Raw genomic sequence first — 55,851 nt, forward strand, 5'->3', positions numbered from 1 at the left:
GTAGTGAAACGATGCATCGCCGATGGTAGTGTGGGGTTTCCCCATGTGAGAGTAGGTCATCGTCAAGATTAAATTCCAGAACCCCTGTTTGCTAACGCAAACAGGGGTTTTGTTTTGGGCGCTGGGAAAAGGCTGAGGCGGTCATCTCGGCCACCTTCAGTGCTAAAGTCCATACCTCGATATTGTTTTTCCCAAGGAAGCCGTTATGCCGGGTGCGACGTCCCTCAGTGCTGGATTCATGGTAGTTCACGGCAACCGGCTGGACGAACTGCGCAGCCTGGTGGTGAGTTGGATGCGCCGTTACCCCCTGGCGCCCCTGGAAAACGAAATCGCCCTGGTACAAAGCAACGGTATTGCCCAGTGGCTCAAACTGGCCCTGGCTGAAGACCCGGAAGACGACGACATGGGCGGCTGCGGAATCGCCGCCGCCATCAATGTTCAGCTCCCTGGCAGCTTTATGTGGCAGCTCTATCGCATGGTCCTGGGACGTGACGAAATTCCTCCCAAGTCCCTGCTCGATAAAGCTCCGCTCACCTGGCGCCTGATGCGCATGCTCCCTGAACTCATCGGTCAACCGCACTTCGAGCCATTGCAGCGCTTTCTGACTAACGACACAGACCTGCGTAAACGCTACCAGCTATCGGAACGCCTGGCCGATCTGTTCGACCAATATCAGGTCTACCGTGCCGACTGGCTGGAAGACTGGGCCGCCGGCCGCCACCAATTGCGCAATGGTCGAGGGGAATCCAAGCCGCTCAATCCTGCCAATTGCTGGCAAGCCGAGCTATGGCGCGCGCTGCTCTTGGATGTCGGTGAAGAGGGCATGGCCGAAAGCCGCGCTGGCGTTCACCAGCGTTTCATCGAGCGTATCAATACCCTTGAAGAGGCGCCGAAGGGCTTGCCTTCGCGGGTGATTGTCTTCGGGATTTCTTCTTTGCCCGCTCAAGCACTCGAAGCATTGGCCGGCCTGGCCCGTTTCAGCCAAGTCTTGCTGTGCGTGCACAACCCTTGTCGGCACCATTGGTCCGACATCGTCGCCGACAAAGACCTACTGCGTAACGAATACAAACGCCAAGCGCGCAAAGCCGGCATGCCGGTCACCATCGACCCGCAGACCCTGCACCAGCACGCCCACCCGCTTCTCGCCGCCTGGGGCAAACAAGGCCGCGACTACATCAGCCTGTTGGACAGTTACGACGATCCCAACAGTTACCGCGCTGCCTTCCGTGATGGACGCATCGATCTGTTCAGCGACAGCGAACCCACCACGCTGCTCAACCAACTCCAGGACGATATCCTCGAACTGCGCCCACTCAGTGAGACTCGCGACCTGTGGCCCGCCGTCGACCTGGAGCGTGACGCCTCAATCCGCTTCCACATCGCCCACTGCGCCCAGCGCGAAGTAGAAATCCTCCACGACCAGTTGCTCCAACGTTTCAGCGCCGACTCCACGCTTCGCCCAAGGGACATCATCGTCATGGTCCCCGACGTTGACAGCTACGCGCCGCATATCCGTGCAGTATTCGGCCAGTTGGAAAGAAACGATCCACGTTTCATCCCCTTCACCCTCACCGACCAAGGCCAACGTGGCCGCGACCCTTTGCTGATCGCCGTCGAACACCTGTTAAAACTCCCCGACAGCCGCTTCCCCGTCAGCGAAGTTCTTGATCTGCTCGATGTCCCGGCCCTGCGCGAACGCTTTGCCATCAAGGAACGGGACCTACCTACCTTGCACCGCTGGATCGAAGGTGCTGGCATCCGTTGGGGTCTCAACGCCGAACAACGCGCTGGCCTCGGTTTGCCAAGCGAGTTGGAGCAGAACAGCTGGCGTTTCGGCCTTCGCCGTATGCTGCTGGGTTATGCCGTTGGCACCGGTGCTGCCTGCGAAGGCATCGAGCCTTACGACGAAATCGGTGGGCTCGATGCGGCCTTGATCGGCCCGCTAGTAGCGTTGCTCGACGCGCTCAGCGATGCCCACCAGGCCCTGTCACAACCAGCGGCTCCCCACGAATGGGGCGAACGTCTGCAACGCCTGATGCAACTGTTCTTTCTGCCCAGCAGTGAGCACGACGATTTCCTGTTGGGGCAGCTTGAGCAGCTCAGAGAAACCTGGCTGGAAACCTGCGAGTCAGTTGGCCTGCAGGACGAGTTACCGCTCACCGTAGTCCGCGAAGCCTGGCTCGCCGGCCTGGACCAAGGCCGTCTATCCCAGCGTTTCCTCGCCGGTGCTGTCAATTTTTGCACCTTGATGCCGATGCGTGCGATACCGTTCAAGCTGGTTTGCCTGCTCGGTATGAACGACGGCGATTACCCACGCGCCCAACCCCCGCTGGATTTCGACCTGATGGGCAGCGACTACCGTCCCGGCGATCGTTCGCGCCGCGAGGATGACCGTTATCTGCTCCTCGAAGCCCTCCTGTCGGCCCGCGACCAGCTCTACATCAGTTGGGTCGGCCGCAGCATCCGCGATAACAGCGAGCGCCCGGCCTCCGTCCTGATCGGCCAACTGCGCGACCATATCGCCAGCGGCTGGCATAACGCACAAGCAGAACAACCACTGCTCGAAGCGATGACCCAGGAGCACCCACTCCAACCCTTCAGCGCCCGCTACTTCCACGCGGGCGATCCACTGTTCAGCTACGCCCGCGAATGGCAGTTACTCCATGAAATGCAGGTCGCGACGCCTGAACAAGACGATCTGGCACAACACCATCAGGAAGAACCCCTGAGCCTCGGCCAGTTGCAAGATTTCCTACGCAACCCGGTCAAACACTTCTTCAGCCAGCGGCTGAAAGTATTCTTCGAGGCGGCCGAAGTACCCTTGGCCGATGAAGAACCCTTCGTCCTCGATGCGCTGCAACGCTACAGCCTCAGCGACAGCCTGTTGAATGCTGCGCTGTCCCAACCCGATCACCTCGACCTGGCCCTCAACGCCCAGGCCTTGCGTCTGCAGGGGAGTGGCCTGCTGCCCATGGTCGGGTTCGGCGAATGCTTGCGCAACGAACTGATCGAGCCCTTGCCCGGCCTGCTGCAACGCTACCAACAGTTGCTGGCCCTCTGGCCCACTCCGCACTCCGGCGCCGAACCGATCAGTTTTGAGCATCAAGGCATTGCGCTGGAAGGCTGGATCAGCGGCCTGCATCGACGCAGTGATGGCGGATTGCTGAGTGTCACCACCATCCCCAATAGCATCGGGTCGATCAAGACGCGCAAGTGGCATCGACTGATCCGTCCTTGGTTCAACCATGTCGTTTCGTGTGCCTGTGGCTTGCCGCTGAGCACCGGTTTGGTGGCCAGTGACGATACGTTGCTACTGGCGCCGCTGGATAAATCCGCCGCCCAGGAAATCCTCCGCAACCTGCTGGTGGCCTGGCACAGCGCAATGAGAAAACCGCTGCCGGTCGCCGTCAAAACTGCCTTCGCCTGGCTCAGCCAAACCGACCCGGCCAAAGCCCACGCCGCAGCGAGCAAAGCCTATGAAGGCGACGGCCTGACCACCGACGGCGAACGCCGCGAAACCCCGGCGCTCACCCGGCAATTCCCTGATTACGCTGCCTTGATTGCCAGCGAAGAATTCGAAGGCTGGTGCGAAACCCTGTATCGACCACTGATCAACGCCCCATGGCGATCACTCACAGGCGAGGAGGCCGGCGCATGAGCAGCAAACCCTTGGCCCTGGCCTTCCCGCTGCGCGGCAGCCAACTCATCGAAGCCAGCGCCGGCACCGGCAAGACCTTCACTATTTCCGCACTGTACCTGCGCCTGGTGCTAGGTCATGGTGGTGAGGAGTCCGGGTTCGGTCGCGAGTTGCTGCCACCGCAAATCCTCGTCGTCACCTTTACCGATGCCGCCACCAAAGAACTGCGCGAGCGTATCCGTATACGCCTGGCCGAAGCCGCACGCTTCTTCCGCGATGAGATTGAACAACCTGATGCGTTGATCGCCGACCTACGCGCGCAATACCTGCCCGAGCAATGGTCCGCCTGCGCCAACCGCCTGGACATCGCCGCTCAGTGGATGGACGAAGCGGCGGTTTCCACGATCCACAGTTGGTGCCAGCGCATGCTGCGCGAACACGCATTTGACAGTGGCAGCCTGTTCACCCAAACCCTGGAAACCGACCACAGCGACCTGCTTGGCGAAGTGCTGCGTGACTACTGGCGGCTGTTTTGTTACCCGATGCATGACGATGCGCTCAACTGGGTGCGCAACAATTGGGGCGGACCCGCAGCCTTGATGCCTCGGGTGCGCGCACTGTTTGGCAGCGAACGGCCTGCAGATGAAACCCGTGAGCCAGCGGAACTGATCAACGCCTGTCTGCAAGAGCGCCGAGAAGCCCTGATACAACTCAAGGCACCTTGGCAGCAATGGGCAGCAGAGCTGCGCGATATCTGCCTGCAAGCCGTGGCCGCCAAAGCCGTCGACGGCCGCAAGATGCAAGCGCGTTACTTTGAGCCCTGGTTCGAAAAAATCAGTGCCTGGGCTGCGGATGAAACCCTTGAGCAACTGGACATCGGCACCGGCTTCACCCGCCTGACCCCCGACGGTATGGCCGAAGCCTGGAAGGGCGGCCCGCCGCAGCACCCCGGCATCGAGGCCATGGCCGGCCTCAAAGCCGCTCTCGACGCCCTGCCAACCCCCGACGCCGCCGTGTTGCAACACGCCGCCGGCTGGGTGGGCAAACGCTTCGAAGAAGAAAAACGCCGTCGCGCCGAAATGGGTTTCGACGACATGCTGATCCGCCTCAACGCTGCCCTGCACGCAGAGGGCGGCGAGCGTCTGGCCAGCGTGATCCGCGAGCAATTCCCGGTGGCCCTGATCGACGAATTCCAGGACACCGACCCGGTGCAATACAGCATCTTCGACAGCATTTACCGCATCGAAGACAACCACCTCGATAGTGGCCTGTTCCTGATTGGCGACCCCAAGCAAGCGATCTATGCGTTCCGTGGCGCCGACATCTACACCTACCTGCGCGCCCGCCAGTCCACCACTGGGCGTCACCACACCCTGGGCACCAACTTCCGTTCCAGCCATGCGATGGTCGAGGCCGTGAACCATGTGTTCCAGCGCGCAGAAACGGGCCGGGGCGCGTTCCTGTTCCGCGAGCCGACAGGCGAAAACCCGGTGCCGTTCCACGCGGTGCTATCCCAAGGCCGTAAGGAAAAGCTGCAGGTCGATGGTCAAACATTGCCAGCGATGAACCTCTGGCACCTGCCCACCGACCAGCCTGTTTCCAATGCCGTGTACCGTCAGCAATTGGCCGCCGCGTGTGCCACGCGGATCGTCGAATTGCTCAACGGTGGCCAGCAGGGTACGGCCGGTTTCCTACAACCGGACGACAGCTTCCGCGGCGTACTGCCGTCAGACATTGCCATTCTGGTGCGCGACGGCAAGGAAGCCCAAGCCGTGCGGGCCGAGCTGGCCGACCGCGGTGTGCGCAGCGTGTACCTGTCCGACAAGGATTCAGTGTTCGCCGCCCAGGAGGCCCACGACCTGCTGGCGTGGCTCAAGGCCTGCGCCGAGCCGGACGTTGAGCGTCCACTGCGGGCCGCTCTGGCCTGTGTCACCCTGAACCTGTCACTGCCGGAACTGGAGCGTCTGAATCAGGACGAGCTGGCGTGGGAAGCCCGCGTGATGCAGTTCCGTGGCTACCGTATGATCTGGCGCACCCAAGGCGTGCTGCCGATGCTGCGCCGTCTGCTGCACGACTTCAAACTGCCGCAAGCCCTGATTGCCCGCAGCGACGGCGAACGGGTGCTGACCAACCTGCTGCACCTCAGCGAACTGCTGCAACAGGCCGCGTCCGAGCTGGACGGCGAACAAGCGCTGATCCGCCACTTGGCCGAACAGCTCGCGTTATCGGGCCAGGCCGGCGAAGAGCAGATCCTGCGCCTGGAAAGCGATGAGCAACTGGTCAAGGTCGTGACCATCCACAAGTCCAAGGGCCTGGAGTACGACCTGGTATTCCTGCCGTTCATCTGCTCGGCCAAGCCGGTGGACGGCAGTCGCCTGCCGCTGCATTACCACGACGAACACGGCAAGCCCCAAGTCAGCCTGCGCCCTACGCCTGAGTTGATCGCCCAGGCTGATGACGAGCGTCTGGCCGAAGATCTGCGTTTGTTCTACGTGGCCCTGACCCGCGCCAAACACGCCTGCTGGCTTGGCGTTGGCGACCTCAAGCGCGGCAACAGCAGCAACTCGGTATTGCACCTGTCAGCGCTGGGCTACCTGCTCGGCGCGGGTGCTGCGCTGGGTGAGTCAGCCGGCCTGGCGCGCTGGCTGCTGGACCTGCAGGAAGGCTGCCCGGCCATCCACTATGCACACGTGCCCGAGGCCCAAGACAGCGTGTTCCACCCGCCGCGCAACCAAGCGACTTTGCTTGCACCGCTGCTGCCCAGACGCAAGGCTGCCGAAAACTGGTGGATCGCGTCCTACAGCGCCTTGCGCATTGGTGAAAGCATGAGTGTCGCCAGCCTCGAAGCGCCCGAAAGCCCACAAGCGCAAAAGCTGTTTGATGACGAACGCCTCGACCCTGACGCGCCGCGTGAAGTGGCTGCGTCCGGCGGCGATATTCACCGTTTCCCACGCGGTCCCAACCCAGGGACCTTCCTTCACGGCCTGCTGGAGTGGGCAGGTGAAGAGGGCTTCACTGTGACGCCGGACGCCATCGAAAACGCCGTCGGCGCGCGCTGCAATCGCCGCAACTGGGAAGGCTGGATCATCACCCTCAGCGATTGGCTCGGCCACTTGCTGCACACGCCGCTGCCGGTGGACAACGCTCACGTCACCCTGAGCAGCCTGCAGCAGTACCAGATTGAAATGGAGTTCTGGTTCGCCAGCCATAAAGTCGATGTGCTCGCCCTCGACAAACTGGTGTGCCAGCACACCCATAACGGCGTCTCGCGCGTGGCTGCCGAACCGGTGCTGCTCAACGGCATGTTCAAAGGCTTTATCGACCTGACATTCGAACAAGACGGCCGCTACTACGTGGCTGACTACAAATCCAACTGGCTCGGCCCTGACGATTTGGCCTACACGCAAGCGGCCATGGAACAGTCGATCCTTGAGCATCGATACGACCTGCAATACGTCCTTTACCTACTGGCACTGCATCGCCAACTCAAGGCGCGTCTGCCGGGCTACGAGTACGACCGCCACGTCGGCGGCGCGCTGTATGTATTCCTGCGCGGCACCCAAGCCGTCAGCCGAGGCGCGTTTTTTACTCGGCCGCCGCGTGAGCTGATCGAAGGCCTGGACCTGTTGTTCCAGGGCAAGCCCATCCCGCCCAAGGTTGAGCCCGCCTGGGAACAAGGAGTGTTGTTATGAGCCTGTCGCCCTTACCGCTGGAGGCGCTGGAGCCTCTGGACCACGCCGCTGACCTGCTCCAGTTGCTGGACCGGTGGGTTGATCGTGGCTGGCTGCGGGCGTTGGACAAAGCCTTTGTCGGCTTCCTGCACGAACTCGACCCACACGCCGCCCCGTTGGTGTTGCTGGCGGCCGCCCTGACCAGCCACCAGCTGGGCCACGGCCATGTGTGTCTGGACCTGTTCGAAACCCTCAAGGCACCGGACTTTGCTTTGTCTCTGCCGCCCGAAGGCGACCTGCAAACCGGCGCCATGCTGCTACCGTCGCAGTTGCTGGACGGCCTCGATGGCGCCCACTGGTGCCATGCGCTGGCCGCCAGCCCGTTGGTCGCCCTGGCGTTGGATGGCAGCGAGTCGGCGCACAGTCGCCCCTTGGTGCTGTCGGGCAAACGCCTGTACCTGCGCCGTTACTGGACCTACGAACGGCGCATCGACACCGCTCTGCGCCTGCGCCTGGCGACCCAGGAAGCCGTCGCCGCCGACTTGCCCCAACGCTTGAACGGCCTGTTTGACCAGCCGGCGCCCGATGGCGTGATTGACTGGCAAAAACTTGCCTGCGCCTTGGCCACGCGCGGTGCTTTCAGCATCGTCACCGGCGGCCCCGGCACCGGCAAGACCACCACCGTGGTGCGCCTGCTCGCCCTGTTACAAGCACCCGCGGTGGAAACCGGCAGCCCGTTGCGTATCCGCTTGGCCGCGCCCACCGGTAAAGCTGCCGCGCGTTTGACCGAATCCATCAGCCAGCAAGTGCTGTCGCTGAAAGTGCCGGAAAACGTGAAGGAAAAGATCCCGACCCAGGTCACCACTGTTCACCGCTTGCTGGGCAGTCGCCCCGGCACCCGACACTTCCGCCATCACCTTGGCAACCCGTTGCCCCTGGATGTGCTGGTGGTGGACGAAGCCTCGATGATCGACCTGGAAATGATGGCCAACCTGCTGGACGCGTTACCGCCCCATGCGCGCCTAGTGCTGCTGGGCGACAAAGACCAACTCGCCTCGGTGGAGGCCGGCGCCGTACTCGGTGATTTGTGCCGCGAAGCCGAAGCCGGCTGGTACAGCCCCCAGACTCGCCAATGGTTGCAAGCCGTCAGCGGTGAAGACCTCGACGCCAGCGGCCTGCAAGAAGACCTCGACGGCAGCCATCCCCTGGCGCAGCAAGTGGTAATGCTGCGTTACTCGCGGCGTTTCGGCGAAGGTAGCGGCATCGGCCAACTGGCGCGCTGGGTCAATGAGCAAAACGCCGAAGAGGCCCGTAAGCTGCTGGCCGCTCGCAGTCACGGCGACCTGTTCTGTGTCAGCCTCAAAGGTGAGCACGACCATGCCCTGGAACGCCTGGTGCTGGATGGGCAGGGCGACGGCGCTGAGGGTTATCGCTATTACCTCAACCTGTTGCACAGCGCGCGTCCCACCCTCGATACCCCACGTGACAACCTCGCCTGGACCCACTGGGCGCAACAACTGCTGCAGGCCTTCGATGCGTTCCAACTGCTCTGCGCCGTGCGCAAAGGCCCTTGGGGCGTGGAAGGACTGAACCTGCGCATCACCGCAGCCTTGCGCAAAGTGCGGCTGATCGAGGGTGACGAACAATGGTACGAAGGCCGCCCGGTGCTGATGACGCGCAACGATTACGGCCTGGGGCTGATGAACGGCGACATCGGCATCGCCCTGAAGCTGCCCGAAAGTGACGGCGGCGACCCGGTGTTGCGCGTCGCTTTCCCACGTAACGACGGGCAAGGCGGCGTGCGATTTGTACTACCCAGCCGTTTGAATGATGTGGAAACCGTGTACGCCATGACCGTGCACAAATCCCAAGGCTCGGAATTCACCCACACCGCGCTGATCCTGCCGGACGCCTTGAACCCGGTGCTGACCAAGGAACTGATCTACACCGGCATCACCCGCGCCAAGCGCTGGTTCAGCCTGATCGAACCCCGTGGCGGAGTGTTTGAAGAGGCCGTGCGACGCAAGGTCAAGCGCTTGAGTGGGCTGATGCTGGAGTTGGGTCAGGAGTCAGAAATTTCTGATGCTGTGCTATCGTTGCGGCATCACTCCGAAAACACCTGAGAGTATCGCTGCATGAACGTGGCCGTCTCGCCCACAGAGCGAAGTTTGAGCTGGAGACGCCTGCTGCTTGTGGCGGTTTTGTGGCTGCTGGCGCCCCGCGTGTTTGCTGAGGCCCCAGGCCCGGCTGTCCAACGCGCCCAGGCGGTCACCCAAGTGGTCCTCGGCATCCTCAGCTATGCCCGCTGGCCCGTGGAGCCTGCACAACTGCGCCTGTGCATCGTCGGCCCCACCCAATACACCGACGACCTGATCAAAGGCACCACCCAGGCCACCGGCCGTCCGGTGGTGGTGCGCCGCCTGTTGGCCGACCATCCCGACATCGTCAGCGCCTGCGACGCCGTGTACATCGGCAAACTCAGCACGGATGAACGCAGCCGCCTGTTTGCCTCGTTGATCGGTCACCCGGTGCTCAGCATCAGCGAAGGCGGCGACCAGTGCACCGTCGGCAGCCTGTTCTGCCTGCGGGTGGGCGATGAGCAAGTGTCGTTCGAGGTCAACCTCGACTCGGTGGCACGCAGCGGCGTGCGTATTCACCCCAGTGTGCTGCAACTGTCCCGTCGCCGGGCGCCGGCCTCATGACAGCCGTGATTGTGCGCCCAACCCTGCGCTCGGTCATTGGCCGAGGGCACCTGATCCTGGCGCTGGTTGCCGTGACCCTGGCCAGCGTGTCCCTGACCCTGCTTGGCGTGTTGGCGCTGCGGGTCTACGCCGAACACAACCTGCACCTGATCGCACGTTCCATCAATTACACCGTCGAAGCGGCGGTAGTGTTCAACGACCGCGCGGCGGCCACCGAGGCGCTTAGCCTGATTGCTTCTACGGAAGAAGTGGCCCAGGCCGATGTGTTCGATGCCAGCGGCAGGCTGCTGGCGCATTGGGAGCGCCCCGAAACCGGCATGCTTTCGCGGGTTGAACTGGCGCTGGCGCATACCCTGCTTGAACAGCCCATCAGCCAGCCGATCCTGCACCAGGGCCGTACCATCGGCAGCATCCACTTGACCGGCCACGGTGGCAGTTTGCTGCGCTTCCTGCTCAGCGGGCTGGCGGGCATCCTGATCTGTACCGTCCTCAGCGCCTGGGTTGCCCTGCACCTGGCGCGCCGGCTGCTGAAGGGCATCACCGGGCCGCTGCAAAGCCTCGCCGCCGTGGCCCACGCTGCGCGCAGCGAACGCGACTTCGACCGTCGCGTGCCACCGGCGCGCATCGCCGAACTCGACAGCCTGGGCAGCGACTTCAATGCCTTGCTCGGCGAGATGGAAGCCTGGCAAAGCCACCTGCAAAGCGAAAACGAAACCCTCGCCCACCAGGCCAACCACGACAGCCTCACCGGCCTGCCCAACCGGGCGTTCTTCGAAGGCCGGCTGATCCGCGCACTGCGCAGCGCTGCCAAGATCAACGAACGGGTCGCCGTGTTGTTCCTCGACAGTGACCGCTTCAAAGACATCAACGACAACTTCGGCCATGCCGCCGGCGACGCCGTGCTGGTGGCCGTCGCCGACCGCGTGCGTGCACAACTGCGTGACGATGACCTGGTGGCGCGCCTGGGCGGTGATGAGTTCGCCATCCTGCTGGCGCCGCTGCACAAAGTGGAGGATGCCCAGCGCATCGCCGACAAGATCATCGCCAGCATGGACCTGCCGATTGCCGTGCCCGGCAATACTCACGTATCGACCTCCCTCAGCATCGGCATCGCCATTTATCCCGATCATGGTGTCACTCCCGGCACCTTGCTCAATGCCGCTGACGCGGCGATGTACCAGGCCAAACGGTTTTCTCAGGGTGGCCAGCAAACGGCAGAGTCGGAGCACTCTACCGTCAACACTCAACACAGGAGTTGATCCCTTGTTCTCGACCGCGCGCGTTTTATTCATCTCATTGCTGGTGGCTTTCCTTGCCCTCGGCGGTTGCCAGACCGCCCCACCCAAAGGCCTGACCCCGGCGCAGGTCGCGGTCCTTAAACAGCAAGGCTTCGAACTCACCGACGAAGGCTGGGCATTCGGCCTGTCGGGCAAAGTACTGTTCGGCAGCGACGTCGAAACCCTCAACCAGCCCAGCACTGACATCGTCCAACGCATCGGCAAAGCCCTGCTGGGCGTGGGCATCGAACGCGTGCGCGTCGACGGCCACACCGATGCATCGGGCAAGGAAATCTACAACCAACAACTTTCCTTGCGCCGCGCCAAAAGCGTGGCCACGGTGCTGCAAGGCGTGGGCATGAAAGAAGAAAACATTCAACTGCGCGGGTTGGGCAGCGCCGAGCCCGTGGCGTCCAACACCACGGCGGCGGGGCGTACGGAGAATCGTCGGGTATCGATTGTGGTCATCGCGGACTGAGTCGCCTCACCCCTCTCAACTTGAAATGCAATCAAAGTGTGGGAGGGGGCTTGCCCCCGATAGCAGTGTGTCAGCCTGTACATTTGATCTGACACTCCGCTATCGGGGGCAAGCCCTAATGCCGGTCAGTTAAGAGATAAAAGGGCAAAAAGTAACCTGTGGCGAGGGAGCTTGCTCCCGTTGGACTGCGCAGCAGTCCCATTTTTGGGGCCGCTTCGCGGCCCAGCGGGAGCAAGCTCCCTCGCCACAGGTACGGTGTTCGCCCTTAACTGACTGGCATTAGGGCAAGCCCCCTCCCACATTTAACTGCGGGGCGTCATCGCCTGGCTCAAGTCATCCACCACCGCCTTGCTCATCTCACACAGATAATGCGCAGCCCACGCATAGTGTTCGCCGCGCACGTCCATGGCGGCATCCATTGCGAGTTTCTTGGAGTAGAACAGCAGGGTGGAGGCATGTTCCAGCGCTTCGCCGATGGGCATGCCGGCGTTGACGCGGAATAGGGGTTTTTGGTTTTCGCTGTAGTCGCCGAAGGTGACGACGCCGACGGTGATGATGGAGGAAAGCGGTGGATCGGGGACGATTTTAGTCATGATGTCTACCTGGGAGTTTTAGGAACCACCCACTCATGTCGCTAAACATGAAGGGGTGGCAGCTGTACGCAGGTTAGCGAACCGGACCCAGGACCCGGCAGACCCGAAGGTCTCCCACGCACAGCCGCCATAACACGAAAACGACGAGCAGGAAGCTGCTGTCGTTGGAGGCTGTGTCCGGGTTCGGGTCGCTAAACCCGTTCGCTGTTTTTTCAGCGAAGTCCGGAGGCTAGTCACTCGAACCCTAAGGCGCAATAGGCCGGAGATTCTCTAGGAAACGTCCTGCAATTTAAAGGGAATCGTCGTTACTGGCCCTTTAATCCGCAAACCTGATCTCCCGCGTCTCCCCCATCAACAACCCCTGGTTCTGCTCCGTCACTTCCCGGATGTAGTCCCACAACAACGTAATCCGTTTCAGCTTGCGCAAGTCTTCCCGGCAATACATCCAGAACTGCCGCGTAATCGCAATCTGCTCCCCCAGCACCGGCAACAACCGTGGATCCTGCGCCGCCAAAAAGCACGGCAATATCGCCATCGACCGGCCTTGCTGCGCCGCGACGTACTGCGCAATCACGCTGGTACTGCGCAAGCTCGCGCTGGCGCCGGGCACTACGTTCGCGAGGTACAGCAGCTCCGAGCTGAACGCCAGGTCATCCACATAGCTGATAAACGGATGCTCGGCCAAATCCGCCGGTTTGCGGATGGGCGGGTGTTGGTCGAGGTAGTCCTGGGTCGCGTACAGCTGCAATTTGTAGTCGCACAGTTTGCAGCACACATACGGCCCATGTTCCGGGCGTTCCAGGGCGATGACGATGTCGGCTTCGCGCTTGGACAGGCTGATGAAGTGGGGCAGGGGCAGGATGTCGACCGAGATGGCCGGGTAGGTGTCGACGAAATGACTCAACTGCGGGGTCACGAAGAAGCTGCCAAAGCCTTCGGTGCAGCCCATGCGCACGTGACCGGACAGCGCCACGCCTGAGCCGGAGACTTGCTCGCAGGCCATGTGCAAGGTGCTTTCGATGGACTCGGCGTAACCCAGCAGGCGCTGGCCTTCTGGAGTGAGCACGAAGCCGTTGGTCCGGGATTTTTCGAACAGCAACGTGCCGAGGGACACTTCCAATGAACTGATGCGCCGCGACACGGTGGTGTAGTCCACCGCCAGGCGTTTGGCGGCGACGCTGGCCTTGCGGGTGCGGGCCACTTCGAGGAAAAACTTCAGGTCGTCCCAGTTCAGGGAGCCCAATGATGTGATGTTTTTTTGCATATTGGACCGGCTTTTATGTGCGTTCTTATTAGAGATTTGCACATCTATACTCCAAAAACAGTCCGAACGCCTCATTCTTCAAGGCGATCCACGCGCCTTGTCTCTGTATATAAATATAAGAGTTGGAGACCACATGAACGCATCTGCCGATATTTCCGTTAAACAGGTCAAGTTGCTGATCAATGGCGAGTGGGTCGAGTCCAAGACCTCCCAATGGCAAGACATCGTCAACCCGGCCACCCAAGAGGTGCTGGCCAAAGTCCCGTTCGCCACGGCCGATGAAGTCAACGCCGCCATCGACGCCGCCCATCGCGCCTTCCAGACCTGGAAGCTGACGCCGATCGGCGCACGCATGCGCATCATGCTCAAGCTGCAAGCCCTCATTCGTGAACATTCCAAGCGCATCGCCGTAGTCCTCAGCGCCGAGCAGGGCAAGACCATTGCCGATGCCGAGGGCGATATTTTCCGTGGCCTGGAAGTGGTCGAGCATGCGTGCTCCATCGGTACTTTGCAGATGGGCGAATTCGCTGAAAACGTCGCGGGCGGCGTCGACACCTACACCCTGCGCCAACCCATCGGCGTATGCGCCGGTATTACCCCCTTCAACTTCCCGGCGATGATCCCACTGTGGATGTTCCCGATGGCCATCGCCTGCGGTAACACCTTCGTACTCAAGCCTTCCGAGCAAGACCCGCTGTCGACCCTGTTGCTGGTAGAACTGGCGCTGGAAGCCGGTGTGCCGCCAGGGGTGCTCAACGTGGTGCACGGCGGCAAGGATGTAGTGGATGCACTGTGCACCCATAAAGACATCAAGGCCGTGTCCTTTGTGGGTTCCACCGCCGTCGGCACGCATGTCTACGACTTGGCCGGCAAGCACGGCAAGCGCGTGCAATCGATGATGGGCGCCAAGAACCACGCCGTGGTGCTGCCGGATGCCAACCGCGAACATACCCTCAATGCTTTGGTCGGTGCCGGTTTCGGCGCAGCGGGCCAGCGTTGCATGGCCACCTCGGTGGTGGTGCTGGTGGGAGCGGCCAAACAGTGGCTGCCGGACCTCAAGGCGCTGGCGCTGAAACTCAAGGTCAATGCCGGCAGTGAAGCCGGGACTGATGTAGGCCCGGTGATTTCCAAGCGTGCCAAGGCCCGCATCCTGGAGTTGATCGAAAGCGGCGTGAAAGAAGGCGCCAAGTTGGAGCTGGACGGCCGTGACATCCAGGTGCCGGGCTTCGAGCAAGGCAACTTTGTCGGCCCGACCCTGTTCTCCGGTGTGACCACCGATATGCAGATCTACACCCAGGAAATCTTCGGCCCGGTGCTGGTGGTGCTGGAAGTCGACACCCTCGACCAGGCCATCGCGCTGGTTAACGCCAACCCGTTCGGCAACGGGACAGGCCTGTTCACCCAAAGCGGTGCAGCGGCGCGTAAGTTCCAGAGTGAAATCGATGTAGGCCAAGTCGGCATCAACATCCCGATCCCAGTGCCGGTACCGTTCTTCAGCTTCACTGGCTCCCGTGGCTCCAAACTTGGCGACCTCGGTCCGTACGGCAAGCAAGTGGTGCAGTTCTATACCCAGACCAAAACCGTCACCAGCCGCTGGTTCGATGACGACACGGTCAACGATGGCGTGAACACCACCATCAACCTGCGCTGATTCCGGGAGACGACCATGAAGATTGCATTTATCGGCCTGGGCAACATGGGCGCGCCCATGGCCCGCAACCTGATCAAGGCTGGCCACGCGCTGAATCTGTTCGACCTGAACCAGACGGTACTCAAGGAACTCGCCGAGCTGGGCGGCAGCATCAGCGACTCGCCGCGTGATGCGGCCCAAGGCGCTGAACTGGTGATTACCATGCTACCCGCTGCCGCCCATGTGCGCAGCGTGTGGCTGAATGAAGACGGTGTATTAGCCGGGATCGGCAATGGCGTACCTGCCGTGGATTGCAGCACCATCGACCCGCAGACCGCCCGCGATGTGGCGGCGGCGGCGGCCAGGCAAGGCGTGGTGATGGCAGACGCGCCGGTTTCCGGTGGCACCGGTGGTGCACAAGCGGGGACCTTGACGTTCATGGTTGGCGCCACCCCGGAACTGTTCGCCACCCTGCAACCGGTGCTGGCGCAGATGGGGCGCAACATTGTGCACTGTGGCGCTGTGGGCACCGGGCAAATCGCCAAAATCTGCAACAACCTGCTGCTGGGCATCAGCATGGTCGGCGTCAGCGAAGCCATGGCGCTGGGCGATGCGCTGGGCATCGACACCCAAGTGCTGGCCGGGATCATCAACAGCTCCACCGGGCGCTGCTGGAGTTCGGACACCTACAACCCATGGCCGGGCGTGATTGAAACCGCGCCGTCATCCCGGGGTTATACCGGCGGGTTTGGTGCCGACCTGATGCTCAAGGATTTGGGCCTGGCTACCGAGGCGGCACGTCAGGCGAAACAGCCGGTGATCCTGGGGGCTGTGGCCCAGCAGTTGTACCAATCGATGAGCCAGCGTGGGGAGGGGGGCAAGGACTTCTCGGCGATCATCAACAGCTATCGCAAGCCCAAGTAAGGGCATTCGGGGGCGAGCATTGTGGTGAGCGGGCTTGCCCAGCGCGGGGCAAATCCGCTCACCGCACAAAGCGAGTGCACCGCTGATAAGTGGCTTACCCCAACCAATCGGTGCACCGCAAATCAGGCAAACACAAAATACTTACGCACTGTCTCAACCACTTCCCACGTCCCCTTCATCCCCGGCTCTACCACGAAGATATCCCCAGCCCGCAAATGGATCGGCTCCATCCCTTCAGGGGTGATGATGCAGTAGCCTTCCTGGAAGTGGCAGTATTCCCATTTCACGTAGTCCACGTACCACTTGCCTGGGGTGCAGATCCAGGTGCCCATGATCTTGCTGCCGTCTTCGCTGGTGTAGGCGTTGAGGTTGACGGTGTGCGGGTCGCCTTCCAGTTTCTCCCATTTGCAGGCATCCAGGACCGGCAGGGGATGGGTGTCGCGCAGTACGGTGATGGGCTTGGACATGATGGCTCCGAGGCAGGGAATGGAAAGATGCACCCTAAGGCCTTGAGCGTTCTGCCAGTGGTCTGAACTCGACATCGGGATGCCCAGAAGCGCAGGTGAATACGGTTCTGCTGGTACAGCGAGGTCAATCATTAATCCCTGGTGGCAGCTCCACTGTGGCCAGGCGACACTTCTGAGCGTAAAGAGGCGATTTCCTCGCAGTAAGTGCGAAAGATTTCCCGCCTCGCGCCAGAATTCGCAAGAAAATTCACAGCTGGCCCTCGTATCATTCACTTCAGTAACCGCCGAGAGCCTTCAAATGAACCCAATAAAAACGTGGTGGGACATCAGCCCACCCTTGAGTACGGCGACCCCGACCTGGCCGGGTGATACGCCGTTCCAGGAAGAGCGCGTCTGGCAGTTTGGCCCGGAGTGCCCGGTGAATGTGGGGCGCATTACCTTGTCGCCGCACACCGGCGCCCACGTGGACGCACCGCTGCACTACAGCGCAGACGGCGCGCCAATCGGCGAGGTGTCGTTGGACGTGTATATGGGCCCATGCCGGGTGCTGCATTGCCTCGCCAGCGGCGCGCTGGTGCAACCGCATCAACTGGAAGGCCGTGTGGATAACCTGCCGGAGCGGGTGTTGCTGCGCACTTATCCACAAGCGCCACTGACTGAGTGGGACTCGGACTTCACCGCCATCGCGCCGCAGACCATTGAGCTGCTCGCCAGCCTGGGCGTGCGCTTGATCGGTATCGACACGCCCTCGCTGGACCCGCAACAGTCCAAGACCATGGATTCCCATAACGCCGTAGCCCGGCATGGCATGGCGATTCTCGAAGGCATCGTGCTCGATGACGTACCGGAGGGCGACTATGAACTGATCGCCCTGCCGCTACGCTTTGCCAACCTGGACGCCAGCCCGGTCCGCGCCATTCTCCGTCCGCTCAAGGAGCCCACGCGATGAGCCAATGTCCCTTTTCTGCTGATTACCAACCGCCGGAAGAATGGCATAACGCCGAACTGAATTTTTCCGAGTCCATGAGCTACGGCGATTACCTGGACCTGGGCAAAGTCCTCAGCGCCCAGCACCCGCTGTCGCCAGACCACAACGAAATGCTCTTCATCATCCAGCACCAGACCTCTGAATTGTGGATGAAACTGATGCTCCACGAACTCAAGGCCGCCCGCGAACATGTGCGCCTGGGCGAGTTGCCGCCGGCGTTCAAGATGCTGGCGCGGGTGTCGCGGATCTTTGACCAACTGGTTCATGCGTGGGCCGTGCTGGCGACCATGACCCCGTCGGAATACAAGGCGATCCGCCCGTTCCTGGGGCAATCGTCCGGGTTCCAGTCGTTCCAGTACCGTGAGATCGAATTTATCCTCGGCAATAAAAGCGCGGCGCTGTTGCGGCCCCATGCCCATCGGCCGGAGCTGTTGAACGAGTTGAAAGTGGCGATTGCCACGCCGTCGCTGTATGACGAAGCGATCAACCTGATGATCAAGGCGGGCCTGGCGATTGATCCGAAACGTGCCGAGCGTGACCCGACCGCAGCGACCGTGCACGACGAGTCGGTGGAGGCGGCGTGGCGCGAGGTGTATCGCGATCCGAACCGGTATTGGGACTTGTATCAGTTGGCCGAGAAGTTCATTGACCTGGAAGACTCGTTCCGCCAGTGGCGCTTCCGCCATGTGACCACGGTTGAGCGCATCATCGGCTTCCAGCCGGGCACCGGCGGCACGGAAGGGGTGGGGTATTTGCGCAAGATGCTCGACACCGTGCTGTTCCCAGAGCTCTGGCGAGTACGTTCCACGCTCTAAACAAAAAGCCCCGGATTACCGGGGCTTTTTCATTTGGAATGCATTCAAAACTGTGGGAGCTGGCTTGCCTGCGATGGCATCACTTGGGTCTCACTGTAAACCGAGTCGTCTGCATCGCGGGCAAGCCCGGCTCCCACACAAGCCGGGCTCCCACAGGAATCACTGTGCGTTCACTACCGCGTTGCTTTTGCGAACCCGCATCCGATAGGCAATGTAGATAATCCCCACCCACACCGGCATCGCATACACCGACTCGCGAATCCCCGGGATCGCCAGCATCACGCTGATGATCATCAGCATGAACGCCAGGCACAGGTAGTTGCTGAACGGGAACCAGAAGGTCTTGAACGATGGCGTCACGCCTTGCTCACCCATGGCCTTGCGGAACTTGATGTGAGTGATGCTGATCAGCGCCCAGTTGATCATCAGCGACGCAACCACCAGCGCAAACAGCAACTCCAGGGCACTTTGCGGCGCCACGTAGTTGACCACCACGCACAGCATCGTCACCAACGCCGAAATCGCCAGGGCTCGCAGTGGCACGCCTTGCTTGTTGAGCTTCATCAGCGCCTTGGGCGCATCGCCTTGTTCGGCCAGGCCAAACAACATGCGGCTATTGCAGTACACGCCGCTGTTGTACACCGACAGCGCCGCCGTCAGCACCACGAAGTTGAGGATGTGCGCAGCGGTGTCGTTACCGATCAGCGAGAAGATCTGCACAAACGGGCTGCCGCTGTACGCGTCGCCCGACGCGCCGAGGGTTTGCAGCAGTTGGTCCCATGGGTACAGCGACAGCAGTACGGTCAGGGCGCCGACGTAGAAAATCAGGATCCGGTAGACCACCTGGTTGATCGCCTTGGGGATCACCTTGCGCGGTTCGCTGGCTTCGGCGGCGGTGATGCCTACCAACTCCAGGCCACCGAACGAGAACATGATGAACGCCATCGACATCAACAGCCCCATGCCGCCATTCGGGAAGAACCCGCCGTGGCTCCACAGGTTGCTGACGGATGCTTGCGGGCCGCCGGTGCCGCTGAACAGCAGGTAGCAGCCGAGCACGATCATGCCGACAATCGCCACCACTTTGATGATTGCGAACCAGAACTCGGTTTCACCGAAGAACTTCACGTTCAGGGTGTTGATCAGGTTCACCGCGACAAAGAACACCAGCGCGCTGACCCAGGTCGGGATCTCCGGCCACCAGAACTGGATGTACTTGCCCACGGCCGTCAGTTCGGCCATGCCCACCAGCACGTAGAGCACCCAGTAGTTCCAGCCGGCGAGGAAGCCCGCGTAACCGCCCCAGTATTTGTGTGCGAAGTGGCTGAAGGAGCCGGCCACCGGTTCTTCGACGATCATCTCGCCGAGCTGGCGCATGATCAGGAACGCAATGAAACCTGCAATCGCGTAGCCCAGGATCATCGACGGGCCCGCCGACTTGAGTACCCCGGCCGAGCCGAGGAACAATCCCGTGCCAATCGCCCCTCCCAAGGCGATCAGCTGAATATGCCGGTTCTTCAGGCCACGCTTGAGGCCTACCGGGTTAACCATGTCATCCGCCATTAACGTTCCCTTCTACTTGTTTTTCTTGGGGTTGATTGCACGCCGCACCCGCCCCTCAGAAGTGCTGAGGAGTCAGATATTACTCTGCGTAAACTTTTCGTAATACAGCTGAACGCCATCAAGTGCCTGATCCGACAGCCATTGTTGGATGGATTCGACCATCGGAGGGGGGCCGCACACATACATATCCGCCGATCTGTCCCGCAATTCGGCCAGGTCGAAATGTTGGGTCAGGTAGCCGCGCTTGCCCGGCCATTCATCTGCGGCGTCGCTGAGGACTTCGGTGTAGCGAAAACCCGGCAGTTGCGCCGCGTAGGCCGCGATGCGTGGCGCTTCGCATAAATCCTCGGCGCCGCGCACGCCGTAGTAGAGATGCACCGGCTGCTCGCAGCCGGTGGCAGCCAGTTGATCAAGCATGCCCAGCAGCGCCGACAACCCAGTGCCACCGGCGACCAGCACCAGCGGCTGGGTGACATGCCGCAGGTAGAACGCACCCAGCGGTGCCTCCATCAGCAGTTCATCGCCGACTTGGCAGCGCTCACGCAGGTAGTTGCTCATCACCCCATCGGGCAGCAAGCGGATCAGGAACTGCAATTGATTGCCCGCCAGGTTGGCGAACGAGTAGGAGCGCCAACTGTTCGTGCCAGGCACCGAGAGGCGTGCATATTGGCCGGCCAGAAACTCCAGCGGCGCGTCCAATTGCACGTAGAGAATCGCTGTACTGGCCGACACCTGCTGCACTTTGCTGACTGTCCCGCGCACCTGCTCCGGGTTCGGCGCATTGCACAGGCTTGAATCAAAGTCGAAGTAAAAGGTGGCGTCGGACTTCACCCGCGTCTGGCAACTGAGCATCTTGCGTTGTTGCAGGTCGAGGCTGGAGAGGGCCTCGTCGTCCACGTAATCCTGGGTGTAATCGCCCGATTCGCAACGACCCTGGCAGGTGCCGCACACACCTTCGCGGCAGTCCAACGGGATCTTGATGCCATTGCGCAAGGCTGCATCCAGCAGGATTTCATTGGCGCCCACCGGGAAAAACAGGGTCTTGCCGTCGGCAAAACTGAAGGCCACTTTGTGATTCATGTGTTGTTCCCCACCTATTTATGACGTACGCACGGGTTGTTGTGGCAAGCCCGCTCACCACAAAAAGCATGCTCACCACAACAACAAGGGCGCTTTAGAGGTGATAGAAATCCAGCACCGAGTTGATGGTGTCGTTGAGCAACAACGCGTGCTTGCGGGTGATCAACCAGCTGTCGCCATCGGGCTTGAGGCTGTAGGTGGCCTGTCCGTAAAACTGCTCCGACGTCGCCAGCCGATAGAACAGCGTGTGCCAGTTCAGCTTCACCTCCAGCGCGCCATCCGCCTGTTCGGCAATGCGCACGTTATTGATCAGGTGCAAAGTGCGCGGCATTGGCGTGGCTGACGCGGCCTTGCCGGTGCGCAGGCGAAAGATGCGGTCTTCCAGGCCGGAACGGTTGGCGTAGTAGATCAGCGACATCTCGCGTTTGGGATCGCGGGTGTACACATGTTCCGAGTCCCATTGCGGCAGGTGGAATTCACTCTGCGGGTCGAACAACTGCACATAGCCGTCCCAGTCCTGGGCGTCGCAGAGTTCGGACTTGCGGTAGAAGAACTGCTCGATCCGGTACTGCAATTGCGCGTTCATCATTCCACCTCCCGCAGTGTCAGCGCTTGTTTGTCCAGGCCATTGAGCAGGAACTGTTGCCAATTGCGGTGCTGGTTGACGTACAGCCCTTCGTGGGTGAATTCGGTGCCGGTCATCGCCGGTTGGATGCCGATGGCTTCGCTGTTGGGCGTCGGCCCGGTTTCCCAGCGATGGCTGCCACGGGATATATCGCTCCAGCGCTCCAGGCGCCCCTGGAAACCGCGCTGGGCTTCGCGAAACTCCACCAAATCGTCCGGCGTGCCCATGCCCGATACGTTGAAGAAGTCCTCGAACTGGCGAATGCGGTTTTCGCGGTCGGCGTCGGACTCGTTTTTCACCCCCAGGCATTGGCTGATGATTTCGGTCTTGTTCCACGCCACCGGGCGGATGATGCGCAACTGCGAGCTGATCTGGTCGAGGAAGAACAGGCTCGGGTAGATATTCAGGTTGCGCAGGCGGTGCATCATCCATTCGGCTTTTTGCTGGCCGTGCTCTTCCACCAGGCGCGGCATGATGGTGTTGTAGCCGGAACGTACGGAGGGATTGGGCATGTCGCTGAACAACAGGCTGTGGCCATTGTTGAAGGCGAACCAGCCGTCATCGGTGTTCGCATCACCCGCGCCGAGTTTGCTGTAGTCCAGTGTTGTGCCTGCAGCGGTGCCGTTCTCGGTATTGACCTGTTGGCGATGCTGCACGGTGGCCACGTAGTTGTAGTGCACGGTGCTCACGTGATAACCGTCCAGGCCGTTTTCGTTCTGCAGCTTCCAGTTGCCGTCGTACGTGTAGGCGGATTTGCCCGGCAGCACTTCCAGTTCACCGGTGGCGGACTGCGCGACCATCATGTCGAAAAACACTTTGGCGTCGCCGAGGAAGTCTTCCAGGCTGTTCGTGCCGTTCACGTCCAGGCTGATAAACACAAAACCCTTGTAGCTTTCGATGCGCGCCTTTTTCAGGCCGCGGGTGGCTTTGTCGAAACCCTCCGGGTATTCCCCCGGCGCCTTGACCTTCACCAGCCGGCCATCGCTTTTGTAGCACCAGGCGTGGAACGGGCAGGTAAACGTCGACTGGTTGCCCTTGCCGACGCGGGTCAGGGTGGTGCCGCGATGCTGGCAGGCGTTGATCAGCGCATTAAGCTGGCCTTCGCCATCGCGGGTGATGATCATCGGCTGGCGCCCGGCGCGCAGGGTCACGAAGTCGTGGTTATTCGCCAGTTCGCTTTCGTGGCAGGCGTAGATCCAGTTCTTTTCGAAGATCAGTTCCATCTCCAGGTCGAACAGCTCAGGCTCGGTGAACATGTCCCGGGCGATACGGAACACTTCGTCTGCCGGACGAAAATCCAGGCAGCTGTCGATAAAGCTTTTCCACTGCTCGACGCTTCTTGCACCACTCATGGGAGGCACCTTTTTGATAGGGGCTAATCGGTGGTTTATTAGAGGCAGCGGGGCAGGGCGCGGGCTATCCGCTTAATGGGGGAAGATGGGCCGCAAAGTTGGGCGCGCAGTACCCAACACGGTGCGGCGGGGTAACGCCATGCGCTACTGTCAGAGGGCGCAAGGGACGTGAAACGCGGTGACTTATCCACATAGTCGGCCGTTGCTATCCACTCAGTGGCGATACTGCCGGCGTGGCGCAGAACTTGCTGTCCAATAACGATAACGACGCGCCGCCAGAGCGCGCAAACGCCTAACCGCCGTGGGTGCACCCTGATGAGCAGCCAGACACGCGATATCCATATCCAACGCTTCGACCTGGAAGGCGCCCGCAGCTGGATGTCCGGCATCTGCGGGCCGCACCGCCTGGCGACGACGACCCCCGAACGCCTGCGTTTCCACCACAGCGCCAATGTGTTCAAGTCCCGCGCCACGACGTTGGGTGTGATCGAGTACGGCACTGACGTGACCATCGACATCGAGGATGCCGAGCACTTCAGCAGCTATAGCCTCAGCCTGCCGCTGGTGGGTGAACAGGAGTTGAGCAAGAACGGTGAGCGCCTGAGTTCCAACCGCGATCAAGGCGTGATCATCTCGCCCAACGAGCACCAGGTGCTGGCGATTTCCGGCGACTGCCGCAAGCTGCAAGTGGTGATTACGCGGGCGGCGATGAGTGAATCCCTGGAAGGTTTGCTGCAACGGCCCATTGACGCGCCGCTGCGCTTTGAATCCGTGATGGACGCGGTGGACGGTGCCCCGGCGTCGTGGTGGCGCATGGCGCGCTACTTTATCGCCGAGTTGGAGCGCAGCAGCGAGCTGTACGAGCAGGCCGCGTTTACCCGCGACCTGGAAAGCTCGCTGATCAAGGGTTTGATCCTGGCCCAGCCGAATAACTACTCCGAGGAACTGCGCGACGTACTCGGCGTGAAGCTGCCGCATTATTTGATCCGCGCGCGTCAGTACATTCACGACAACGCCCGCGAAGCGGTGCACCTGGAAGACTTGGAAGCCGCCGCGGGCGTGTCGCGCTTCAAGCTGTTCGACGCGTTCCGCAAGTACTTTGCCTTGTCGCCGATGGCCTACCTGAAGAAGTACCGACTGGGTGCGGTGCGCCAGGAAATTCTTGAACATGGCTCTATCCGCACCATCTCCGAGATCGCCCTGGGGTGGGGCTTTACCCACCTTGGGCGGTTTTCGGCGGAGTACAGAAAACTCTTTGATGAATCTCCCAGCCAGACCTTGCAGCGCAATCGCCTACGCAGCCTCTGACCCTTCAGATCAGCTCTTCAACCAACTGCAAACAATGCCTGAGCCCCGGCGACTGATCATTCACCCTTCGGCTGAGAATAATCGGCGAGGTCGCTGTGGTTTCCACAATCGGCGTGTAACCGATGTCCGCCCGATGCAGCACCTGCACCGAGGCGGGCACCAGCGTCACGCCCATGCCCGCGCCGACCAGGCCAATCGCGGTCTGCAGCTCGTTGGTCCACTGCGCCACCTTGAGGCTCAAGCCGTGGGTGTCGAACAGGGCGATCACATGGTCGGCATAACTGGGGCGCGGGTTGCCGGGGTACAGCACAAAGGGCTCGGCGGCCAGTTGGGCAAGGGTGACGGGGGCGGTGAGCAGCGCATGCCCGGCAGGCAGCACCGCCACCAGCCGATCCTCCACCAGTACGCGCTGGTCGATGGCCGGGTCGTCGATGCGGATACGCCCGAACCCCACATCAATGCGCCCAGCCTTGAGCGCTTCGACCTGCTGCAAGGTGGTCATCTCCGACAGGCCCAATTCCAGCTCCAGCGCCTCATGGCTGCGCAGGCGGCGGATCAGCTCGGGCAACACGCCATACAAGGTCGAGGGCGCAAAACCGATGCCCAGCCAGGTCTTTTCACCCTGGCCGATGCGCCGGGTGCTGTCGCAGACCTTGTTCAACTGTTCCAGCAACACATTGGCGTGCTCATAGAAAAACCGCCCGGCTTCAGTCAGCCGCAGCGGTCGGCCGCGCTCCAGCAGAATCACGCCCAGCTCATCCTCCAGTTGCTGGATCTGCCGGCTCAATGGCGGCTGTGCGATGTGCAGGCGTTCGGCGGCGCGGGTGAAGTTGAGGGTTTCGCCCAGCACCTGGAAATAGCGCAGATGACGCAGCTCCATGACGGCTCCTTTCATACCTTAAGAGTATTGTTCGAGACCAATTCTATATTGGCCCCCTGGAAAGACCGGGAACAGAATCAGCGCAAACCTATAAAGAACCCAACGGGTATTGCCATGCCGATTTGCGCCATTGAGTCGATCGAGACCATCATCGTCGACCTCCCCACCATCCGCCCGCACAAGCTGGCAATGCACACGATGCAAAACCAGACCCTGGTGATCATCCGCGTGCGTTGCGCCGATGGCATCGAAGGCATCGGTGAGTCCACCACCATCGGCGGCCTGAGCTACGGCAACGAAAGCCCCGACAGCATCAAGATCAACATCGACCGCCACTTTGCGCCGCTGTTGATCGGCCAGGACGCCAGCAACATCAACGCCGCCATGTTGCGCCTGGAGCGCAGTATTCGCGGCAATACCTTTGCCAAATCCGGGATTGAAAGTGCGTTGCTCGATGCGCTGGGCAAGCGCCTGAACCTGCCGGTGAGCGAACTGCTCGGCGGTCGCGTGCGTGACGCGCTGCCGGTGGCCTGGACCTTGGCCAGTGGCAACACCGAGCAAGACATTGCCGAGGCTGAAAAGATGCTCGACCTGCGCCGCCACCGCATCTTCAAACTGAAGATTGGCGCAGGCGAAGTAGGCCGCGACCTGGCCCATGTGATCGCAATCAAAAAGGCTTTGGGCGAGCGCGCCAGTGTGCGCGTCGACGTCAATCAGGCCTGGGATGAAGCCGTCGCCCTGCGGGCCTGCAAGGTACTGGGCGACAACGGTATCGACCTGATCGAACAACCGATTTCGCGCAACAACCGTGGCGGCATGGCGCGGCTGAACCTGTCGAGCCCGGCGCCGATCATGGCGGATGAGTCCATCGAGTGTGTCGAGGATGCCTTCAACCTGGCCCGTGAAGGTGCGGCGTCGGTATTCGCCCTCAAGATCGCCAAGAACGGCGGCCCACGTGCGGTGTTACGCACGGCGGCGATTGCCGAAGCCGCCGGTATTGGTCTGTACGGCGGGACCATGCTGGAAGGCGGCATCGGCACCCTGGCCTCGGCCCATGCGTTCCTGACCCTCGACAAATTGGCGTGGGGCACCGAACTGTTCGGCCCGCTGCTGCTCACCGAAGACATCCTCACCGAACCGCCGGTGTACCGCGATTTCCAGCTGCATGTTTCCCACGCGCCGGGCCTGGGCCTGGCCATCGACGAGGAGCGCCTGGCGTTCTTGCGTCGTGATAAACACTAAGAGGCGCCTGCCATGTTGTTCCACGTAAAAATGACCGTGAACCTGCCCGTCGACATGAACCCCGAGCGCGCCGCCAGCCTCAAGGCCGACGAAAAAGCCCTGGCGCAGCGCCTGCAGCAGCAGGGCAAATGGCGCCACCTGTGGCGCATCGCCGGGCTCTACGCCAACTACAGCGTGTTCGACGTCGACAGCGTGCAAGAACTGCACGACCTGCTGATGCAACTGCCGCTTTATCCCTACATGGCCGTCGAAGTGAACGCCCTGTGCCGACACCCTTCGTCGATCCATGAGGACGACCGTTGAGCCTGCTCTACACCCAATAATTACAAGATGAGGATTGCACCATGTCCACCCGACTGTCCCAGACTGCCCACGCCCAACGGTTTCTCGAAGAAGCCAGCGGCAACCTCAATGACGGCGGTAACCCGCGCACCAAAGCGCTGATCTACCGGATTTTGCGCGACACCGTGAACATCATCGAAGACTTGGACGTGACCCCTGAAGAGTTCTGGAAGGCGGTCAACTACCTCAACGAGCTGGGCAAGAATCAGGAAGCCGGGCTGCTCGCCGCCGGGCTGGGCCTGGAACACTACCTGGACCTGTTGATGGACGCCGCCGACGAAGAAGCCGGCAAATCCGGCGGCACCCCGCGCACCATCGAAGGCCCGCTGTATGTGGCCGGTGCGCCGCTGTCCACGTACGAAGCGCGCCTGGATGATGGGACAGATGCGGCGGTGCCGCTGTTCATGCGCGGGCAGGTGCGCGACACCGACGGCAAGCCGTTGGCCGGGGCGATCGTGGATGTATGGCAGGCCAACACCGGCGGCACTTATTCGTGGTTTGATCCCGCTCAGTCGGAGTTCAACCTGCGCCGCCGTATCGAGACCGACGCCCAGGGCAACTACCGTTTTCGCAGCATCGTGCCGTCCGGCTATGGCTGTCCGCCGACCGGGCCGACCCAGCAACTGCTTGATCAGCTCGGGCGTCATGGGCAGCGGCCGGCGCATATCCACTTCTTTATCTCGGCGCCGGGCCACCGGCACCTGACCACCCAGATCAACCTGTCGGACGATCCTTACCTGCACGATGACTTCGCCTACGCGACGCGGGATGAATTGATTGCTGAAATTCGCTTCAGTGACGATCAGCAACTGGCGCGGGAGTTTGGTGTGCAAGGGCGGTTTGCGCAGATTGATTTTGACTTTGAATTGCAGGTGGCTGACGCGCCGATAGAACAGAAACGCATGCAGCGGGTTCGTGCCCTCGAAGACTAAATGCGGTCAAAATTGTGGGAGGGGGCTTGCCCCCGATGGCCATAGGTATCTACACAACTTCCCGTGGATGCTGAATCTATGGCAACTGGGCTGTTGTGGTGAGCGGGACAAGCCCGCTCACCACAGAGTTATGTATAAGCCTTTGAGAGTTGTGTAGATACCCATGCCCCGATGGCGGTGCATCAGCCAAATATTCAGTGACTGTCACACTGCTATCGGGGGCAAGTCGAATCGTCGCACCGCCCCTCCCACATTGGATTTATGGTGTTTCAGTTATTTGCGCAGCACCAAATCCAACACCTCATCCCGATCCTTGATCTTCTGCAACACAATCTCCGAGCGTATATCCATCACCCCTGCCGTGCGGTTCAGGTGGTTCACGATAAAGTCCGAGAAGTGCTTGAGGTTGCGCGCCTGTACCCGCAGTACATAGTTGCTGGCGCCGGTGATCACATAGGCGCTGGCCACTTCCGGCCAGCCCTGGACCTTCTTGATAAAGGTCTCATGCCAATCCTCCACGTCCTGGCGCAACGACAGGTGGACGATGGCTTCCAGCTCGATCCCCAATTGTTCGGCGTTCAGCACCGCGCGGTAGCCGCTGATGATGCCTTCGCTCTCCAGCAGGCGCAGACGGCGCAGGCAGGCGGAGGGCGACAGCGCGACTTTTTCCGCCAGTTCCTGGTTGCTGATACGGCCATCCTGTTGCAGGAAATGCAGGAGGCGCAGGTCGGTGGCGTCAAGAATCATGGTTAGAATAAATCCGCGTATTTGGGGGTTAACTTCGAATTTCCTACAGCTTAATTAGCTGGTTGCCCACCACTTTGCACGAAAATTCTGTAAATCTTCGTTCATTATCTAGTCCATCTTCACTTATAAAAACCAGGACAGACCATGACCACCCGAAGCCATTGCCAAGCCCTCGACGCCCAGGATTCGCTGGCGCCGTTGCGCAATCAGTTCACCTTGCCTGCGGGCGTGATTTACCTCGATGGCAACTCCCTCGGCGCCCGCCCGGCGGCATCGCTGGCGCGGGCGCAACAGGTGATTGCGCAGGAGTGGGGCAATGGCTTGATCCGCAGTTGGAACAGCGCGGGCTGGGCGGATTTGTCACAGCGGCTGGGCAATCGCCTGGCACCGCTGATCGGTGCGCGGGACGGTGAAGTGGTGATCACTGATACCACCTCCATCAACCTGTTCAAAGTGCTCAGCGCGGCGCTGACGGTGCAGCGCCAACGCGCACCCGCGCGCAAGGTGATCGTCAGCGAAGCGAGCAACTTTCCCACCGACCTGTACATCGCCGAAGGCCTGGCCGAGTTGCTGCAACAGGGTTACTCCCTGCGTCTGGTGAACAGCCCGGATGAACTGCCCCAGGCCATCGACGGCGATGTGGCGGTGGTGATGCTCACTCACGTCAACTACAAGACCGGCTACATGTACGACATGCAGGCGCTCACTGCCTTGAGCCATGAATGTGGTGCGCTGAGTATCTGGGACTTGGCGCACTCGGCAGGCGCGGTGCCCATCGACCTGCACAACGCGGGAGCCGATTACGCGATTGGCTGCACCTACAAGTACCTCAATGGCGGCCCCGGCTCCCAGGCGTTCGTGTGGGTTAATCCGGCGCTGGTGGACTTGGTGCGTCAGCCACTGTCGGGCTGGTTCGGGCATACCCGGCAGTTCGCCATGGAGTCCAACTATGCGCCGAGCGCCGGCATCGCCCGCTACCTGTGCGGCACCCAGCCGATCACTTCGCTGGCGATGGTGGAGTGTGGCCTGGAGATTTTCGAACAGACCGATATGGCCAGCCTGCGCAGCAAGTCCCTGGCGTTGACTGACCTGTTTATCGAGCTGGTTGAAGCCCGTTGCGCGGCGCACGGCCTGGTGTTGATCACTCCGCGTGAACATGCGCGGCGCGGTAGCCATGTGAGCTTTGAGCACCCTGAAGGTTATGCGGTGATCCAGGCCCTGATTGCCCGTGGCGTGATCGGTGATTACCGCGAGCCGCGGATTATGCGGTTTGGGTTTACGCCGTTGTATACGAGCTTTACCGAGGTGTGGGACGCCGTGGAAATCCTCGGTGAGATTCTCGACGAAAACACCTGGGACCAGCCGCAATTCAAAGTCCGCCACAGCGTTACCTGATTAAACCCCTCCCACAGGGATCCGCGACAATATCCAAACAGTGCAACCACAATAATAAAGAGGCACACCAACGTGACCACACCCGACACCGGCTTTGCCGAAATCACCCAACGCGAACTGGGCCTGCGGCGCCAGCTGACTTCCGGCCAGATGAGCATGATCGCCATCGGTGGTGCCATTGGCACCGGGCTGTTCATGGGCAGCGCCTATGCCATCGGTTATGCCGGGCCGAGTGTACTGGTGAGTTACGCCATCGGCGCGCTGATCACTTTGCTGCTGATGGGGTGTCTGGCAGAGATGACGGTGGCCCATTCCACCTCGGGCTCCTTCGGCGCCTACGCCGAGTTCTACATCAGCCCGCTGGCCGGGTTCCTGGTGCGTTATGCCTACTGGGCGGCGATTGTGCTGGCGGTGGGCGCCGAGGTCACGGCGGTGGCGATGTACATGAAGTACTGGTTCGCCAACGTGCCGGAGTGGGTGTGGATCGTGTCGTTTTCCAGTGTGCTGATTGTGCTCAATGCGATCAGCGTGAAGACCTTCGGTAACTTCGAATACTGGTTTTCCACCATCAAGATCAGCGCCATTGTCGGCTTCATCATCCTGGCCGTGTACGTGGTGTTCGGCTCCGGCAACCCGGATTACGGCGTGCAGAACTACACCGCACACGGCGGATTTTTCCCCCATGGCTTGAGCGGCATGTGGATCGCGGTGATTGTGTCGATCTTCAGCTACCTCAGCGTGGAGATGATCGCGGTGGCTGCCGGTGAAGCCGCCGACCCGGAGCAGGCGGTGAAGAAGGCCTTTCGCGCAACCATCGTGCGGTTGGTGGTGTTCTACCTGCTGACCCTGGCGCTGATGCTCGCCATCGTGCCGTGGAGCCAGGCCGGGCAGACCCAGAGCCCGTTCGTCACGGTGATGCAGACCATCGGCATTCCCGGCGCCACCGGGGTGATGAACTTTGTGATCCTGATTGCCGCGCTGTCGGCGATGAACAGCCAGCTCTACATCACCACGCGCATGATGTTCAGCTTGTCCCGCGCCGGCTTCGCGCCCAAGTCCATGGGCGCCCTGAGCAAAAGCGGCATCCCGCTGAATGCGCTGCTGCTGTCCAGTTCGGGCATTGCCCTGGCGACCTTGTTGAATGTGGTGTACCCGCAAAGCTCATTCACCTTGATGATGGCGATCTCGATGTTCGGCGCGATCTTCACCTGGTTCATGATCTTCCTCACGCACCTGTTTTTCCGCCGTTATCGCAAGCGTCACGGCGGGCCGAAGCTCTCATTCCAGCTGCGCCTGTTTCCCTACAGCACCTTGCTGGGCCTGGTGCTGATGGGCGCGGTGATGATCACCACGTATTTCACCGAGGCGTTCAAGATGACGTTGGTGTTTGGCGTGCCATTCCTGCTGATTCTGTCGGCGGTGTATTACGGGTTCTTCCGCAAGGGCAGGGCCAAGGCGTCGAACAAGGCTTTGGCGTAACCGGGCAGTTGCTCGAACGAACGTGTGCACAGCAATAGCTGTCGGCGGGCCCAGTCTTCTGCCAGAGGCTGGGCCTTGAAGTGGCGCTCCAAAGGCCAGCGATCCAGCGCGGCCTGGGGCACGATGCCCAAGCCAGCGCCCCGTGCGACCATCCGAATCACCCCATCAAAGCCCTCGGCGCGGATGCGCGTGTGTAAGCGAAACCCCGCGTTCAGCGCTTGCTCTTCCAGGTACACCGCCAGTGCGCTGTGGGCCGCGAGGCCGACGTAATCGTGTGGCAGGCTGTCGATAAAACTCACCGGGCTGGCAGCCAAGGGATGATCCAGGGGCATGATCAGCACCAGTGGGTCATCGCGAAAGGGCAGGGTCTGCAAACCGTGGGTATCCACCGCATCGGAGATGATGCCCAGATCCGCCGTGCCCTGGCGCAAGGCCTGGGTGATGCGCAGGCTGGGCAATTCCTGCAGGTCGATGTCGAGGTTGGGGTGTTCGCGCAGAAAATCCGCCAACAGTTCCGGCAGGTATTCACTGAGCGCCGTGGTGTTGCACAGCAGGCGCACCTGGCCTTTGATGCCGTTGGCGTATTCCGCCAGGTCCTGTTGCAGGTGCTCGGCCTGTTGCAGCAGCAGGCGCGCATGGCGGGCCAGAGCCTTACCGGCGGCGGTGGGGGTAACGCCACGACGGCCGCGCTCCAGCAGTTCAATGCCAAAAGACGCTTCCATCGCACGGATGCGGGCGCTGGCCGCCGCCAGGGATAAATGGCTGCGGCTGGCGCCGGCGGTGATGTTGCCGGTGTCGAGGGTGTGCAGGTAGAGGCGCAGGTCGGTGAGGTCAAAGTGCATGGCTGGGGTTCTCGATGAGGCCTTCAGCCTCCCGCAAAACAAGAGGCAGCCTCAGTATATGGCGAATTTCCAGCGCACATCCAAACCCGCACAATCCCTCCATGACGACCTTCCTCGCGTTCTACCAAAATCTCGGCCCCGCCTTGACCCTGCTGGTGATCGGCACCTTTGTGCTGGCCGGCACGGTCAAGGGGGTCATTGGTCTGGGCTTACCGACAGTGGCCATGGGCATGCTCGGTCTGGCTATGCTGCCGGCGCAGGCTGCGGCGCTGCTGATCATCCCTTCAACGGTCACCAACCTCTGGCAACTGGCATTCGGCGGTCACCTGAGTGCCTTGCTCAAACGCCTGTGGCCGATGCTGTTGCTGATTTTCCTCGGCACCGGGCTGGGCACGCTGTGGCTGGGCATGGACGGCGGGCACTGGGTGGTGCGGGCGTTGGGCGCGGCTTTGCTGGTGTATGCGCTGAGCGGATTGTTTTTGCCCGCCTTCAAGCTCAAGCCGTCAACCGAACGCTGGTTGGGCCCGCTGTGTGGGTTGATCACCGGCGTAATCACCTCGGCCACCGGCGTGTTCGTGATTCCTGCCGTGCCGTATCTGCAAGCACTGGGGTTGAATCGCGATCAACTGGTGCAGGCATTGGGTCTGTCGTTCACCGTGTCGACCCTGGCGCTGGCGGCGTGCTTGGCCTGGCGCGGTACCTTGGGCGGCGGTGAGGTCCGTGCCTCGCTGCTGGCGCTGGTCCCGGCGTTGCTGGGTATGTGGCTGGGCCAGGTGCTGCGCCAGCGCATCAGTGCGGTGCTGTTCAAGCGGGTATTTTTCATCGGCATGGCGCTGCTGGGCGGTCATCTGCTGATCGGTGGTTAACAATGCTCGCTGGATTCGTGCTTTTTGATCAAAGGTATTTTGCGGGGTCACGGCTTATTCCGAAGGGTTGGGGCCGATAGTCTGCGTCCAGACATTTTCAACTTCTGGATGCCCTCCCATGAAAAAAGTACTCCTGCTCAACGGCGGCAAAAAGTTCGCCCACTCCGATGGCCGCTACAACACCACCTTGCATGACACCGCACTGGCGTTGTTGGACCGCAACGGTATCGACGTCAAAGTCACGCATATCGACGAAGGCTACGATGTCGCCGACGAAGTCGCGAAATTCCTCTGGGCCGACGTGATCATCTACCAAATGCCCGGCTGGTGGATGGGCGCACCGTGGATCGTCAAGAAGTACATCGACGAAGTCTTCACCGAAGGCCACGGCAGCCTCTACGCCAGCGACGGCCGCACCCGTTCCGATGCTTCGCAGAAATACGGCAGTGGCGGCCTGATCCAGGGCAAGCAGTACATGCTCTCACTGACCTGGAACGCACCGCAGCAAGCCTTCGACGACCCGAGCGATTTCTTCGAAGCCAAAGGCGTGGACGCGGTGTACTTCCCGTTCCACAAGGCCAACAAGTTCCTCGGCATGACCGGCCTGCCGACTTTCCTGTGCGTGGATGTGATGAAACGCCCGGCCATCGAGGCGGACGTGGCGCGCTACGAGCAGCATCTGGCGCAGGTGTTCAACCTCTCGGTGTAAGCTGCGGTGAACCGATAACGAGGACCGCCCGTGAAAGCCCGATCCGATGAGCTACAGATCTTCGTCAGCGTGATCGAGTGCGGCTCGATTTCCGCTGCGGCGGAGCAGGTCGGGCAGACGCCGTCGGCGGTCAGTCGTACGTTGTCGCGCCTGGAAGCCAAACTCGACACCACGCTGATCAACCGCACCACGCGGCGCATGGACCTGACCGAAGAGGGCAAGTACTTCTTCGAACAGGCCAAGCTGATCCTGGCGCACATGGATGAGCTGGAAGAGCGCTTGTCGTCACGCCAGAAAAAACCGGCCGGCCGGCTGCGTATCAACGCCGCGGTGCCGTTCATGCTGCATGGGATCGTGCCGTACATCGCTGAGTTTCGCAGCCTGTACCCGGAGATCCAGCTGGAGTTGAACAGCGATGACCTGATCATCGACCTGTTGGAACAGAGCACCGACATTGCCATCCGCATCGGCGCCCTGGCCGACTCGACCCTGCATGCGCGCGCCCTCGGGTGTACGCCGCTGCACATCCTCGCCAGCCCTGACTACCTCAAGCAGTACGGCGCGCCGCAGACCGTCGCCGAGTTGGCCGACCACACGTTGCTCGGCTTCACCCAGACCGAAACCCTCAACCACTGGCCGCTGCGCCATGTGGAAGGCGACCGCTGGCTGATCCAGCCGAGCATCGCCGCGTCCAGCGGCGAAACCTTGCGCCAGCTGGCGTTGGAAGGGCAGGGCATTTGTTGCCTGTCGAACTTCATGACCAGCGCCGACATCGACGCCGGGCGGCTGGTGCCAGTGCTGGAGGCGTTCAACAGCGGTTATCGCCAGCCGATCCACGCGGTGTTCTACCGTAACTCGCAGCTGGCGTTGCGTATTCAGTGTTTCCTGGACTTTATCCAGGCCAAGTTGGCGCGGTATGCGTGCTGAGACGCGCATGTCGGTCGTTGAGTGGATTTGCAGCGAGAGGGTGTGAGGTTCGCTTGAGACCGAGTCGCTGCCATCGGGGGCAAGCCCCCTCCCACACTTGACCGCATTCCAATGTGGGAGGGGGCTTGCCCCCGATGGCGGCGACTCGCTCTTCCAGACTAGCCCCGAGTTGATCAATTCCGTACCATCCCTTGCCTTATCCCCCGCAATTCCCTGGTACCTCATGAACCTCACCCGTCTGCGCGCCGATGCCCTGGCCGGCCTCACTACGTCTTTCGCGCTGCTGCCCGAATGCATCGCCTTTGCCCTGGTGGCTCATCTCAACCCGCTGATGGGCCTGTACGGCGCGTTTATCATCTGCACCCTGACGGCCTTGTTTGGCGGCCGGCCCGGTATGGTTTCCGGTGCGGCGGGCTCGATGGCGGTGGTGATCGTGGCGTTGGTGGTGCAGCACGGCGTGGAGTATCTGCTGGCGACGGTGCTGCTGGGCGGGTTGATCATGGTCGCCTTCGGCCTGCTGCGCCTGGGCAAGCTGGTGCGCATGGTGCCGCATTCGGTGATGCTCGGCTTCGTCAACGGCCTGGCGATTATCATCGCGCTGGCGCAGTTGGAGCATTTCAAGAGCGGTGAAGCCTGGCTCAGCGGCACGCCGTTGTATGTGATGACCGCGTTGGTGGCGGCGACCATGGCCATCGTCTACCTGCTGCCACGCCTGACCCGCGCCGTGCCGCCGGCATTGGTGGCGATCCTCGGCGTGGGCCTGGCGGTGTACCTGCTTGGCCTGCCGACCCGTACCCTCGGCGACATGGCCCACATCGCCGGCGGCCTGCCGACCTTTGCATTGCCGCAGATCCCCTGGACCCTGGAAACCCTCGGCATCATCGCGCCCTATGCGTTCCTGATGGCCATGGTCGGCCTGCTGGAAACCCTGCTTACCCTGAACCTGACCGACGAAATCACTGAAACCCGCGGCTACCCAGACCGCGAAAGCGTGGCATTGGGCGCGGCGAATATGGTCTCGGGCCTGTTCGGCGGCATGGGCGGTTGCGCGATGATCGGGCAAACCGTGATCAACCTCAGCTCCGGCGGGCGCGGGCGCTTTTCCGGGGTGTTTGCCGGGGTGATGATCCTGCTGTTCATTCTGTTTCTGTCACCGCTGATCGAGCGGATCCCGCTGGCGGCGCTGGTGGGGGTGATGTTCGTGGTGTCCCAGCAGACCTTTGCCTGGGCGTCGCTGCGGGTGATCAACAAGGTGCCGCTCAATGATGTGCTGGTGATTATCGCGGTGACGGTGATTACCGTGTTTACCGACCTGGCGACCGCCGTGCTGTGCGGTATCGTGATCGCCGCGCTCAACTTCGCCTGGCAACAGGCCCGCGAGTTGTATGCCGATGAGCACCAGGAAGCTGACGGCAGCAAGCTCTATCGCCTGCACGGCACCTTGTTCTTCGCCTCGACTACGCCGTTTTTGAATCAGTTCGACCCGGCCAATGACCCGGAGCAGGTGACGCTGGATTGCCGTCACCTGAGTTTTGTCGACTATTCAGCGATTGCCGCGCTGATGACCCTGCGCGAGCGCTACACCAAGGCCGGCAAGCATCTGCGGGTGCTGCATTTGTCGGAGCGCTGCAAGAAGTTGCTCAAGCGGGCGCGGGTGCATCACGACTGATTGAGCATCCGCGGCGGGGGATCACGGCCCGACCAGGTCTTCCAGTTCCTGGGCGCGCGCCTGGGTCATGTCCAGCACACAGCCGGTGCCATTGACCTGATCGATGGTGCCGCCGGTGGCTGAGCCGATAAACCCGCAGTTGGCATCGCGGTACTTTATCCACAGGCGCTGCACGTCTTGCAGTTGCTGCTTGCGGGCACCTTCCTGGGCGGCGAGGGCGATCTTGTAGGCTTTGTTCAGGCGCGTGTCCTGCACCTTGGCTTGCTTGGCGTTGCAAGTAACCATGTCGGCGGTGGTGTTGGCGCCGTCCATGCATTTTTTCAGCGCTGGGTTGTCGGCGGCGGTGGCCGCGCCGCAGACGGCGAGAAGCAGGGCGCCGGCGGCGAGAGACGTGCGAATCATGGGCGATGTTCCTGGCAACAGTGGATGTGCAGTCTATGACTCAACCGGCTGGGTTGAGTTTCCGGTTCTCTGATCTTCATGTAAGAACAACCCCTGAATTTTCATACGCAGGTGTCGGGCATATCCCAACGCGACAGCGCTTGTCTGTGGGCGAAATTTACTTTCATAAAATTTGAAAACACCCCTCGGTAATGATTTATGAGTTTCACAACCAAATCGACGTGACCCTTTCCGAGGAGTACCGCATGGCCGCATCACCGGGCTTCGGGCTGTTGGCATACGCTGCGATCGCCATCATTGCTTTGATCGTGCTGATTGCACGTTACCGACTCAACCCGTTTATCGTCATCACCCTGGTCTCCATTGGCCTGGCGCTGATGGCCGGGATGCCGGCGGACACGATCATGGGCTCGTATGAGGCGGGTGTCGGCAAGACCCTGGGGCATATCGCGCTCGTGGTGGCGCTGGGCACCATGCTCGGCAAGATGATGGCCGAGTCCGGCGGCGCCGAGCAGGTGGCGCGCACCTTGATCAACCGTTTTGGCGAGCGCAATGCCCATTGGGCGATGGTGTGCATTGCCTTCCTGGTGGGGCTGCCGCTGTTTTTCGAGGTGGGTTTTGTGTTGCTGGTGCCTATCGCCTTTACCGTGGCGCGACGGGTCGGCGTGTCGATTTTGATGGTCGGCCTGCCGATGGTCGCCGGCCTGTCGGTGGTGCACGCGCTGGTGCCGCCGCACCCGGCGGCGATGATGGCGGTGCTGGCGTATAACGCGTCGGTTGGGCAGACCGTGCTGTATGCGATTCTGATCGGTATCCCCACGGCGATCATTGCCGGCCCCCTTTACGCCAAGTTCATCGTGCCGCACATCCACCTGCCGGCGGAAAACCCGCTGGAGCGCCAGTTTATCGAGCGTGAACCGCGCACCCGTTTGCCGAGTTTCGCGCTGACCATGGGCACCATCCTGTTGCCGGTGGTACTGATGATGATTGGCGGTTGGGCCAATGTAATCTCCACGCCGGGGACCGGCTTCAACCAATTCATGCTGTTTATCGGCAACTCGGTCATCGCCTTGCTGGTGGCGACCCTGGTGAGTTTCTGGACGTTGGGATTGGCCCAGGGCTTCAACCGCGAATCGATCCTCAGGTTCACCAACGAATGCCTCGCGCCGACCGCCAGCATCACCTTGCTGGTGGGCGCGGGCGGCGGGTTGAATCGCATCCTGGTGGACGCCGGTGTGACCAACGAAATTCTTGGCCTGGCCCATGCGTTTCACCTGTCACCACTGGTAATGGGCTGGTTGTTCGCAGCGTTGATGCGCGTTGCGACCGGGTCGGCCACGGTGGCGATGACCACCGCGTCCGGCGTGGTCGCACCCGTCGCCCTGGGCTTGGGTTATCCACACCCTGAATTACTGGTGCTGGCCACCGGTGCGGGTTCGGTGATCTTTTCCCACGTGAATGACGGCGGCTTCTGGCTGATCAAGGAATACTTCAATATGACGGTGATCCAGACCTTCAAGACCTGGACCGTGCTGGAGACATTGATTTCGGTGGTCGCCTTCGGTCTTACGTACGGTCTGTCTTGCATCCTCTGACCCTGGAGCCCCCATGGACATCCTCTACCAGATCCGCGCCCGCCAGGCGTCTTTCAGCGCCGGCGAAGGACGTATCGCCAAGCTGATGCTCGATGACGTCGGTTTTGCGGCGTCGGCCAGCCTGGAGGAGTTGTCCCAACGGGCTGAGGTCAGTACGGCAACGTTGTCGCGATTTGCCCGCAGCGTCGGTTGCCGCGACCTACGCGATTTACGCCTGCAACTGGCCCAGGCCAGTGGCGTCGGCAGTCGTTTCCTGGACCCGGCGGGGTTGCCCGAACAGTCGGCGTTTCACCGGCAGATTCTGGGGGACATCGAGGCAACGTTGCGACAGCACTTATCGGGGTTCGACCAGGCCAGTTTCGCCGATGCGGTCAGCCTGCTGAGCAAGGCGCGGATGATCCATGCGTTCGGCATGGGCGGCCCGTCAAGCCTGTGCAGCGACGAGTTACAAGTGCGCCTGGTTCGCCTGGGCTACCCGATTGCCGCTTGCCACGATCCGGTGATGATGCGCGTCACGGCTGCGACGCTGGGCCCGGAACATGCGCTGATCGTCTGCTCGTTGACCGGCCTGACACCAGAACTGCTGGACGTGGTGGCGCTGGCGCGCAACTACGACGCACGCATCATCGCCATCACTTTGGCCGATTCCCCTCTGGCGCGTTTGGCGGACGTGGTATTGCCCCTGCAACCGGCCGAAACCAGTTTTATCTACAAACCCACCGCAGCGCGCTATGGCCTGCTGTTGGCCATCGACCTGCTCGCTACCGAGCTGGCGTTGGCCCTGCCGGACGCTAACCAGGAACGCCTGCGCCGGATCAAACTGGCCCTGGACGATTATCGCGGCGGCCCCGGTAGCCTGCCGCTTGGAGACTGATATGAAGTACGACACGCTGATTCGCCACGCGCTGATCATCGATGGCAGCAACACACCGGGTTACGTGGCGGATGTGGGGGTGCGCGAGGGGCGTATCGAGACAATCGGTGATCTGTCTGCTGCGACGGCCGAGCATCAAATCGACGCCACCGGCCGCGTATTGGCGCCAGGTTTTATCGACGTGCACACCCACGACGACACCGTGGTGATTCGCCACCCGCAGATGCTGCCCAAGCTCAGTCAGGGCGTGACCACAGTGATTGTCGGCAACTGCGGCATCAGCGCCTCGCCGGTCAGTTTGCGCAGCGATCCGCCGGACCCGATGAACCTGCTGGGTGGCGCTGCGGCGTTTGTGTATCCGCGTTTCAGCGACTATCGCCGCGCCGTGGAAAGCGCTCATCCAGCCGTCAACGTCGCGGCGCTGATCGGCCACACAGCGCTGCGCAGTAACCACATGGACGACCTGCATCGCACTGCGACACCGTATGAAATCGCCGCCATGCGGGTGCAACTGCACGAGAGTCTGGAAGCCGGCGCCCTCGGTTTATCCACAGGCCTGGCCTACGCCAGCGCGTTCAATGCCGAGACCGATGAAGTGCTGCAGCTCAGTGAAGAACTGACGGCCTACGGTGCGGTGTACGCCACTCACTTGCGCAGCGAATTCGAGCCGGTGCTGGAGGCGATGGGCGAGGCGTTTCAGATTGGCCGACATGCCAAGGCACCGGTGATTATTTCCCACCTCAAGTGTGCAGGGGCGGGGAACTGGGGGCGCAGTCCGCAGCTGTTGGCCGCGCTGGAACTGGCGGCGAAAACCCATCCGGTGGGGTGTGATTGCTATCCCTATGCGGCCAGTTCTTCGACCCTGGATTTGAAGCAGGTGACCGACGCGTTTCGCATCACCATTACGTGGTCCACGCCCCATCCGGACATGGGCGGGCGAGATCTGCAGGCTATCGCCGGTGAGTGGAATGTTTCATTGATGGACGCCGCCCGCCGCCTGCAGCCGGCGGGCGCCGTGTATTACGGGATGGACGAGGCGGATGTGCGGCGAATCCTGGCGCATCCGTTGTCGATGGTAGGCTCGGACGGGTTGCCTGAAGACCCCTTTCCCCATCCGCGTTTGTGGGGGGCGTTTCCACGGGTGCTGGGGCATTTCAGCCGTGACGTGGGGTTGTTTCCACTGCATACGGCGGTGCACAAGATGACCGGCTTGTCGGCGGCGCGCTTTGGCTTGTCGGATCGCGGAGCCATTCGTGAAGGGCATTGGGCCGACCTGGTGTTGTTTGATCCGTTGCGGGTGCGGGATATGGCGGACTTTAAAACGCCGGAACGGGCGGCAGAGGGCATTGACGGGGTGTGGGTCAATGGCGTGCTGAGCTACAGCGACGGGCAGGCGAACGGTCAGCGCCCTGGACGATTCCTGGCGCGCAGCGGGGATTTGCGTCGCGGTTTTTCGTCTTTATAGTGGGCGATCTTTTACACGGAGCGGTTGCCATGCACTTAGGAAAAGTCACCCCCATCCTGCGGATTTTCGACGAGACAAAGGCGTTGGAATTCTATGTGGAATTCCTCGGGTTCAAGGTCGATTGGCAGCATCGTTTCGAAGCGAATTACCCGCTGTACCTGCAAGTGTCGTTGGGTGAGTGCGTGCTGCATTTGTCCGAGCACCATGGCGATGCCTCGCCGGGGGCTGCGGTGCGGATCCAGGCGCAGGGAGTGGATGCCTACCAGCAGCAATTGCAGGCGAAGGACTACCGTTATGCCAAGCCCGGTGTTGAAGAAACGCCGTGGGGCTCGCGGGAGATGAGCATCAAGGATCCGTTTGGGAATCGGTTGGTGTTTGTCGAGGAAGGTGAGGGCTGAAGGGCAAATCGCAGGCGATAAAAAACCGCCTTAGTAGGGCGGTTTTTTATTGCAACCCAGTTTGCGGCTGGGGTTGCGGTCTCACAGGAAGCGCTGACCAACAGGCGGATACTACCGCCGCTCATATCATCTCGCAAGGCCAGAGGATTATCGTTTTGATGATTTCTCTTGCCTTTTTGCACCGTAAAAATTTGCAATGAATCTATCGAGCAATACTGGTGTTTGAGCATCGTTGGTCACACCTTCGACTGGGATTTTGGTTAGGCTCCTCCCCGTTCTAAGTTCGTCGATGTGAGGTGATCCGGGCGTGCACGCGAATTCTGGACCAACCGCCACGGGCTAGTAATCCGTGCCGGATTAATGCGGGAGGCCCATTAGCCCGGCCGCCTCACAGGAAGCGCTGACCCGCGTCCGAAGGCTCGCGTGTTCCGGTAAGTGCGCTGGAGGTAAGGCCCAACTCACGGAGGGCCGAGTATGTCTAAATTTGCACGACGTACCTGGAACCTCGTAGTGAACTGCCTGCGTGCTTACCACGTATGGAAGTTCCTGCGGGACAGCTTTGATGACCTGTAAGGTCTGAGAAGTGGAGCCGCCTCGGTTAATCCCGAGGCGGCTTTTTGGTTTGTTAAACCCGGAAATGGCTGACCATCTGCTGCAACTGGCTGCCCAGACGAGCCAGTTCCACACTTGATTTCGCCGTCTCGTCACTCGCGGTGGCGGTCTGTTCCGACACGTCGCGCACATTGACGATGCTGCGGCTGATCTCTTCGGCCACGGCGCTTTGTTGCTCGGCGGCGGCGGCGATCTGCTGGTTCATCGACTGGATGTTCGACACTGTCCGGGTGATGTTCTCCAGGGATACACCGGCCTTGCGCGTCAGCTCCACGCTGCTGTCGGTGAGGCTGCGGCTGTTGTTCATCACGTTGGCCACTTGCTGGGTGCCGTTCTGCAAACCGGCGACCAGGCCTTCGATCTCTTCGGTGGATTTTTGCGTGCGCTGGGCCAGGCCGCGGACTTCGTCGGCGACCACGGCAAACCCGCGACCGGCTTCACCGGCGCGTGCCGCCTCAATCGCGGCGTTGAGGGCCAGCAGGTTGGTCTGTTCGGCGACGGCCTTGATCACGTCCATCACGCTGCCGATCTTGTTGCTCTCTTGTTGCAGGTGGCTCATGGCGTCGGTGGAACGTGCCACTTCAGCGGCCAGGCGTTCGATCTGGGCGATGGCTTCGGCCACCACTTTGTCGCCTGCGCGCGCTTGGCCGTCGGCATCGGCAGCGGCCAGGGAAGCCTGTTCGGCGTTACGTGCGACTTCCTGCACGGTGGCGGTCATTTCATGCATCGCGGTGGCCACTTGATCGGTCTCGATCTTCTGGCTGTTCACGCCGGCGCTGGTCTGCTCGGTCACGGCCGACAGTTCCTCGGCGGCGCTGGCGATCTGGGTCACGCCGTCACGAATACCGCTGATTAACTCACGCAGGGTGGTGCCCATGCGCTGGATGCCTTGTTGCAGCACGCCGAGTTCATCGCGGCGGGTCACCTGGATGTTGTGGCTCAGGTCGCCGGAGGCAATGCGTTCCACCACGGCCAGGGTTTCCTGGATCGGGCGGGTGATCTGACGGGTGATGACCAGTGCGGCAATGATGCCAACCAGCAGGGCCAGCAGGGTGCTGATCAGTTGCAGGCTGCGGGCCTGGGCGCTTTCGGCATCGCGGCGGTTGAGTTGGATATCGTAGAGCTTGTCGCTGATGGTGACGATATCAGCGCCTTGGGTGGTCATTTCAGCACGGGCAGCAACGATGTTGGCGTTGGCCGCCTTGTAGTTCTGCACCGCCGTGCGATACGCGCCAAGAGCGGTTTCCAGCGCGGTCAGCGCGCTTTGCTGGCTGGCGCCAACGGCGGCGCCGAGGTCTTTCAAGCCGGCAATGGCTTTGTCGATCTGTGCGGCAGCGCGGGCTTCGGTGTCTGGGCTGACGTTGCCGGTGTAGCCGCGCACTTCGTAGCGGGCCAGTTGGAATTGCATCTTGGCTTCGGCCACGGCCTGGAACTGGGCCAGATGCTCCGGGCTGTCGGGCATCTGCTTGACGCTGGCTTCCAGCGCGTCGATCTGGGCGTTGGCGCTGTCGGCCTTGTCGCCCATCACCTGGCGAGAGGCATTGCCGTTACGGTAAGCCTCGCGCATTTTGTTCAGGGATTGCTGGTAGGCGGTGATGACTGCTTTCTGCTCGTTGAGCAGCTTGAGGTTTTCCGGGCTCTTGAAACTGTCGAGCAGTTTCTGCTGCTGGGCGGCGAAGGCATCGAGGCTGGTCTGCACGTTTTGCGCCACGGCTTCGTCACCGTTGGCCAGCATGTATTGAAGGCGCACGATGCGCAGTTTGGTCAGCGAGGCGTTGAGCTGGGTGATGTCGCTCATCCAGTTGCTGCGGTCAATCAGGCCGCCAAGGCTGGTCCAGCCAGTCAGTGCCAGGATCGAGGTGAGGACAAGCACCAGGCCGAAGCCCAGGCCCAGTTTGAGGTTGACGCTTATGTTACCGAACCAGCTATTCATCGAATGCTCCGCAAGAGTGATGTCTGTTTGCTGGACGGTGTTGTTATTTGAGCCAGCCAAGGTGTAGCGCTGTATCGGCGGCGGGTCTTGATTCTGAAGGGTGTTTTATTCCATGTGGCGACGAAGGGTCGCCAGCGGTGTGCAGCACGACTGAGGGCTCATCAAGGGGCGGTCTTGTGTGCTAGTCTGCGGGCCCTTTTAGTTTCGGGCAGCGCGGGAAATCGCGTTGTCCTACAGCGGAGCCTCTTCATGTCCGAAGTTAATCTGTCCACCGACGAAACCCGCGTCAGCTACGGTATCGGCCGTCAGTTGGGCGACCAACTGCGCGACAACCCGCCACCGGGCGTAAACCTTGACGCAATCCTGGCTGGCCTGACCGACGCATTCGCTGGCAAGCCAAGCCGCGTTGACCAAGAGCAAATGGCTGCCAGCTTCAAGGTGATCCGCGAAGTCATGCAAGCCGAAGCAGCCGCCAAGGCTGAAGCCGCTGCTGGCGCTGGCCTGGCCTTCCTGGCTGAAAACGCCAAGCGCGATGGCATCACCACCCTGGCTTCCGGCCTGCAATTTGAAGTGCTGACGGCCGGCGAAGGCGCCAAGCCGACTCGTGAAGATCAAGTCCGTACCCACTATCACGGCACCCTGATCGACGGCACTGTGTTCGACAGCTCGTACGAGCGTGGCCAGCCAGCAGAATTCCCGGTTGGCGGCGTGATTGCCGGTTGGACCGAAGCCCTGCAACTGATGAATGCCGGCAGCAAATGGCGTCTGTACGTGCCGAGCGAACTGGCTTACGGCGCTCAAGGCGTTGGCAGCATTCCGCCGCACAGCGTGCTGGTGTTCGACGTCGAACTGCTCGACGTTCTGTAAGACCTGCTGATTACCTGTTGGGGCGAACCTGTTCGCCCCAACAGTGTTTTGCGCGTTTGCTCATGGATGAAACTTGCCATTGAGCTCCGTCGCCGGGCGCAACGCCCGGGCATAACAGAACAGAAACAAATTACGCACCACCTCCTTCAGCACACCGGGTTCGCTTGAGCTCAGGCCGTTGACGTCCAGGTCACCCTGGTCCTGCAATTCATTCAGCGCTTCTTCTTCCAGCACTGCACAGACTTCACCGGTTTCCCGATGCAGGATCCGCAGGTAAGGGTGTGGGCGGTCCAGCCAGGCATCTATCAAATAAGTCATGGTGCATCTCCTTGATGGGTTTCAATGAGAATAATTCTTATTCGTAGAATAGCAAGCGTCTATTGGCAGTTTGTTGGTTTTTCTGTGTGGATATTGAGGTGGGTCAGGAAGGAGGGCAAAACGCCATCCCGCGGCGGGCGCGGGATGGATGCAGCGGATTCAGACTTTGCGCACGAACTCGGACTTGAGCTTCATCGGGCCGATACCGTCGATCTTGCAGTCGATATCGTGGTCGCCGTCGCACAAGCGGATGTTCTTGACCTTGGTGCCCACCTTGACCACCAGGGACGTGCCCTTGACCTTGAGGTCCTTGATTACGGTGATGGTGTCGCCGTCCTGCAGGACGTTGCCCACAGAGTCTTTCTTGACGGTTTCATCGCCGGCCACTTCGGCCTCGCCATTGGCGGACCACTCATGGGCGCATTCCGGGCAGATCAGCTGGGCGCCGTCTTCGTAGGTGTATTCGGAATTGCATTTCGGGCAGGGTGGCAACGTGCTCACTAAAGCTCCTTAAAGGTCAGGACGGCTAAAAGTCGCACATTATATAGGGTTTTGTAGTCTTGCAGGTTGTATGAAATCTAAATGTGGAAGGGGGCTTGCCCCCGATGACGGTGTGCCAGTCTATACAGAGGCTGGCTGATCTACCGCTATCGGGGGCAAGCCCCCTCCCACATTGGTCTGACTTAGTGAGTACGCGCGACCGCAAACTCACTCAGTTCAACCAGGGCGTCCCGGTATTCACTGGCAGGCAGGGCTTCCAGGCACTGGATCGCACGGGCCACGTAATCACGCGCCAGCTGTGCGGTGTAGTCCAGGGAGCCCGAAGCTTCTACGGCCTCACGGATGCTTTCCAGGTCTTCGATCCCGCCTTTCTGGATCGCTTTGCGTACCAGGGCGGCCTGTTCCGGCGTACCTTCGCGCATGGTGTAGATCAGCGGCAAGGTCGGCTTGCCCTCGGCCAGGTCGTCACCGACGTTCTTGCCCAGGGTTTCGGCGTCGCCTTTGTAGTCGAGCAGGTCATCCACCAGTTGGAAGGCCACGCCCAGGTGATCACCAAAGGTACGCAGGGCTTCGGCCTGTTCGGCGGTCGCACCGCACAGGGCCGCAGCACTGTGGGTCGAGGCTTCGAAGAGCATCGCGGTTTTGCCGCGAATCACTTCCATGTAGGTTTCTTCGGTGGTGCTGGCGTCGCGGACCTTCGACAACTGCAACACTTCGCCTTCAGCGATGATGCGCGTGGCCTGGGACAGGATCTTCATCACCGGCATCGAGCCCAGTTCGACCATCATCTCGAACGAGCGCGAATACAGGAAATCGCCCACCAGCACGCTCGGGGCGTTGCCCCACATGGCATTGGCGGTCTCGCGACCACGGCGCATGCCGGACATGTCGACCACGTCGTCATGCAGCAGGGTGGCGGTGTGCAGGAATTCGATGGTGGCCGCCAGCAGGCGCAGGTCATCGCCTTCGCGGCCCAGGGCCTTGCCACACAGCAACACTAATAAAGGACGCAGGCGCTTACCGCCCGCCGACGTAATGTAGTCGCCAATTTTGGAGACCAGCGGCACTTTAGACGTCAGCTGCTGCTTGATGATGCCGTCGACGGCGCTAAAATCGTCCGCGACCGCGCGGTAGAAAGCTTGGGGTTGCATCAGCGACAGTCGCTCCAGAAGGGTTGCGCGGCATGCTAGGACCCTGACCCCGCAGTGTCAAGGCGCGATAGACGGCCCCTTGCAAGGCCTCGTTGCCTTGCGTACAATCGCGCACCCTGAACTTCCTGGGCAGCACCTGCCTTACGCAATTGCATTCGGGACGTCCATCCCATGCAGCCATGCCAGCCAATACCTCTTCTTATAAAGAGCTGGGTGAGCAGGATTATCGGAGAAATACCATGTCGTACGCAGTAATTGTTACTGGTGGCAAGCAATACAAGGTCGCCCCAGGTGAATACCTGAAGATCGAAAAACTGGAAGTCGCTACTGGCGAATCCGTTACTTTTGATCGCGTTCTGTTGGTCGCCAATGGCGATGACGTGAACATCGGCGCTCCAGTTGTTGCTGGCGCTACCGTTGTGGCTGAAGTGATTTCCCAAGGGCGTCACGATAAAATCCGCATCATCAAGTTCCGTCGTCGTAAGCACCACATGAAGCGTATGGGCCACCGCCAGTGGTACACCGAGATCAAAATCACCGGTATTCAGGCTTAATTTCAGCCTAATTCCTCACTAGGAGAATTGACTCATGGCACACAAAAAAGCTGGTGGTAGTACCCGTAACGGTCGCGACTCAGAAGCCAAACGCCTTGGCGTTAAGATGTATGGCGGCCAGAAAATCATTCCGGGCAACATCATCGTGCGTCAGCGCGGCACCCAATTCCACGCCGGTTACGGTGTAGGCATGGGTAAAGATCACACCCTCTTCGCGAAAATCGAAGGCGTGATCAAGTTTGAAGTAAAAGGCGCGTTCAACCGCCGTTACGTGAGCGTTGTCGCAGCTTAATTGCGAGATCGCTGGAAAAGCCCTGTCTTGCGACGGGGCTTTTTCGTTTGTGGGGTGAGTCTCTTGCAAAGCTGTTTGTGATGGGCTCCGGCGCTGGATTTGCGGTCGCTGATTGAGGTCGCTGCGCTCATTTTTGCAAGAGTCTTATGTCTTGGTTTTTTAAGCTCGTCCGTGCGGCGAGAGGCGTTTTGTTATGAAGTTCGTTGATGAAGTTTCCATCCGAGTAAAAGCAGGCGACGGCGGTAACGGTTGCATGAGTTTCCGTCGCGAAAAGTTCATCGAAAACGGTGGCCCCAACGGCGGTGACGGCGGTGACGGCGGTTCCATCTACATGATGGCCGACGAGAACCTCAACACCCTGGTCGACTACCGTTACACCCGGCACTTCGATGCCGAGCGTGGCTCCAACGGCGGCAGCACCGACTGCACCGGTAAGAAAGGTGAAGACCTGGTACTGCGCGTACCGGTCGGCACCACGATCATCGACTCCGCGACCCAGGAAGTGATTGGCGACCTGACCAAGGCCGGCCAGAAGCTGATGGTTGTGCAGGGCGGCTGGCACGGTCTGGGTAACACCCGATTCAAGTCCAGTACCAACCGTGCACCGCGCCAGACTACGCCGGGCAAGCCTGGCGAGCAGCGCGACCTCAAGCTGGAAATGAAAGTACTGGCAGACGTAGGCCTGCTGGGCCTGCCGAACGCGGGTAAAAGTACCTTCATCCGCTCGGTCTCGGCCGCCAAGCCGAAAGTCGCCGACTACCCGTTCACCACCCTGGTGCCAAACCTGGGCGTGGTCAGCGTCGACCGCTGGAAAAGCTTCGTGATCGCCGACATTCCCGGCCTGATCGAAGGGGCTTCCGATGGCGCAGGCCTGGGGATTCGCTTCCTCAAGCACTTGTCCCGTACCCGTTTGCTGCTGCACCTCGTCGACATGGCGCCGCTGGATGACACCAGTGCACCAGACGCCGCCGAAGTGATCGTCAGCGAGCTGACCAAGTTCAGCCCGGCCCTGGCTGAGCGTGATCGCTGGTTGGTGCTGAACAAGTGCGACCAGATCCTCGAAGAAGAGCACGAAGAGCGCGTCAAGGAAATCGTTGACCGCCTGGAATGGACCGGTCCGGTCTACGTGATCTCGGCCATCGCCAAAGAAGGCACCGAGCGCCTGACCCGCGACATCATGCGCTACCTCGAAGACCGCGCCGACCGCCTGGCCGCCGACCCGGTATTCAAGGCAGAACTGGCCGAACTCGACCAGCAGATCGAAGACGAAGCCCGCGCCCAGCTGCAAGCCCTGGACGACCAGCGTGCCCTGCGCCGCAGCGGCGTGAAGTCGGTCCATGACATCGGCGACGACGATTGGGACGAAGAAGACGTGGATGATGAAGACGGTCCGGAAATCATTTACGTGCGTGACTGATCCGTTGCAGTAAACTTGAACGCCGCTCTCTATAGAGCGGCGTTTTAGTATCCGGGTTTAACGTTATGGGCCGCGCTGGGTCGCGCAGCCCTCAATCTAAGGTTGAAGATGATGCGGAGCAAAGTGACAGGTGCGCAGCGCTGGGTCGTAAAGATCGGAAGTGCGCTGCTGACAGCGGATGGCAAAGGCCTGGATCGCGCAGCAATGAGCGTTTGGGTCGAGCAGATGGTGGCCCTGCATGAAGCGGGCGTCGAGTTGGTGCTGGTGTCGTCCGGGGCGGTAGCCGCCGGGATGAGCCGCCTCGGCTGGACCGCGCGACCCAGCGCGATGCACGAACTGCAAGCCGCTGCCGCAATCGGCCAGATGGGCCTGGTGCAAGCCTGGGAGTCCAGCTTCGCCGAGCATGGCCGCCACACGGCGCAGATCCTGCTGACCCACGATGACCTGTCCGACCGCAAGCGCTACCTCAACGCCCGCAGCACGTTGCGTGCACTGGTGGAGCTCAAGGTCATCCCGGTGATCAACGAGAACGACACCGTGGTCACCGACGAAATCCGTTTCGGCGACAACGACACCCTGGCCGCCCTGGTGGCCAACCTGGTGGAAGCCGACCTGTTGGTGATCCTCACCGACCGCGACGGCATGTTCGACGCCGACCCGCGCAACAATCCCGATGCCCAGCTTATTTATGAAGCGCGTGCCGATGACCCGGCGCTTGACGCCGTGGCCGGCAGTGTCGGCGGTGCCCTGGGCCGTGGCGGCATGCAGACCAAGCTGCGAGCTGCACGCTTGGCTGCACGGTCCGGGGCACACACCATCATCGTCGGTGGGCGCCTGGAGCGCGTGCTGGATCGCCTAAAGGCTGGGGAGCGCATCGGCACGCTGCTGTCGCCGGAACGCGGCATGTTGGCGGCACGCAAGCAGTGGCTGGCCGGTCACCTGCAAACCCGTGGCACCCTGGTACTGGACGATGGCGCGGTGTCGGCGCTGTCCCAAGGCAACAAGAGCTTGCTGCCGGTGGGCGTCAAACTGGTACAAGGCAGTTTCCGCCGTGGCGAAATGGTGGTGTGCGTGGCCCCCGACGGTCGTGAGATCGCTCGCGGCCTGGCTAATTACAGCGCCCTGGAAGCTCAGAAAATTATTGGACAATCGTCGGATGCGATTGTCGGACTATTGGGTTACATGGCCGAACCGGAACTGGTTCACCGCGACAACCTGATCCTGGTTTAACCAAAGGAATATACGATGCGTTTAGTGAAGTTCGCGCTGGGCCTGCTGTTGCTGACGCCGCTGCTGGCTTCGGCCGAAGAGATTGGCCAGGTGTCGACGGTGTTCAAGTTTGTCGGCCCCAATGACCGGATTGTCGTGGAAGCGTTTGACGACCCCAAGGTCGACGGCGTGACCTGCTATTTGTCCCGCGCCAAGACGGGCGGCGTCAAGGGCGGCCTCGGCCTGGCCGAAGACCGTGCCGAAGCGTCGATTGCCTGCCGTCAGGTCGGCCCGATCCGCTTCAAGGGTGAGCTCAAGGACGGCGACGAAGTGTTCAAGGAGCGCACCTCACTGGTGTTCAAGACCATGCAGGTGGTGCGTTTCCTCGACAAGAAGCGCAACACCCTGGTGTATCTGGTCTATAGCGACCGCCTGATCGAAGGCAGCCCACAGAACGCCGTGACCGCGATTCCGATTTTGCCGTGGCCGACCGCTCAGTAATCCGCAGGCGGGTTTTGTAATCGGCGTCTATGATTGCAGGCTTGCGAGTTGTAATCTCGATGAGCCGCAACGTAAAGAATATGGGATATCTGGAGTTCGTCATGAGTGCTTTCCACGACCTGAAACTCAAAGCTTTGGACGGACAAGAGCTGCCACTGGCGCCCTTCAAGGGGCAGGTCGTGCTGGTGGTTAATGTGGCCTCCAAATGCGGCCTGACCCCGCAATATGCGGCGTTGGAAAACCTCTATCAGCAGTACAAGGACCAGGGGTTTACCGTGCTGGGCCTGCCGTGCAACCAGTTTGCCGGCCAGGAACCGGGTACCGAAGAGGAAATCCGCGAGTTCTGCAACCTGAACTACGGTGTCACTTTTCCCTTGGGCAGCAAGCTCGATGTAAACGGCCCGGAGCGTCACCAACTCTACCGTTTGCTGGCAGGTGAGGGCGCCGAATTTCCTGGGGATATCACCTGGAACTTCGAAAAATTCCTGCTCGGTAAAGATGGTCGCGTGCTCGCGCGCTTCTCACCGCGCACAGCGCCGGATGATCCAGCAGTCGTCCAGGCCATCGAAAAAGCCCTGAGCTGAACCTTTGGCCGGCGGGCTTGTGTGGTGAGCGAGTTTGTCGAATCGTCGCACCGCCCGCGCTGGGCTGGGTAGCAGCCCAATACCTCACTGCTTTTACCCCTTAATCACCCCAATCAATAGTGCTACCCAGCGCTGTGCACTCCCCATATTATCTGCATCATAAACCCCGTCTCCCGTGGAGTGCCCCCATGCCCGTCCAAGCCTTGTTCAAACCTTTCCAGCTCGGCGCATTGCAACTGTCGACCCGCGTGGTCATGGCGCCGATGACCCGCTCGTTTTCTCCGGGTGGCGTGCCCAATTCCAAAGTGATCGAATACTACCGTCGCCGCGCTGCCGCTGGCGTGGGCCTGATCATCACCGAAGGCACTGTGGTCGGTCACCAGGCCTCCAACGGCTACCCGAATGTCCCGCATTTCTACGGTGAGGCGGCCTTGGCCGGCTGGAAGAAAGTGGTCGATGCGGTACACGCCGAAGGCGGCAAGATAGTCCCGCAACTGTGGCATGTAGGCAGCGTGCGCCGTATCGGCACCGAGCCTGACGCCAGCGTTCCCGCCTACGGTCCGATGGAAAAACTCAAGGACGGCAACGTGGTCGTCCACGGCATGACTGCCCAGGACATCAAGGACGTGATCAACGCCTTCGCCCAAGCCGCCAAAGACGCCCAAAGCATCGGCATGGACGGTGTGGAAATCCACGGCGCCCATGGCTACCTGGTCGATCAGTTCTTCTGGGAAGGCAGCAACCAGCGTACCGACGAATACGGCGGCAGCCTCGCTAACCGCTCGCGGTTTGCCATCGAACTGATCGAGGCCACCCGCGCCGCCGTTGGCCCGGATTTCCCGATCATCTTCCGTTTCTCCCAGTGGAAGCAGCAGGACTACACCGCGCGTCTGGTGCAAACCCCTGAGGCATTGGGTGAATTCCTCAAGCCTTTGTCCGACGCCGGCGTGGATATTTTCCACTGTTCCACCCGCCGTTTCTGGGAGCCGGAATTCGAAGGTTCCGACCTCAACCTGGCCGGCTGGGCCCGCCAGCTCACCGGCAAACCGACCATCACCGTCGGCAGCGTCGGGCTGGACGGAGAGTTCCTGCAGTTCATGGTCAACACCGACAAGGTCGCGCAGCCGGCCAGCCTGGAAAAACTGCTGGAGCGCTTGAATAACGACGAGTTTGATCTGGTTGCCGTAGGTCGTGCGCTGTTGGTTGACCCGGATTGGGCCGTGAAGGTGCGTGAAGGTCGCGAGGGCGACATTCTGCCGTTCAGTCGTGAGGCGTTGACGACTCTGGTCTGAGTGGCGTCAGGGCGGGCACTGGGTGGCCGTCCTTGCACACGCCGCGCAACTGGCGTTCGAACTGTTCGATAATCGCCGGCCAGCCCTGGCGACTGGCATGTTGGCGCGCGTTCAGGCGCGCCCTGCGCAACGTTTCGCGCTCTTCCAGTAGCCAGATGGCCGCATCGCAAAACGCATCTTCATCCCCCGGCATCGCCAGTGCGCCGCTATAGCCGTGTCGCAGGTGCTGGCTTGCGGCCGCTTGATCGTAGGCCACCACCCCAAGACCTGAAGCCATGGCTTCCAGCACGACGTTGCCGAAGGTTTCGGTCAGGCTGGGAAACAGAAACAGGTCACCGCAGGCGTAATGCCGTGCCAGCTCTTCGCCGCGTTGAGTGCCGCAGAACACCGCGTCGGGCAGATCGCGCTCAAGCAGTGCGCGTTGCGGGCCGTCGCCGACGATGATCAGCTTCATGCGGCGCGATGGATACGTAGCTTGAAGCGCATCGACGCAGCGCTTGAGCAGCCCGAGGTTTTTCTCCTGGGCCAGGCGGCCAACGTGCAGCACAGCAATATCGTCGTTCTCCAGACCCCAGCTTTCACGCAGTGCATTGTCACGCTTGGCCGGGTGGAACAACTGGCTGTCGACACCGCGCGACAACATGCCAAGGCGCTCGAAATGCCGGCGCTCCAACTCCAGGCGTTGGCTGGCGCTGGGCACCAGGGTCAGGGTCGAACGGTTGTGAAACCAGCGCAGGTAATGCGTGACCACACGGCTCAGCAGGCTCAAGCCGTACTGGTTCGAATACTGCTGGAAGTTGGTGTGAAAGCCACTGACCACACTGATTCCCAGGCGGCGTGCTGCACGCAGTGCGGACAATCCCAGCGGGCCTTCGGTGGCGATGTAGAGCACGTCCGGGCGTTGGCGTGTCCACCGTCGCAGTAACTTGTGCATCGACGACTGGCCCCATTGCAGGCCTGGATAACCCGGCAGCGGCCAGCCGCGGCACAGCAAGAGTTCGTCGTCGCTGAGCCGGCTCTGATCAGCGCCCTGGCGTGGACGCACCAGCTCGACTTGATGGCCGCGCGCACGCAAACCGTCGCACAGGCGACCAAGGGTATTGGCCACCCCGTTGATCTCTGGCGGGAAGGTTTCGGTGATCAGGGTGATATGGAGCGAAGCTGTCGTCATGACCCACAGTGTCCCGGTGGGCCATGTCGCCATTGTGTCATCCAGATGATGGATTTATGACCTGGGCACCTTGGGCGTGGCCATCGCCTCGGCGCCTTGCTCGCGCACCCAGAACAGCGTCGCCCCGGCCACTGCCGCCGGCATCATCAGCAGGTTGACCACCGGCACCAGCAGCACCAGATAAACGATTCCGCCGAAGCTCATGCTCTGCCAGCGCTTCTGGCGCAGCCACGCGAGCATCTCGTTCCAGCCCAGCTTGTGGTTGTCGGCCGGGTAGTCGATGTATTGGATCGCCATCATCCACACGCCGAACAGCAGCCACAGCGGCGCCGCGATCAGGTTCACAACGGGGATAAACGACAGGATAAACAGACCGATCGCCCGCGGCAGAAAGTAGCCCAGCTTGCGCATTTCCCGAGCCAGGGTGCGCGGCACCATGGCGATCAGCTCGCCCCAACTGAACGCGGGGAAGTCATCGGTACCGCGCACCACCACTTCGACTTTCTCCGAGAGAAAGCCATTGAACGGTGCCGCGATGATATTGGCGAGCATGGTGAAGGTGAAAAACACCATCAGCACCACCAACACCACAAACAAGGGCCATAACAGGTAGTTAAGAAAACTCAGCCAGCTCGGCAGCGTCGGCATCAAGTGGTCGACCCACAGGCTGAACTGATGACCGGCGAAGTAGATCAATCCGACGAACAGCACCAGGTTGATCGCCAGGGGCAGCAGCACAAACAGCCGCAGGCCAGGACTCAATACCAGTTTGAGGCCTTCACGCAGATATTGCGGGCCGGAAAGAGCAGGGGCGGGCATGGAGAACTCCGAGCAGAATGACGATCGCGCCGACCTTACCGGCTTTGCATTCAAGGTGAAAGCCGCGACATCAAAGTTAACAAAGGCGTCGATCAGGCCAACTGACAGCATAGAGACCGCCTATGAGCTGGATTGTTAAACCGTATTTCCTTAATCTTGCCCCCCTCTATACGCTGCACCCATTATTTTCAGGATCTGCGAGTTAAAGCCTTCCCCAAGTGCTTCGCAGTCCTTTTTTATTCCAGCCGCCTTGTAGTCCGGGCGGTCGATAGGAGTGAGTCATGTCTGATACCCGTCATTCGCGAGTGATTATTCTCGGTTCCGGCCCTGCCGGTTACAGCGCTGCGGTCTACGCTGCCCGGGCCAACCTCAAGCCGCTGCTGATCACCGGCATGCAGGCGGGCGGTCAGTTGACCACCACCACGGAAGTCGACAACTGGCCGGGCGACGTCCACGGTTTGACCGGCCCGGTGCTGATGGAGCGTATGAAAGAACACGCCGAGCGCTTTGAAACCGAGATCGTGTTTGATCACATCAACCAGGTCGACTTCTCCAAAAAACCTTACAGCCTGACCGGCGACAGTGGCGTCTACACCTGTGACGCGCTGATCATCGCCACTGGCGCCAGCGCCCGTTACCTGGGCCTGCCATCGGAAGAAGCGTTCATGGGCAAAGGCGTTTCTGCCTGCGCGACCTGCGACGGTTTCTTCTACCGCAACAAGCCAGTTGCGGTCGTCGGCGGCGGCAACACGGCTGTGGAAGAGGCGCTGTACCTGGCCAACATCGCCAGCACCGTGACCCTGGTTCACCGTCGCGAGACCTTCCGCGCCGAGAAGATCCTGATCGACAAGCTGCACGCCCGTGTCGCTGAAGGCAAGATCATCCTCAAGCTCAACGCCACCCTGGATGAAGTCCTGGGCGACAACATGGGCGTGACCGGTGCCCGCCTGAAGAACAACGACGGCAGCTTCGACGAACTGAAAGTCGACGGCGTGTTCATCGCCATCGGCCACACCCCGAACACCTCGTTGTTCGAAGGCGTGCTGGAAGCCAAAGACGGCTACCTGGTGGTGCAGGGCGGCCGTGAAGGCAATGCGACTGCCACCAACATCGAAGGCATCTTCGCGGCCGGCGACGTGGCTGACCATGTGTACCGTCAGGCCATTACCTCGGCTGGCGCCGGTTGCATGGCCGCACTGGATGCCGAGCGTTACCTCGACGGCCTGAAGGACGCTTCGTTCTAACAAACGCCCTAAAACAATGTGGGAGGGGGCTCGCCCCCCGATAGCGGTGGTTCAGTATCAAATGTACTGACTGACACACCGACATCGGGGGCAAGCCCCCTCCCACATTTTGATCTGCGTCTGACTTAGGATTTGCGGGTCAGTGGCTGCGCGCTGAATTTCACACCGGCCAGGCCATTGGCGATCAATGCGCGGATATTGCCGTGGTCGCTGCCCTCAGGCGTAGCGATTACCGAGCGGTAATGCTC

The 55,851-nt window shown here is 61.0% G+C and carries 51 protein-coding genes (1 of these 51 only partly in view); 33 read left to right on the forward strand and 18 right to left on the reverse strand.

All coding sequences use genetic code 11. The annotated features are described in order from the left end of the window. Nucleotides 1-205 precede the first annotated feature (205 nt). The 6 genes from recC to AOA60_RS28890 are packed head-to-tail and all read left to right on the forward strand — an operon-like array spanning nucleotide 206 to nucleotide 11,765. Nucleotides 206-3,658 (forward strand): exodeoxyribonuclease V subunit gamma, encoded by a 3,453-nt coding sequence (recC, locus tag AOA60_RS28865; protein WP_099587218.1) that lies wholly within the window; start codon nucleotides 206-208, stop codon nucleotides 3,656-3,658. After that, nucleotides 3,655-7,329, forward strand: coding sequence for an exodeoxyribonuclease V subunit beta (recB, locus tag AOA60_RS28870; RefSeq protein ID WP_099587219.1), 3,675 nt, complete (start codon nucleotides 3,655-3,657; stop codon nucleotides 7,327-7,329). Before recC ends, recB begins: the two co-directional genes overlap by 4 nt. Continuing rightward, on the forward strand, nucleotides 7,326-9,431 hold the full coding sequence (gene recD, locus AOA60_RS28875) for an exodeoxyribonuclease V subunit alpha (protein WP_099587220.1): 2,106 nt from the start codon (nucleotides 7,326-7,328) through the stop codon (nucleotides 9,429-9,431). The genes recB and recD overlap by 4 nt, the downstream gene beginning before the upstream one ends. 12 nt (nucleotides 9,432-9,443) lie before the next feature. Beyond that, complete coding sequence (locus tag AOA60_RS28880) at nucleotides 9,444-10,010, forward strand: YfiR family protein (protein WP_099587221.1); 567 nt, start codon at nucleotides 9,444-9,446, stop codon at nucleotides 10,008-10,010. Then, a complete protein-coding gene (locus tag AOA60_RS28885) occupies nucleotides 10,007-11,269 on the forward strand; it encodes a diguanylate cyclase (protein ID WP_099587222.1) in 1,263 nt (420 codons plus the stop codon). Before AOA60_RS28880 ends, AOA60_RS28885 begins: the two co-directional genes overlap by 4 nt. 4 nt (nucleotides 11,270-11,273) lie before the next feature. Beyond that, nucleotides 11,274-11,765, forward strand: a complete 492-nt coding sequence (locus AOA60_RS28890) for an OmpA family protein (RefSeq protein ID WP_099587223.1) — start codon at nucleotides 11,274-11,276, stop codon at nucleotides 11,763-11,765. A gap of 302 nt (nucleotides 11,766-12,067) precedes the next feature. On the opposite strand, the gene AOA60_RS28895 is transcribed toward AOA60_RS28890, so the two are convergent. After that, entirely contained in the window at nucleotides 12,068-12,358 is a 291-nt protein-coding gene (locus AOA60_RS28895; RefSeq protein WP_099587224.1) for a DUF3077 domain-containing protein, read from the reverse strand. A gap of 316 nt (nucleotides 12,359-12,674) precedes the next feature. Beyond that, nucleotides 12,675-13,622 (reverse strand): LysR family transcriptional regulator, encoded by a 948-nt coding sequence (locus tag AOA60_RS28905; RefSeq protein ID WP_099587226.1) that lies wholly within the window; start codon nucleotides 13,620-13,622, stop codon nucleotides 12,675-12,677. Nucleotides 13,623-13,755: 133 nt separating this feature from the next. On the opposite strand from AOA60_RS28905, the gene AOA60_RS28910 reads away from it, so the two are divergent. Further along, entirely contained in the window at nucleotides 13,756-15,273 is a 1,518-nt protein-coding gene (locus AOA60_RS28910; protein ID WP_099587227.1) for a CoA-acylating methylmalonate-semialdehyde dehydrogenase, read from the forward strand. A gap of 15 nt (nucleotides 15,274-15,288) precedes the next feature. Further along, the gene (gene mmsB / locus AOA60_RS28915; RefSeq protein WP_099587228.1) at nucleotides 15,289-16,176 is read left to right on the forward strand and encodes a 3-hydroxyisobutyrate dehydrogenase; all 888 of its coding nucleotides are present in this window, start codon (nucleotides 15,289-15,291) and stop codon (nucleotides 16,174-16,176) included. 122 nt (nucleotides 16,177-16,298) lie between these two features. On the opposite strand, the gene AOA60_RS28920 is transcribed toward mmsB, so the two are convergent. Then, complete coding sequence (locus AOA60_RS28920; protein WP_015885872.1) at nucleotides 16,299-16,643, reverse strand: cupin domain-containing protein; 345 nt, start codon at nucleotides 16,641-16,643, stop codon at nucleotides 16,299-16,301. Nucleotides 16,644-16,941: 298 nt separating this feature from the next. Between AOA60_RS28920 and kynB the strand changes: the two genes are divergently transcribed. Together kynB and kynA are read left to right on the forward strand one after the other, a co-directional pair. Then, entirely contained in the window at nucleotides 16,942-17,592 is a 651-nt protein-coding gene (gene kynB / locus AOA60_RS28925; protein WP_099587229.1) for an arylformamidase, read from the forward strand. Then, nucleotides 17,589-18,446 (forward strand): tryptophan 2,3-dioxygenase, encoded by an 858-nt coding sequence (gene kynA / locus AOA60_RS28930; RefSeq protein WP_015885870.1) that lies wholly within the window; start codon nucleotides 17,589-17,591, stop codon nucleotides 18,444-18,446. Before kynB ends, kynA begins: the two co-directional genes overlap by 4 nt. Before the next feature lie 159 nt (nucleotides 18,447-18,605). Here the strand turns inward: kynA and AOA60_RS28935 are convergent, their stop codons facing one another. The 4 genes from AOA60_RS28935 to antA form a co-directional block, all read right to left on the reverse strand. Further along, nucleotides 18,606-20,009, reverse strand: coding sequence for an amino acid permease (locus AOA60_RS28935; protein WP_099587230.1), 1,404 nt, complete (start codon nucleotides 20,007-20,009; stop codon nucleotides 18,606-18,608). A gap of 72 nt (nucleotides 20,010-20,081) precedes the next feature. Next, complete coding sequence (gene antC / locus AOA60_RS28940) at nucleotides 20,082-21,089, reverse strand: anthranilate 1,2-dioxygenase electron transfer component AntC (RefSeq protein WP_099587231.1); 1,008 nt, start codon at nucleotides 21,087-21,089, stop codon at nucleotides 20,082-20,084. A 94-nt stretch (nucleotides 21,090-21,183) separates the two neighbouring features. Further along, complete coding sequence (gene antB, locus AOA60_RS28945; protein ID WP_099587232.1) at nucleotides 21,184-21,675, reverse strand: anthranilate 1,2-dioxygenase small subunit; 492 nt, start codon at nucleotides 21,673-21,675, stop codon at nucleotides 21,184-21,186. Then, entirely contained in the window at nucleotides 21,675-23,066 is a 1,392-nt protein-coding gene (gene antA / locus AOA60_RS28950; protein ID WP_099587233.1) for an anthranilate 1,2-dioxygenase large subunit, read from the reverse strand. The genes antB and antA overlap by 1 nt, the downstream gene beginning before the upstream one ends. A 315-nt stretch (nucleotides 23,067-23,381) precedes the next feature. Here antA and AOA60_RS28955 point away from each other — a divergent pair, with 315 nt between their 5' ends. Further along, entirely contained in the window at nucleotides 23,382-24,374 is a 993-nt protein-coding gene (locus AOA60_RS28955; protein WP_099587234.1) for a helix-turn-helix domain-containing protein, read from the forward strand. A gap of 4 nt (nucleotides 24,375-24,378) precedes the next feature. Here the strand turns inward: AOA60_RS28955 and AOA60_RS28960 are convergent, their stop codons facing one another. Beyond that, nucleotides 24,379-25,254, reverse strand: a complete 876-nt coding sequence (locus AOA60_RS28960) for a LysR family transcriptional regulator (RefSeq protein ID WP_099587235.1) — start codon at nucleotides 25,252-25,254, stop codon at nucleotides 24,379-24,381. Between the two features lie 114 nt (nucleotides 25,255-25,368). Here AOA60_RS28960 and AOA60_RS28965 point away from each other — a divergent pair, with 114 nt between their 5' ends. From AOA60_RS28965 to catA, 3 genes are read left to right on the forward strand one after another with little or no spacing between them, the layout of a single operon-like run. Then, the gene (locus AOA60_RS28965) at nucleotides 25,369-26,496 is read left to right on the forward strand and encodes a muconate cycloisomerase family protein (protein WP_099587236.1); all 1,128 of its coding nucleotides are present in this window, start codon (nucleotides 25,369-25,371) and stop codon (nucleotides 26,494-26,496) included. A gap of 12 nt (nucleotides 26,497-26,508) precedes the next feature. Further along, on the forward strand, nucleotides 26,509-26,799 hold the full coding sequence (gene catC, locus AOA60_RS28970; protein WP_099587237.1) for a muconolactone Delta-isomerase: 291 nt from the start codon (nucleotides 26,509-26,511) through the stop codon (nucleotides 26,797-26,799). Nucleotides 26,800-26,840: 41 nt separating this feature from the next. Further along, entirely contained in the window at nucleotides 26,841-27,770 is a 930-nt protein-coding gene (gene catA, locus AOA60_RS28975; RefSeq protein WP_099587238.1) for a catechol 1,2-dioxygenase, read from the forward strand. A gap of 273 nt (nucleotides 27,771-28,043) precedes the next feature. Here the strand turns inward: catA and AOA60_RS28980 are convergent, their stop codons facing one another. Then, nucleotides 28,044-28,517, reverse strand: a complete 474-nt coding sequence (locus tag AOA60_RS28980) for an Lrp/AsnC family transcriptional regulator (RefSeq protein ID WP_003194103.1) — start codon at nucleotides 28,515-28,517, stop codon at nucleotides 28,044-28,046. 144 nt (nucleotides 28,518-28,661) lie between these two features. Here AOA60_RS28980 and kynU point away from each other — a divergent pair, with 144 nt between their 5' ends. Beyond that, the gene (gene kynU / locus AOA60_RS28985; protein ID WP_099587239.1) at nucleotides 28,662-29,912 is read left to right on the forward strand and encodes a kynureninase; all 1,251 of its coding nucleotides are present in this window, start codon (nucleotides 28,662-28,664) and stop codon (nucleotides 29,910-29,912) included. A 72-nt stretch (nucleotides 29,913-29,984) separates the two neighbouring features. Then, nucleotides 29,985-31,391 (forward strand): amino acid permease, encoded by a 1,407-nt coding sequence (locus AOA60_RS28990; RefSeq protein WP_099587240.1) that lies wholly within the window; start codon nucleotides 29,985-29,987, stop codon nucleotides 31,389-31,391. On the opposite strand, the gene AOA60_RS28995 is transcribed toward AOA60_RS28990, so the two are convergent. After that, the gene (locus AOA60_RS28995; protein ID WP_099587241.1) at nucleotides 31,337-32,233 is read right to left on the reverse strand and encodes a LysR substrate-binding domain-containing protein; all 897 of its coding nucleotides are present in this window, start codon (nucleotides 32,231-32,233) and stop codon (nucleotides 31,337-31,339) included. The genes AOA60_RS28990 and AOA60_RS28995 overlap by 55 nt on opposite strands. 101 nt (nucleotides 32,234-32,334) lie before the next feature. Here AOA60_RS28995 and AOA60_RS29000 point away from each other — a divergent pair, with 101 nt between their 5' ends. The 4 genes from AOA60_RS29000 (at nucleotide 32,335) to AOA60_RS29015 (ending at nucleotide 36,404) form a co-directional block, all read left to right on the forward strand. Then, nucleotides 32,335-33,099 (forward strand): sulfite exporter TauE/SafE family protein, encoded by a 765-nt coding sequence (locus tag AOA60_RS29000; RefSeq protein ID WP_099587242.1) that lies wholly within the window; start codon nucleotides 32,335-32,337, stop codon nucleotides 33,097-33,099. Nucleotides 33,100-33,217: 118 nt separating this feature from the next. Continuing rightward, entirely contained in the window at nucleotides 33,218-33,808 is a 591-nt protein-coding gene (locus AOA60_RS29005; protein WP_099587243.1) for an NAD(P)H-dependent oxidoreductase, read from the forward strand. A 30-nt stretch (nucleotides 33,809-33,838) separates the two neighbouring features. Further along, complete coding sequence (locus AOA60_RS29010; RefSeq protein ID WP_099587244.1) at nucleotides 33,839-34,735, forward strand: LysR family transcriptional regulator; 897 nt, start codon at nucleotides 33,839-33,841, stop codon at nucleotides 34,733-34,735. A 223-nt stretch (nucleotides 34,736-34,958) separates the two neighbouring features. After that, nucleotides 34,959-36,404: a SulP family inorganic anion transporter gene (locus tag AOA60_RS29015; protein WP_099587245.1), complete on the forward strand. Its 1,446-nt coding sequence runs from the start codon at nucleotides 34,959-34,961 to the stop codon at nucleotides 36,402-36,404. A gap of 21 nt (nucleotides 36,405-36,425) precedes the next feature. On the opposite strand, the gene AOA60_RS29020 is transcribed toward AOA60_RS29015, so the two are convergent. Next, nucleotides 36,426-36,806: a lysozyme inhibitor LprI family protein gene (locus AOA60_RS29020; protein ID WP_099587246.1), complete on the reverse strand. Its 381-nt coding sequence runs from the start codon at nucleotides 36,804-36,806 to the stop codon at nucleotides 36,426-36,428. A 245-nt stretch (nucleotides 36,807-37,051) separates the two neighbouring features. Here AOA60_RS29020 and AOA60_RS29025 point away from each other — a divergent pair, with 245 nt between their 5' ends. The 4 genes from AOA60_RS29025 to AOA60_RS29040 are packed head-to-tail and all read left to right on the forward strand — an operon-like array spanning nucleotide 37,052 to nucleotide 41,138. Next, on the forward strand, nucleotides 37,052-38,401 hold the full coding sequence (locus AOA60_RS29025) for a gluconate:H+ symporter (protein WP_256592900.1): 1,350 nt from the start codon (nucleotides 37,052-37,054) through the stop codon (nucleotides 38,399-38,401). Nucleotides 38,402-38,414: 13 nt separating this feature from the next. Continuing rightward, nucleotides 38,415-39,275 carry a MurR/RpiR family transcriptional regulator gene (locus AOA60_RS29030; RefSeq protein WP_099587248.1) on the forward strand — a complete coding sequence of 287 codons (861 nt, stop codon included), beginning with the start codon at nucleotides 38,415-38,417 and terminating at the stop codon, nucleotides 39,273-39,275. A 1-nt stretch (nucleotide 39,276) separates the two neighbouring features. Then, on the forward strand, nucleotides 39,277-40,740 hold the full coding sequence (locus tag AOA60_RS29035; protein WP_099587249.1) for an amidohydrolase family protein: 1,464 nt from the start codon (nucleotides 39,277-39,279) through the stop codon (nucleotides 40,738-40,740). Between the two features lie 29 nt (nucleotides 40,741-40,769). Beyond that, nucleotides 40,770-41,138: a glyoxalase superfamily protein gene (locus tag AOA60_RS29040; RefSeq protein WP_099587250.1), complete on the forward strand. Its 369-nt coding sequence runs from the start codon at nucleotides 40,770-40,772 to the stop codon at nucleotides 41,136-41,138. Nucleotides 41,139-41,763: 625 nt separating this feature from the next. Here the strand turns inward: AOA60_RS29040 and AOA60_RS29045 are convergent. After that, a complete protein-coding gene (locus AOA60_RS29045; protein ID WP_099587251.1) occupies nucleotides 41,764-43,683 on the reverse strand; it encodes a methyl-accepting chemotaxis protein in 1,920 nt (639 codons plus the stop codon). A 249-nt stretch (nucleotides 43,684-43,932) separates the two neighbouring features. On the opposite strand from AOA60_RS29045, the gene AOA60_RS29050 reads away from it, so the two are divergent. Continuing rightward, nucleotides 43,933-44,550, forward strand: coding sequence for an FKBP-type peptidyl-prolyl cis-trans isomerase (locus tag AOA60_RS29050; RefSeq protein WP_099587252.1), 618 nt, complete (start codon nucleotides 43,933-43,935; stop codon nucleotides 44,548-44,550). Between the two features lie 60 nt (nucleotides 44,551-44,610). Here AOA60_RS29050 and AOA60_RS29055 read toward each other — a convergent pair whose 3' ends face one another. The 3 genes from AOA60_RS29055 to AOA60_RS29065 all read right to left on the reverse strand — a co-directional run bounded on the left by AOA60_RS29055 (nucleotide 44,611) and on the right by AOA60_RS29065 (nucleotide 46,520). Next, complete coding sequence (locus AOA60_RS29055) at nucleotides 44,611-44,868, reverse strand: hypothetical protein (RefSeq protein WP_003194088.1); 258 nt, start codon at nucleotides 44,866-44,868, stop codon at nucleotides 44,611-44,613. Nucleotides 44,869-45,027: 159 nt separating this feature from the next. Continuing rightward, a complete protein-coding gene (locus AOA60_RS29060; RefSeq protein ID WP_003230858.1) occupies nucleotides 45,028-45,369 on the reverse strand; it encodes a zinc ribbon domain-containing protein YjdM in 342 nt (113 codons plus the stop codon). A gap of 182 nt (nucleotides 45,370-45,551) precedes the next feature. Beyond that, nucleotides 45,552-46,520, reverse strand: coding sequence for a polyprenyl synthetase family protein (locus AOA60_RS29065; RefSeq protein ID WP_099587253.1), 969 nt, complete (start codon nucleotides 46,518-46,520; stop codon nucleotides 45,552-45,554). Nucleotides 46,521-46,759: 239 nt separating this feature from the next. On the opposite strand from AOA60_RS29065, the gene rplU reads away from it, so the two are divergent. The 7 genes from rplU to AOA60_RS29100 all read left to right on the forward strand — a co-directional run bounded on the left by rplU (nucleotide 46,760) and on the right by AOA60_RS29100 (nucleotide 52,369). Next, on the forward strand, nucleotides 46,760-47,074 hold the full coding sequence (rplU, locus tag AOA60_RS29070) for a 50S ribosomal protein L21 (protein ID WP_026014348.1): 315 nt from the start codon (nucleotides 46,760-46,762) through the stop codon (nucleotides 47,072-47,074). Nucleotides 47,075-47,108: 34 nt separating this feature from the next. Further along, complete coding sequence (rpmA, locus tag AOA60_RS29075; protein WP_003176049.1) at nucleotides 47,109-47,366, forward strand: 50S ribosomal protein L27; 258 nt, start codon at nucleotides 47,109-47,111, stop codon at nucleotides 47,364-47,366. A gap of 193 nt (nucleotides 47,367-47,559) precedes the next feature. Next, entirely contained in the window at nucleotides 47,560-48,783 is a 1,224-nt protein-coding gene (gene cgtA / locus AOA60_RS29080; RefSeq protein ID WP_015885843.1) for an Obg family GTPase CgtA, read from the forward strand. A gap of 111 nt (nucleotides 48,784-48,894) precedes the next feature. Beyond that, the gene (gene proB / locus AOA60_RS29085) at nucleotides 48,895-50,013 is read left to right on the forward strand and encodes a glutamate 5-kinase (protein WP_026013771.1); all 1,119 of its coding nucleotides are present in this window, start codon (nucleotides 48,895-48,897) and stop codon (nucleotides 50,011-50,013) included. 15 nt (nucleotides 50,014-50,028) lie between these two features. Next, entirely contained in the window at nucleotides 50,029-50,493 is a 465-nt protein-coding gene (locus AOA60_RS29090; protein WP_099587254.1) for a CreA family protein, read from the forward strand. A 101-nt stretch (nucleotides 50,494-50,594) separates the two neighbouring features. Continuing rightward, nucleotides 50,595-51,077, forward strand: a complete 483-nt coding sequence (locus AOA60_RS29095; RefSeq protein WP_099587255.1) for a glutathione peroxidase — start codon at nucleotides 50,595-50,597, stop codon at nucleotides 51,075-51,077. Between the two features lie 188 nt (nucleotides 51,078-51,265). After that, nucleotides 51,266-52,369, forward strand: a complete 1,104-nt coding sequence (locus tag AOA60_RS29100) for an NADH:flavin oxidoreductase (protein WP_099587256.1) — start codon at nucleotides 51,266-51,268, stop codon at nucleotides 52,367-52,369. Here AOA60_RS29100 and AOA60_RS29105 read toward each other — a convergent pair. Then, complete coding sequence (locus AOA60_RS29105) at nucleotides 52,338-53,540, reverse strand: glycosyltransferase family 1 protein (protein WP_099587300.1); 1,203 nt, start codon at nucleotides 53,538-53,540, stop codon at nucleotides 52,338-52,340. The two genes, AOA60_RS29100 and AOA60_RS29105, sit on opposite strands and share 32 nt — an antisense overlap. 54 nt (nucleotides 53,541-53,594) lie before the next feature. After that, nucleotides 53,595-54,359, reverse strand: coding sequence for a sulfate transporter CysZ (gene cysZ / locus AOA60_RS29110; RefSeq protein ID WP_099587257.1), 765 nt, complete (start codon nucleotides 54,357-54,359; stop codon nucleotides 53,595-53,597). 281 nt (nucleotides 54,360-54,640) lie between these two features. Here cysZ and trxB point away from each other — a divergent pair, with 281 nt between their 5' ends. Then, the gene (gene trxB / locus AOA60_RS29120; protein WP_010206474.1) at nucleotides 54,641-55,603 is read left to right on the forward strand and encodes a thioredoxin-disulfide reductase; all 963 of its coding nucleotides are present in this window, start codon (nucleotides 54,641-54,643) and stop codon (nucleotides 55,601-55,603) included. 125 nt (nucleotides 55,604-55,728) lie between these two features. Here the strand turns inward: trxB and AOA60_RS29125 are convergent, their stop codons facing one another. Continuing rightward, nucleotides 55,729-55,851 carry the final stretch of a HopJ type III effector protein gene (locus AOA60_RS29125; RefSeq protein ID WP_178075430.1) on the reverse strand. 219 nt of this gene lie beyond the right edge of the window, so only the last 123 of its 342 coding nucleotides appear in the window; its start codon lies beyond the right edge, outside the window; it ends in the stop codon at nucleotides 55,729-55,731.

Origin of the sequence: Pseudomonas sp. 2822-17, from assembly GCF_002742485.1 — a bacterium.
GTDB classification, from domain to species: domain Bacteria; phylum Pseudomonadota; class Gammaproteobacteria; order Pseudomonadales; family Pseudomonadaceae; genus Aquipseudomonas; species Aquipseudomonas cyclaminis.

What these genes read in the sequence shown, in the direction of transcription:
- recC (WP_099587218.1), top strand. Translation starts at nt 206, where the DNA reads ATGCCGGGTGCGACGTCCCTCAGTGCTGGATTCATGGTAGTTCACGGC.
- recB (WP_099587219.1), top strand. Translation starts at nt 3,655, where the DNA reads ATGAGCAGCAAACCCTTGGCCCTGGCCTTCCCGCTGCGCGGCAGCCAA.
- recD (WP_099587220.1), top strand. Translation starts at nt 7,326, where the DNA reads ATGAGCCTGTCGCCCTTACCGCTGGAGGCGCTGGAGCCTCTGGACCAC.
- AOA60_RS28880 (WP_099587221.1), top strand. Translation starts at nt 9,444, where the DNA reads ATGAACGTGGCCGTCTCGCCCACAGAGCGAAGTTTGAGCTGGAGACGC.
- AOA60_RS28885 (WP_099587222.1), top strand. Translation starts at nt 10,007, where the DNA reads ATGACAGCCGTGATTGTGCGCCCAACCCTGCGCTCGGTCATTGGCCGA.
- AOA60_RS28895 (WP_099587224.1), bottom strand. Translation starts at nt 12,358, where the DNA reads ATGACTAAAATCGTCCCCGATCCACCGCTTTCCTCCATCATCACCGTC.
- AOA60_RS28905 (WP_099587226.1), bottom strand. Translation starts at nt 13,622, where the DNA reads ATGCAAAAAAACATCACATCATTGGGCTCCCTGAACTGGGACGACCTG.
- AOA60_RS28910 (WP_099587227.1), top strand. Translation starts at nt 13,756, where the DNA reads ATGAACGCATCTGCCGATATTTCCGTTAAACAGGTCAAGTTGCTGATC.
- mmsB (WP_099587228.1), top strand. Translation starts at nt 15,289, where the DNA reads ATGAAGATTGCATTTATCGGCCTGGGCAACATGGGCGCGCCCATGGCC.
- AOA60_RS28920 (WP_015885872.1), bottom strand. Translation starts at nt 16,643, where the DNA reads ATGTCCAAGCCCATCACCGTACTGCGCGACACCCATCCCCTGCCGGTC.
- kynB (WP_099587229.1), top strand. Translation starts at nt 16,942, where the DNA reads ATGAACCCAATAAAAACGTGGTGGGACATCAGCCCACCCTTGAGTACG.
- kynA (WP_015885870.1), top strand. Translation starts at nt 17,589, where the DNA reads ATGAGCCAATGTCCCTTTTCTGCTGATTACCAACCGCCGGAAGAATGG.
- AOA60_RS28935 (WP_099587230.1), bottom strand. Translation starts at nt 20,009, where the DNA reads ATGGCGGATGACATGGTTAACCCGGTAGGCCTCAAGCGTGGCCTGAAG.
- antC (WP_099587231.1), bottom strand. Translation starts at nt 21,089, where the DNA reads ATGAATCACAAAGTGGCCTTCAGTTTTGCCGACGGCAAGACCCTGTTT.
- antB (WP_099587232.1), bottom strand. Translation starts at nt 21,675, where the DNA reads ATGAACGCGCAATTGCAGTACCGGATCGAGCAGTTCTTCTACCGCAAG.
- antA (WP_099587233.1), bottom strand. Translation starts at nt 23,066, where the DNA reads ATGAGTGGTGCAAGAAGCGTCGAGCAGTGGAAAAGCTTTATCGACAGC.
- AOA60_RS28955 (WP_099587234.1), top strand. Translation starts at nt 23,382, where the DNA reads ATGAGCAGCCAGACACGCGATATCCATATCCAACGCTTCGACCTGGAA.
- AOA60_RS28960 (WP_099587235.1), bottom strand. Translation starts at nt 25,254, where the DNA reads ATGGAGCTGCGTCATCTGCGCTATTTCCAGGTGCTGGGCGAAACCCTC.
- AOA60_RS28965 (WP_099587236.1), top strand. Translation starts at nt 25,369, where the DNA reads ATGCCGATTTGCGCCATTGAGTCGATCGAGACCATCATCGTCGACCTC.
- catC (WP_099587237.1), top strand. Translation starts at nt 26,509, where the DNA reads ATGTTGTTCCACGTAAAAATGACCGTGAACCTGCCCGTCGACATGAAC.
- catA (WP_099587238.1), top strand. Translation starts at nt 26,841, where the DNA reads ATGTCCACCCGACTGTCCCAGACTGCCCACGCCCAACGGTTTCTCGAA.
- AOA60_RS28980 (WP_003194103.1), bottom strand. Translation starts at nt 28,517, where the DNA reads ATGATTCTTGACGCCACCGACCTGCGCCTCCTGCATTTCCTGCAACAG.
- kynU (WP_099587239.1), top strand. Translation starts at nt 28,662, where the DNA reads ATGACCACCCGAAGCCATTGCCAAGCCCTCGACGCCCAGGATTCGCTG.
- AOA60_RS28995 (WP_099587241.1), bottom strand. Translation starts at nt 32,233, where the DNA reads ATGCACTTTGACCTCACCGACCTGCGCCTCTACCTGCACACCCTCGAC.
- AOA60_RS29000 (WP_099587242.1), top strand. Translation starts at nt 32,335, where the DNA reads ATGACGACCTTCCTCGCGTTCTACCAAAATCTCGGCCCCGCCTTGACC.
- AOA60_RS29005 (WP_099587243.1), top strand. Translation starts at nt 33,218, where the DNA reads ATGAAAAAAGTACTCCTGCTCAACGGCGGCAAAAAGTTCGCCCACTCC.
- AOA60_RS29015 (WP_099587245.1), top strand. Translation starts at nt 34,959, where the DNA reads ATGAACCTCACCCGTCTGCGCGCCGATGCCCTGGCCGGCCTCACTACG.
- AOA60_RS29020 (WP_099587246.1), bottom strand. Translation starts at nt 36,806, where the DNA reads ATGATTCGCACGTCTCTCGCCGCCGGCGCCCTGCTTCTCGCCGTCTGC.
- AOA60_RS29025 (WP_256592900.1), top strand. Translation starts at nt 37,052, where the DNA reads ATGGCCGCATCACCGGGCTTCGGGCTGTTGGCATACGCTGCGATCGCC.
- AOA60_RS29030 (WP_099587248.1), top strand. Translation starts at nt 38,415, where the DNA reads ATGGACATCCTCTACCAGATCCGCGCCCGCCAGGCGTCTTTCAGCGCC.
- AOA60_RS29035 (WP_099587249.1), top strand. Translation starts at nt 39,277, where the DNA reads ATGAAGTACGACACGCTGATTCGCCACGCGCTGATCATCGATGGCAGC.
- AOA60_RS29040 (WP_099587250.1), top strand. Translation starts at nt 40,770, where the DNA reads ATGCACTTAGGAAAAGTCACCCCCATCCTGCGGATTTTCGACGAGACA.
- AOA60_RS29045 (WP_099587251.1), bottom strand. Translation starts at nt 43,683, where the DNA reads ATGAATAGCTGGTTCGGTAACATAAGCGTCAACCTCAAACTGGGCCTG.
- AOA60_RS29050 (WP_099587252.1), top strand. Translation starts at nt 43,933, where the DNA reads ATGTCCGAAGTTAATCTGTCCACCGACGAAACCCGCGTCAGCTACGGT.
- AOA60_RS29055 (WP_003194088.1), bottom strand. Translation starts at nt 44,868, where the DNA reads ATGACTTATTTGATAGATGCCTGGCTGGACCGCCCACACCCTTACCTG.
- AOA60_RS29065 (WP_099587253.1), bottom strand. Translation starts at nt 46,520, where the DNA reads ATGCAACCCCAAGCTTTCTACCGCGCGGTCGCGGACGATTTTAGCGCC.
- rplU (WP_026014348.1), top strand. Translation starts at nt 46,760, where the DNA reads ATGTCGTACGCAGTAATTGTTACTGGTGGCAAGCAATACAAGGTCGCC.
- rpmA (WP_003176049.1), top strand. Translation starts at nt 47,109, where the DNA reads ATGGCACACAAAAAAGCTGGTGGTAGTACCCGTAACGGTCGCGACTCA.
- cgtA (WP_015885843.1), top strand. Translation starts at nt 47,560, where the DNA reads ATGAAGTTCGTTGATGAAGTTTCCATCCGAGTAAAAGCAGGCGACGGC.
- proB (WP_026013771.1), top strand. Translation starts at nt 48,895, where the DNA reads ATGCGGAGCAAAGTGACAGGTGCGCAGCGCTGGGTCGTAAAGATCGGA.
- AOA60_RS29090 (WP_099587254.1), top strand. Translation starts at nt 50,029, where the DNA reads ATGCGTTTAGTGAAGTTCGCGCTGGGCCTGCTGTTGCTGACGCCGCTG.
- AOA60_RS29095 (WP_099587255.1), top strand. Translation starts at nt 50,595, where the DNA reads ATGAGTGCTTTCCACGACCTGAAACTCAAAGCTTTGGACGGACAAGAG.
- AOA60_RS29100 (WP_099587256.1), top strand. Translation starts at nt 51,266, where the DNA reads ATGCCCGTCCAAGCCTTGTTCAAACCTTTCCAGCTCGGCGCATTGCAA.
- AOA60_RS29105 (WP_099587300.1), bottom strand. Translation starts at nt 53,540, where the DNA reads ATGACGACAGCTTCGCTCCATATCACCCTGATCACCGAAACCTTCCCG.
- cysZ (WP_099587257.1), bottom strand. Translation starts at nt 54,359, where the DNA reads ATGCCCGCCCCTGCTCTTTCCGGCCCGCAATATCTGCGTGAAGGCCTC.
- trxB (WP_010206474.1), top strand. Translation starts at nt 54,641, where the DNA reads ATGTCTGATACCCGTCATTCGCGAGTGATTATTCTCGGTTCCGGCCCT.